The organism is Kitasatospora griseola, assembly GCF_044999035.1.
Taxonomy (GTDB): Bacteria; Actinomycetota; Actinomycetes; order Streptomycetales; family Streptomycetaceae; genus Kitasatospora; species Kitasatospora griseola.
Genome location: NZ_CP173360.1, coordinates 5,172,404 through 5,228,683 on the forward strand (window position 1 = coordinate 5,172,404; position 56,280 = coordinate 5,228,683).

A 56,280-nucleotide genomic window follows, 5' to 3' on the forward strand; every position below is an offset into this window, starting at 1 on the left:
CGTCGCCCAGCAGTTCGCGTTCGCCGGGGAGTTGGACCTTCACGGGCCGGTTCAGGGTGGTGCAGCGGGCGGTGTACGCGGGGAGCAGTCCGCTGGCGTGCGGGTCGCCGGCGGCGGCCGTCCACTCGCCGTAGAGCTCGGCGAACTCGCGCAGCACGGCGCGCAGCAGGGTGGCCCGGTCGGTGGTCTCGGCGCCGGCCAGCGCCAGCGAGGCGGCGGTGGGGACGGGCAGCTCGGCCTGCCGGAGCGAGACGTTGAGGCCGAGGCCGACGATCACGGCGCCGCCGGAGAGTTCGGTGAGGATGCCGCCGAGCTTGCGTTCCTGCCCGTCGACCTCGGCCTGCAGGTCGTTGGGCCACTTCAGGCCGGTGCGGACGCCGGCGATCCGGTCGAGGGTGGCGGAGACAGCGGTGCCGATCAGGATGGGCAGCCAGCCGTAGCGTTCCATCGGCACGCCCTGCGGGCGCAGCAGCACCGACAGGAACAGCCCGGAGCGGGGCGGCGCGGTCCAGCGGCGGTCGAGCCGGCCGCGGGCGGCGTTCTGCGACTCGGCGACCAGCACGGCGCCCTCGGGCGCGCCGTCCTTGGCGCGGGCGGCCAGGTCGGAGTTGGTGGAGCCGGTCTCGCTCACCACATCGAGTGAGGTCCACAGGGCGCCCGGGCGCAGCAGGTCGAGCCGCAGGGCGGCCTCGTCGAGCGGGGGGCGGTCCAGGTCGGTCCACGGGGACGGGCCGCCGTGGCCGAAGCCGCGCAGTCCGGACCGGCGGGGTCGGGGGCTCTCGGGTGTGCTCACCCCAACCACCCTAGGCCGACGGCCGCACTCCGCATCATCGTCCCGCAATCCGGGCAGTGGCACGATGTGTCGATGGCCATAGCCGCGGAGGCCTCCGGGCTGGCTACGCTACGCAACGGTAGACCGCAGTGCCGCCCTGCCCGCAACCCTCCACGCCCCGGGCCGGCGGCCGAGGACGCAGGGAGAGCCACCGCAATGGCCGAGGCACCGAACGACCCGCACACCACCGCCGGAAAGCTCGCCGACCTGCGGCGGAGGATCGACGAGGCGGTGCACTCCGGTTCCGCCGCCGCGGTCGAGAAGCAGCACGCCAAGGGCAAGCTGACGGCCCGTGAGCGGATCCTGGAGCTGCTGGACGAGGATTCCTTCGTGGAGTTCGACGAGTTCGCCCGGCACCGTTCGACCAATTTCGGCCAGGAGAAGAACCGGCCGTACGGCGACGGCGTGGTGACCGGCTACGGCACCGTGGACGGGCGCCAGATCGCGGTGTTCGCGCAGGACTTCACGGTGTTCGGCGGTTCGCTGGGCGAGGTGTTCGGCGAGAAGATCGTCAAGGTGATGGACTTCGCGCTGAAGACCGGCTGCCCGATGATCGGCATCAACGACTCGGGCGGCGCCCGGATCCAGGAGGGCGTGGTCTCGCTCGGCCTGTACGGCGAGATCTTCCGCCGCAACGTGCACGCCTCCGGCGTGATCCCGCAGATCTCGCTGATCATGGGCCCGTGCGCGGGCGGCGCGGTGTACTCGCCGGCGGTCACCGACTTCGTGGTGATGGCCGACAAGACCTCGCACATGTTCATCACCGGCCCCGACGTGATCAGGACCGTCACCGGCGAGACCGTGGACATGGAGGAGCTGGGCGGCGCCCGCACCCACAACACCAAGTCCGGCAACGCGCACTACCTGGCCGCCGACGAGAAGGAGGCCATCGAGTACGTCAAGAGCCTGCTCTCGTACCTGCCCTCCAACAACCTCTCGGACCCGCCGGTCTACCCCGAGCAGGCGGACCTGTCGATCACCGACGAGGACCTGGAGCTCGACAGCATCGTCCCGGACTCGGCGAACCAGCCGTACGACATCCGCCGGGTGATCGAGCACGTGCTGGACGACGGGGACTTCCTGGAGGTCCAGCCGCTGTACGCGGGCAACATCGTGGTCGGCTTCGGCCGGGTCGAGGGCCACCCGGTGGGCGTGGTCGGCAACCAGCCGATGGACCTGGCGGGCTGCCTGGACATCGCGGCCAGCGAGAAGGCCGCCCGCTTCGTGCGCACCTGCGACGCGTTCAACATCCCGGTGTTGACCTTCGTCGACGTGCCCGGCTTCCTGCCCGGCACCGGCCAGGAGTGGGACGGCATCATCCGCCGCGGCGCGAAGCTGATCTTCGCCTACGCGGAGGCCACCGTCCCGCTGATCACCGTGATCACCCGCAAGGCGTTCGGCGGTGCGTACGACGTGATGGGCTCCAAGCACCTGGGCGCCGACATCAACCTGGCGTGGCCGACCGCGCAGATCGCGGTGATGGGCGCGCAGGGCGCGGTCAACATCCTGCACCGCCGGGAGATCGCCGCCGCCGAGGCCGAGGGCCGGGCCGAGGAGCGCCGGGCCGAGCTGCTCGCCTCGTACGAGGACACCCTGCTCAACCCGTACCTGGCCGCCGAGCGCGGCTACGTCGACGCGGTCATCGCGCCCAGCGAGACCCGCCGGCACATCGTCCGCGGGCTGCGGGCGCTGCGCGGCAAGCGGGAGGCGCTGCCGCCGAAGAAGCACGGCAACATCCCGCTGTAGCAGAAGGGCTCACCCGCATGACTCCCATTCAGGTGCTGCACGGGCAGCCGACCCCCGAGGAGCTGGCCACCGTCCTGGCGGTGGTCCAAGCCCGGGCCGCCGCCGGGGCCGGGGCGGCCTCCGCGAGCGGCCCGGCCACCGCGTGGACCAGCCGCACTCCCCGTCCCGTCCCCGCGCCCGGCCCGCACGCCTGGCGCACCAGCCTCTGGCCGCGCTGAGGCCCCTCGACGGATCGCCGGCGGTTCAGCCGCCGGCGATCCGGTCCGCGCGGGTGTAGACGTTCGCGCTGCGCCCGCGCAGGAAGCCGACCAGGGTGAGGCCGAGCTCCTCGGCCAGGTCGACGGCGAGCGAGGACGGCGCGGAGACCGCCGCCAGCAGCGGCAGGCCGGCCAGCGCGGCCTTCTGGGTCAGTTCGAAGGAGGCCCGGCCGGAGACCAGCAGGACGTGCCCGCGCAGCGGCAGCAGGCCCTCGCGCAGCGCCCAGCCGACCACCTTGTCCACCGCGTTGTGCCGGCCGACGTCCTCGCGGGCGCACAGCAGGGCGCCGTCGGCGGCGAACAGCGCGGCCGCGTGCAGGCCGCCGGTGGAGTCGAAGGTCCGCTGGGCGGCGCGCAGCCGGTCCGGCAGCGCGTAGAGCACCTCCGGGTCGAGCGTCAGCGGGTCGGCCGAGACGTCCCACCGGCTGCGGGTGCGCACGGCGTCCACGGTGTCGCGTCCGCACAGGCCGCAGGCGCTGGTGGTGAGCAGGTTGCGGTGCGCGGAGAGCGCCGGGCGCGCGCCGCGGACGGCCGCGTCGACCACGTTGTACGTGTTGGCGCCGTCGGCGTCCGTGCCGGCGCAGTAGCGCAGCGCGGCGAGTTCCTCGGTGGCCGCGACCAGGCCCTCGCCGACCAGGAAGCCCGCCACCAGGTCGAAGTCGTGGCCGGGGGTGCGCATGGTGACGGTCAGCGCCTCGCCGCCGATCCGGATCTCCAGCGGTTCCTCCGCCGCCAGACTGTCGGGCCGCGCGCCGCGTTCCCCGTCGCGCAGTCGCACCACTCGCCGCCGTACCGTTGCCCGCGCCATCCGTGTCGCACCTCCGCGGGCCAGTCAACCATCCGCGGTGTGCCGAACGATTGCTTGTCATATCCGCATTCACCTGATGAGAATGTGCATATGGATATGCACAGTGTCGTCGTCCAGGTCGGCAAGGCCGACGTCAGCGCCGAGGATGTCCTCGCCGTGGCCCGGGGCGGGGCCCGGGTGGAGATCGGGCCGGACGCCCTCGCCGAGATGGCCGGGGCGCGCGCCCGGATCGACGCCCTCGCCGCCGAGCCCCGCCCCGTGTACGGGGTGTCCACCGGCTTCGGCGCGCTGGCGGTGCGCCACATCAGCCCCGAGCTGCGGGCCCAGCTCCAGCGCTCGCTGGTGCGCTCGCACGCCGCCGGCATGGGCCCGACGGTGGAGCGCGAGGTGGTCCGGGCGCTGATGTTCCTGCGGATGAAGACGCTGGCCTCCGGCCGCACCGGCGTGCGCCCGCTGGTCGCCGAGACCATGGCCGCCCTGCTGAACGCCGGAATCACCCCGGCGGTGCGGGAGTTCGGCTCGCTCGGCTGCTCCGGCGACCTCGCCCCGCTCTCGCACTGCGCGCTCGTCCTGATGGGCGAGGGCACCGCGTTCGGCCCCGACGGCGCGGAGAAGCCCGCCGCCGAGCTGCTGGCCGCCGCCGGCATCGAGCCGGTCGAACTGCTGGAGAAGGAGGGCCTGGCCCTCATCAACGGCACCGACGGCATGCTCGGCATGCTGGTGATGGCCCTCGCCGACCTCCGGCGCCTGTACACCACCGCCGACATCACCGCCGCGATGACGCTGGAGGCGCTGCTCGCCACCGACCGGGTGCTCGCCCCCGAGCTGCACGCCCCGATCCGCCCGCACCCCGGCCAGGCCGCGGCCGCCGCCAACATGCTGGCCGTGCTGCGCGGCTCCGGGCTGACCGGCCACCACCACGACGACGCGCCGCGGGTCCAGGACGCCTACTCGATCCGCTGCGCCCCGCAGGTGGCCGGCGCCGGCCGCGACACCCTCGCGCACGCCGCGCTGGTCGCCGACCGGGAGCTCGCCGCGTCCGTCGACAACCCGGTGGTGCTGCCCGACGGCCGGGTCGAGTCCAACGGCAACTTCCACGGCGCGCCGGTCGCCTACGTGCTGGACTTCCTGGCGATCGCCGCCGCCGACCTGGCCTCGATCTCCGAGCGCCGCACCGACCGGCTGCTCGACACGGCCCGCTCGCACGGCCTGCCCGCGTTCCTCGCCGACGACCCGGGCGTGGACTCCGGTCTGATGATCGCCCAGTACACCCAGGCCGCGCTGGTCAGCGAGAACAAGCGGCTCGCGGTGCCCGCCTCGGTGGACTCCATCCCGTCCTCGGCGATGCAGGAGGACCACGTCTCGATGGGCTGGTCCGCGGCCCGCAAGCTGCGCCAGGCGGTGGCCAACCTCGGTCGCGTGCTGGCCGTCGAACTCGTCGCCTCCGCAAGGGCGTTGGAGATGCGCGAGCAGGCCGCGGAGCAGCCCGGGGTGCTCGCCCCGGCGACCGCCGCCGCGATCGCCGCCGCCCGTGCCGCCGGCGTCGGCGGGCCCGGCCGCGACCGCTTCCTCTCCCCGGACCTGGAGGCCGCCGCCGAACTGGTCGGCACCGGCGCACTGATCGAGGCGGTCCAGCGGGTCACCGGTCCGCTCGCCTGATGATGTGACACGGGACGGGCGCGCCGGACACCCTCCGGATGCGCCCGTCCCGTCAGGCGGAACGCGATTGCCCGTCTGTCGGGACTGCGCCACAGTCGTCCCACCGCCGAAGCCACCGGCGACCGCCCAACCGAGCGTGGAGGTACCCGAGATGACCGCCCTGGACGAGACCGGAACGAACAGCGGGCCGTCCGCCCGGCTGCTCCAGCTCTTCGAGGGCCACCGGTTGACGCCCACTCAGCGGCGGATCGCCCACTCGCTGGTGAAGCACGCCACCGAGGCGCCGTTCCTGTCCAGCGTCGAGGTCGCCGAACTCGCCGGCGTCAGCCAGCCGTCCGTCACCCGGTTCGCCGTCGCGCTCGGCTACGACGGCTACCCCGCGCTGCGCAAGCAGTTGCGCGAACTCGGCGTCGGCGAGGCCGCCGACCCGGAGAGCCACCACGACGTGGTCCGCAACGAGCACCAGCAGGCCGTGCTCGCCGAGATCGCCCACCTGCGGCACCTGGCCGAGCTGCTCGCCGACCCCGCGCCGATCGTCCGCGCCGCCCGGGTGCTGGCCGCCTCCCGGCCGCTGCCGGTGCTCGGCCTGCGCGCCGCCTCCGCCCAGGCCCGCGGCTTCTCCTACTTCGCCGCCAAGGTCCACCCCGACATCCGGCTGCTCGACGAGGGCGGCTCGATGCTCGCCGACCGCCTGGAGCAGGCCGTCTCGGCCGGCGCCAGCGCCCTGCTGTGCTTCGCGCTGCCCCGCTACCCGCGCGAACTGATGGACGCCCTCACGGTGGCTCGCGACTGCGGACTGACCGTGCTGACCGTCGCCGACTCCGCGTTCGCCCCGGTCGCCAAGCTCTCCGACCTGATGCTGCCCGCCGCCGTCGGCACCGGCCTGGTCTTCGACACCGCCTGCGCCCCGATGGTGCTCGGCCGGGTGCTGCTGCAGGCGATGTGCGACGAGATCCCCGGCGCGGAAGCCCGGCTCGAAGCCATCGAGCAGTCGGCGACGGCCCGTCAGTTGTTCCTGGACTGACACCCGTTGTTCCCCCAATGACACCCCGGTACCGGGTTGACGACCGGCCGTGCGCGGGCATCTTCCCGGTAGGGACGAAGACAGCCTTGGACGGGGGAAGTCCAATGCCACCACCGATCCACCAGATGCGGCTCACCGGACGACTCGGCTCCGGCGCCGACGAATGGTCCTGCCCGCAGTGCGGCCGACGCATCGCCCTCCGCCGCCCGCCGCACCCCGAACTCACCGTGCTCGACCCGGGCGACGAGGAGGCCGTGCACATCGGCGTCCTGGAGCCCGGCGACCCGGCCGCCGACGCGGCCGCCGCCCGCTACGGCGTCGGCCCGGTCCAGCACATCCCGCGCCCGCCGGCCCGCCCCGGCGAGAGCGGTTCCGACGAGAACCGCCCCGCTGACGGCGGTTCCGGCGACCCGAACGCCCAGCCCGACGCCGAGGACCGCCGCTGGCTCGCCGAGATCGGCATCGACTGGGACGGCGACGCGGCGGCCTGACGGCCCGTCCGGAGCGGCCGCACGCCGTCGGCCGGAACGGGACGGCCCCGCCGCACGAGGTGCGACGGGGCCGGTGTACCGGGGGGCCGGTCGGTTACTGCGGGCCGCCCATCAGCGGGTGGAGCGGGCTCCAGACCTGGTTCGTGCCGCCGTGGCAGTCGAACAGCGTCATCGCGTTGTTGATGACGCGGTTCCCCCACGGCAGGTCCACGCAGCGGCCGGAGACCGGGTTGTACAGCGAGCCGTCGGCCCGGGGGATCCACTGCTGGTTGGCGCCGCCGTTGCAGTCCCACAGCTGGAGGGCCGAGCCGTTGGCGGTGGCGTTGTACGCGACGTCCAGGCACATGCCCGCCTGGCGGACGGTGCCGTCCGCCCGCCAGGCGCTCAGGCCCCTGGCGGGGGCGCAGTTCTCGAAGCGGATCTTCTGGCCGCGGCCGGACGGCTCGCCCGGGTCGGTGTCCATGCAGCCGGTGAAGTTCACGGACAGCGAGGCCGGCTCCTGGTAACGGGCGTCCTCGGTACGGAAGTTGGCCGGGCGGGCGACCAGGCCGAGGTCGCCGACCAGGCCCTTGAAACGGAGCGAGGGGTAGCCCCGGACCTGGTACTGGCCGACCCGCAGCGGGCCGTTGGCCTTCCACGCCTTCGCCGGGTTGTGGTAGCCGGTGGACGCCAGCTCGCCGTCCACCCACAGCGCCAGGGCGCCGGTGCTCGCGTTGTAACTGGCCGTCAGCCGCTGGACGTTGGCGGGCTGCACCAGGCCGACGGCGACGCCGGGCGACCAGAACCGGTCGATGTCGGTGTTGTCCCAGACGGCGTTGTCGCTGTCGGCGACGCCCATCGAGAAGCGCCAGTGGTGGTCGGCCGGGTCGGCCCACAGGATGAACCCGCTGGACCGGGTGCCGTCCTGGCTGAGCACCACGCCGCCGACGTTCGCGTCACCGGACTTCGCGTACACGTTGACGGAGAACGACTTGGTGGTGTCGACCACCGCCTGCGAGCTGCCCAGCGACCCGTTGCCGTCCAGCGAGACGGCCGTGCCGGAGGGGAAGAACTCCGAGGGTTTGGCGTCGACCCAGGAGACCGGGCCGCTCGGGGTGAGCGGGTTGCGTCCGAAGCCGTCCGCGCCCTTGACGTCCCGGGTCAGCGTCCAGTGCGCGAACGGGTCGGCAAGGTCGATCCCCTTCGCGTTGGGGTAGACGTAGACGGGGCGGGTCACCTCGGCCGAGCGGTTGCCCGCCGGGTCGACCGCCCGGATGTGCGCGACGGTCGGGCCGGCGGTGGAGGGGGCCGCGACCAGCCGGCCGGGGCTCCAGTTGCAGTACGGCAAGGACCAGCCGGGATCGTTGTCGAACCGGACCTCGGCGCACATGTACGTCGGCTTCGTGCCGTCCGCGGCCGGCTTGTCGGTCCAGTCGTAGCTCTGGGTCCAGGAGCCGATGTGGGCGACCTCGCTGGTGTTCTGCAGCGCGATGGTCGGCGGGGTGCGGTCGATCCGGAAGTGGCAGGCCGTGGTCGGCGCGGACGCCCGGCCCGCGGCGTCGCGGGTGACCGCGTGCCAGCCGTAGGCGTGGCCGTCGAGCAGGCCCGTGGTCCGCACGGTGAACCGGGCGAGCCCGGAGCTGTCGACCGACTCGGCCGGGCCGGACTTCAGATCGGTGCCCGGCGCGGCCACGTCGAAGAAGTGGAACTCCACGGTCAGGGGCTCCGTGGACTGCGGAGTCTGCGCCGTCAGCGTGGCCTCGATGTCGCCGGGCAGCCAGCCCCACGTGCCCGCGGCGAGCGTGCCGCAGCCGTCGACCGGAACACTGTTCGAGAACTGGCTGACCGGCCGCGGGAAGGTCAGCGCATGGGTGGGCGTCGGGACGGCCGGCTGCGCGGACGCCGAGGCCGAGGGCGAGGGCGAGGCGGACGTCCCGGCGGCGACGGACGGCTTGGCGGAGGCGGACGGTTTGGCGGAGGCCGAGGCGCCTGCGGTGGGGCTCGGCGAGGGGGCGGCCGCGGCTGCCGGGGCCAGATCCGGTCCGCCGAGGCAGAGCAGGAGCGCGGTGGCGCCGGCGGCCAGGACCGAGGACGGGTGACGCCGGTGTGAACGCGCTTCGGGCGCGTCGAGGACCGACACGGATCCCCCCAGTGGTGATGTGGTCCGAATTTCGGCCGACTGGCCGGAACTCGACACGTTTTCCCATCTCTTTGCCACCCGGTCAAGTGAGATCGCGTACGCACCTGCGGTGAAACGGCCGGTCGAGGGGCGCGGGTCGGCCGCGGTGGGTGGCGGCCGGGGGCTTCGTTCGGCGTTTCGGTGCGGCGGGGCGAGGCGCAGACTGGAGTCGGCGCACCGTTCGGGTGCGGTGGCGGGTGATCGGAATGTACTGGCACCGCGGGTACCACGGCGGCTGGTCGTGGGTGCTGCCCGGGATCACGTTCATGCTGTTCGTGCTGCTGGTGATCGTCGCACTGGTCGCGCTGTGGCGGATGTACTCGACGAGTCGGACGCCCGGGTCGGGGGACGGGACGCGGTGGGGGAGCCCGCCGCACGGCCGGGTCCCGGAGGCGGAGCGGCTGCTGGCCGAGCGGCTGGCCCGGGGCGAGATCGACGTCGACGAGTACCGGCACCGGTTGGCGGCGCTGCGCGGCGAGTACGGCGGGAGCGGTCCGGGAAGTCCACCGCGAGACGGTCCGCCGGGCGGCGGTCCACCGGAGGCTCCGCCGAAAGAGCCGGGGAAGAGCTGAGGGAACAGGCGCCGACGCGGGCCATCGAGACTCTGGTCAGCCCGATGTTGTTTGGATATATTCACTCTGCTTGATCGTGAATGAATCCATCCGCAAGGAGGCTGGTCCATGGCAGAGCAGGCGAGCGGCCCGCGCGAGGTGCGCGCGGCACGGGGTACCGGGCTGAGCACGCAGGGCTGGCAGCAGGAAGCCGCCCTGCGGATGCTGATGAACAACCTCGACCCGGAGGTCGCCGAGCACCCGTCCAAGCTGGTGGTCTACGGCGGCACCGGCAAGGCCGCCCGCGACTGGCGCTCCTTCGACGCGATGGTGAAGACCCTGCAGGGCCTCAAGCAGGACGAGACCATGCTGGTCCAGTCCGGCCGGCCGGTCGGCGTGATGCAGACCCACGAGTGGGCGCCCCGGGTGCTGATCGCCAACTCCAACCTGGTCGGCGACTGGGCGAACTGGGAGGAGTTCCGCCGCCTGGAGTCGCTCGGCCTCACGATGTACGGCCAGATGACCGCCGGTTCGTGGATCTACATCGGCACCCAGGGCATCCTCCAGGGCACCTACGAGACCTTCGCGGCCGTGGCGAACAAGCGCTTCGGAGGGACGCTGGAGGGCACCATCACCCTCACCGCCGGCCTCGGCGGCATGGGCGGCGCCCAGCCGCTGGCGGTCACCATGAACGGCGGCGTGGCGATCTGCATCGACTGCGACCCGTCCCGGATCGCCCGCCGGATCGAGCACCGCTACCTCGACGTCGAGGCCAAGAACCTCGACCATGCGCTGCAGCTCGCCACCGAGGCCCGCGACAAGCGGCAGCCGCTCTCCATCGGCCTGCTCGGCAACGCCGCCGACCTGCTGCCGCAGTTGCTCGCGATGGACGCCCCGATCGACATCGTCACCGACCAGACCAGCGCCCACGACCCGCTGGCCTACCTGCCGACCGGCGTCGCCTTCGAGGACATGGCGAGCTACGCGGCCGAGAAGCCCGCCGAGTTCACCCAGCGCGCCCGCGAGTCGATGGCCCGGCACGTGGAGGCCATGGTCGGCTTCCAGGACCGCGGCGCGGAGGTCTTCGACTACGGCAACTCGATCCGCGGCGAAGCCCAACTCGCGGGTTACGACCGGGCGTTCGCGTTCCCCGGGTTCGTCCCCGCGTACATCCGGCCGCTGTTCTGCGAGGGCAAGGGCCCGTTCCGCTGGGCCGCTCTGTCCGGCGACCCGAAGGACATCCACAAGACCGACAAGGCCGTCCTCGACCTGTTCCCGGAGAACGAGTCGCTGCACCGCTGGATCAAGATGGCCCAGGAGAAGGTGCACTTCCAGGGCCTGCCCGCGCGGATCTGCTGGCTGGGCTACGGCGAGCGCGACAAGGCCGGCGAGCGGTTCAACGACATGGTCGCCTCCGGCGAGCTGTCCGCGCCGATCGTGATCGGCCGCGACCACCTGGACTGCGGCTCCGTCGCCTCCCCCTACCGGGAGACCGAGGCGATGCTGGACGGCTCCGACGCGATCGCCGACTGGCCGCTGCTCAACGCCATGGTCAACGTCGCCTCCGGCGCGTCCTGGGTGTCCATCCACCACGGCGGCGGCGTCGGCATCGGCCGCTCCATCCACGCCGGGCAGGTCACCGTCGCCGACGGCACCGCGCTGGCGGGCGAGAAGATCCGCCGCGTCCTCACCAACGACCCCGGCATGGGCGTCATCCGGCACGTCGACGCCGGCTACGACCGGGCGAGCGAGGTCGCCGACGAGCGGGGCGTTCGCGTGCCCATGGCCGAGCTGTGACCGAGGGCTTCGACGCGATGTGGGCGGAGCTGCTCCCCGTGGGCCGCTCCGCCTCCTCCGGCGGCTACCGCCGACACGCCTGGAACTCCGCCGACGCCGAGTGCCGGGCCTGGTTCGAGGAGCAGGCCCGCGCCCGCGGCCTGCACTACGAGACCGACCGCAACGGCAACCAGTGGGCCTGGCTTGGCGACCCGACCGCCGGGAACGCCGTGGTCACCGGCTCGCACCTGGACTCCGTCCCCGACGGCGGCGCCTACGACGGCCCGCTCGGAGTGATCTCCTCGTTCGCCGCTCTCGACGAACTCCGCGCCCGCGGCACGGAGTTCACCCGCCCGCTGGCGATCGCCAACTTCGGCGACGAGGAGGGCGCCCGGTTCGGCGTCGCCTGCGTGGGCAGCCGGCTCGCCGCCGGCGTCCTCGACCGGGACGCCGCGTACCGGCTGCGCGACGCCGACGGGGTGTGGCTGCCGGACGCGATGCTCAAGGCCGGCCACGACCCGGCGCAGATCGGCCCGGACCCCGAACTGCTCGGCCGGATCGGCGCGTTCGTCGAACTCCACATCGAGCAGGGCCGGTGGCTGACGGACGAGCACCCGGTTGGCGTGGCCGGCGCGATCTGGCCGCACGGCCGCTGGCGGTTCGACTTCCACGGCGAGGCCAACCACGCCGGCACCACCCGGCTCGACGACCGCCGCGACCCGATGCTGACCTACGCCACCACCGTGCTCGCCGCCCGCAAGAAGGCCCGGCTCGCCGGGGCGCTCGCCACCTTCGGCAAGGTCGCCGTCGAACCCAACGGCACCAACGCGATCGCCTCGCTGGTCCGCGGCTGGCTGGACTCCCGGGCCGCCGACGAGGAGACGCTGCGTCAGCTGGTCGACGCCATCGAGCAGTCCGCGGCCGAACGCGGGGAACGCGACGGCGTCCGGGTGACGCTCACCCGCGAGTCCTTCACCCCCGTCGTCGACTTCGACGGCCCGCTGCGCGACCACCTGGCCGGCCTACTGAAGGCCCCCGTCCTGCCCACCGGGGCGGGACACGACGCCGGGATCCTGGCGTCCGCCGTCCCGACCGCCATGCTGTTCGTGCGGAACCCCACCGGGGTCTCGCACTCCCCGGCCGAACACGCCGAGCAGGCCGACTGCCACGCCGGAGTCGCCGCCCTCGCCGACGTACTGGAGGACCTCGCATGTCAGCCGTCGTGACGTACTGGGCCGAACACGCCTGGCTGCCGCACGCCGACGGCGCCGCGGTCGAGCGCGAGGTGCTGATCGCGGTCGGCCCCGGCGGGCGGATCGCCAAGGTCACCCCCGACAGCGGGCCCTGCCCCGCCGGGGCCGTGCGGCTCGCCGGGCTGACCCTGCCCGGGCAGGCCAACGCGCACTCGCACGCCTTCCACCGGGCGCTGCGCTCCACCGTGCAGGTCGGCTCCGGGACGTTCTGGACCTGGCGCGACACCATGTACCGGGTCGCCTCCGCGCTCGACCCCGACACCTACCTGGCGCTCGCCACCGCGGTGTACGCCGAGATGGCACTGGCCGGCATCACCGCCGTCGGCGAGTTCCACTACCTGCACCACGCGCCCGGCGGCGTCCGGTACGACAACCCGAACGCGATGGGCGAGGCGCTGATCGAGGCCGCCGCCCGGGCCGGCATCCGGATCACGCTCCTGGACACCTGCTACCTGTCGTCCGGCTTCGGCGCGGAGCCGACCCGGGAGCAGCTGCGGTTCTCCGACGGGACCGCGGACGCCTGGGCCGAGCGGGCCGCCGCGCTGGCCGGCGCGGAGCACGCCCGGATCGGCGCCGCGGTGCACTCCGTGCGGGCCGTCCCCGCCGACCAGCTGGGCGCCGTCGCGCACTGGGCCGCGATGCGCAAGGCGCCGCTGCACGTCCACCTCTCCGAGCAGACCGCCGAGAACGACGCCTGCCTCACCGCGCACGGCGTCACCCCGACCCGCCTGCTCGCCGACCACGGCGTCCTCGGGCCGCGCACCTCGGTGGTCCACGCGACGCACCTGACGGACGAGGACGTCCGGCTGCTGTCGGACAGCACCACCGTCGTCTGCATGTGCCCCACCACCGAACGGGACCTCGCCGACGGCATCGGCCCCGCCAAGCGGCTGGCCGCCGCGGGCTGCCCGATTACCCTCGGCTCCGACAGTCACGCCGTCATCGACCCGTTCGAGGAGGCCCGGGCGCTGGAGCTCGACGAACGCCTGCGCACCCGGACCAGGGGCCACTGGACGGCGAACGCGCTGCTGCGGGCCGGCACCGAGGACGGGCACGCGTCGCTGGGCTGGGACGAAGCCGGACGGCTGGAGGCCGGCGCGCTGGCCGACTTCTGCGTGATCGCACTCGACAGCGTGCGGACGGCCGGGGCGCCGGCCTCGCTGGGCGCGGAGATCGCGGTGTTCGCGGCGAGTGCGGCGGACGTACGGCACGTGGTGGTGGGCGGGCGGCACGTCGTCAAGGACGGGGTGCACCAGTTCGTGCCGGACGTGGCGGAGCAGTTGGCGGGAGCCGTGGCCGCACTGCGGTAGGGCGTCTTCCCGGAGTCGCTGCGGACGTTCGCCTCCCGCTCCGCGCGGTTCCGCCCCCTCGGCCTCGCCCGGGGGGACCCTCGCGCTCCTGACGGGGCGCGGGGCGAAGAGAAGTACGAAACTGACGAAGGATCATTCTGTGAGCCTGCTCATCGGCAACATTGGATCGCTGGTCACCAACGACCCGGCGCTCGGGGACGGGCCGCTCGGGCTGATCCCGGACGCCGCCGTGGTGGTGGAGGGCGACCGGGTGGCGTGGGTGGGCCGGAGCGTGGACGCCCCCGCTGCCGACGAGACCGTCGACGCGGCCGGGCGGGCGCTGCTGCCCGGGTTCGTGGACAGCCATTCGCATCTGGTGTTCGCCGGGGACCGGACCGCGGAGTTCAACGCGCGGATGTCGGGGCGGGCGTACTCGGCCGGCGGGATCCGGACCACGGTGGCGGCGACCCGGGCGGCGTCGGACGCGGAGTTGAACGCGAACCTGACCCGGTTCCTGGCGGAGATGCTGCGGCAGGGCACCACGACCGTGGAGGTGAAGTCCGGGTACGGGCTGAGCACCGCCGACGAGGCGCGGTCGCTCAGGATCGCGGCGGGGCACACCGAGGAGACGACGTACCTCGGGGCGCACGTGGTGGGCCCCGAGTTCGCGGAGGATCCGGCGGGGTACGTCGAGCTGGTGACGGGGGAGATGCTGGAGGCGTGCGCCCCGTTCGCGCGGTGGGTGGACGTGTTCTGCGAGCGCGGGGCGTTCGACGGCGACCAGGCACGGGCGGTGCTGACCGCCGGGATGGCGAAGGGCCTGGCACCGCGGGTGCACGCCAATCAGCTGAGCTTCGGGCCGGGCGTGCAGCTGGCGGTGGAGCTGGGAGCGGCGTCCGCCGACCACTGCACGCACCTGACCGACCAGGACGTGGCGGCGCTGGCGGACGGGGACACGGTGGCCACCCTGCTGCCGGGCGCGGAGTTCTCCACCCGGGCGCCCTATCCGGACGCCCGGCGGCTGCTGGACGCCGGGGTGCGGGTCGCGCTGTCCACGGACTGCAACCCCGGTTCCAGCTTCACCAGTTCGATGCCGTTCTGCGTCGCCGTCGCGGTGCGCGAGATGGGCATGACCCCCGACGAGGCGGTGCACGCCGCGACCGCGGGCGGGGCACTGGCACTGCGCCGCACCGATGTGGGGCGGGTCTCCCCGGGGGCCCGGGCGGATCTGCTGCTGCTGGACGCGCCTTCGCACGTCCACCTGGCGTACCGCCCGGGCGTCCCGCTGACCGCAGCCGTGTGGCAGGGCGGGGTCAGGAAGGTCTGACCCCGCCCTGCTCTGCGGGGTCAGGAAGGCCTGACCCCGCCCTGCTCCGCGGTGCTAGCGGACGTCGCCCATCAGCTTGCCGATCCGGCCGCGGGCGGTGAACAGGCCGACGCCGGCGGCGATGGCCAGCAGGCCCTGGGCGGCGAAGTACCAGGTGGAGCCGACCACGCTGTCGCCCAGCGCCAGCTGGCTCAGGGCGGCCACGCAGTCGCCCGCGGTGACCGCGAGGAACCAGATGCCCATCATCTGGCTGGCGTACTTGGCGGGCGCCAGCTTGGTGGTGACGGACAGGCCGACGGGGGAGAGGGTGAGCTCGCCGGTGGTCTGGATCAGGTAGACCACGGCCAGCCACAGCGGGGTGACCTTGACGCCGCCGCTGGCCGCCGCCATCGCCAGCATCATCACCAGGAACGACGCGCCGATCATCAGCAGGCCGAAGGCGAACTTGGCGGTGGTGGAGGGGTTGCGGCCGCGGCGGGCGGCGGCGTTCCACAGCCAGGCGAACACCGGAGCGAGCGCCATGATGTACAGCGGGTTCAGCGACTGGAACCAGCTGGACGGGAACGAGAAGCCGAACAGGCTGCCGGCGGTGTTGCGGTCGGCGAACACGCTGAGCGTCGAACCGGACTGGTCGTAGATCATCCAGAACACGGCGGCGGCGGCGAAGAACCACAGGTAGCCGCTCATCCGCGAGCGCTCCTCGCCGGTCAGCTCCGGGTCGCGGCGGATCCGGCTGAACACCAGGACGGGGATGGCGATGCCGGCCAGCGAGAGCGGCCAGATCGCCCAGGAGACGCTGAAGTTGCCGGTGCCGACGACCACGCCGTAGAACACCGCGGCGGCGGCCAGCCACAGGCCGGCCTTGCGCAGCACGGTGCGGCGCTCCTCGGGGGTGATCGGGGCGCTGACCACGCTGGAGCGCGGGCTGAGGTGGCGGGTGCCCAGCAGGTACTGGATCAGGCCGAGGGCCATGCCGACGCCGGCCATCGCGAAGCCCAGGTGCCAGTTCACCTTCTGGCCGACGGTGCCGATGGCGAGCGGCGCGAGGAAGGCACCGAGGTTGATGCCCATGTAGAAGATCGTGAAGCCGCCGTCCCGGCGCGGGTCGTTGGGCCCGTCGTAGAGGTGGCCGACCATGGTCGAGATGTTGGCCTTCAGCAGGCCGGAGCCGATCGCGATGAAGACCAGGCCGGCGAAGAACGCCGCCGAGGCCGGCACGGCGAGCAGGAAGTGCCCGACCATGATGATCGCGCCGCCCAGGGCCACGGTGCGCCGGGCGCCGAGCAGCCGGTCGGCGATCCAGCCGCCGGGCAGGGCCAGCAGGTAGACCATCGCGTTGTAGACCGAGTACACCGCGGTGGCGGTGGCCACCTGCATCTCCAGGCCGCCGTCGGCCGCCTTGGCCGACATGTAGACGACCAGCAGGGCGCGCATGCCGTAGAAGCTGAAACGCTCCCACGTCTCCGTCATGAAGAGGGTGGCGAGGCCGCGGGGGTGGCCGAGGAAGGTCCGTCCGTTACCGGTCGAGATCCGTTCCTCAGACTCCAGGGTGCTCGAAGCCATGCTGATTCCTTGCCTGTCTTGCTCGGGTTCTCCACCACTGTAAGTCGCGAGTTCGGTTGACTGCGGAGCGTGAATGGTATGTAGAAGGTAAAGCAGGGTGTCGCTGCACTGTGCCTTTCGATGCCTTGACGGGAGAATTACCTGTGATGGCAAGGCTCGTGCGAAGAATGTCCATGTAAGCGCAGTTGTTGCCGAAGATGCCCGGGAATGCAAGTTGATCACACCCTGTGACAGTGTTCACAGCGCGCCGCCCGGGCGTGCCGAAAGCTCGGAAGACCCCCTGATCGGGCGTGCCCGAGCGGTCTACCATCGCCCCTATGACCTGTGTGCTGCTGGCCGAGGACGACCCGGCAATCTCCGAACCGCTGGCCCGCGCCCTGCGCCGCGAGGGCTACGAGGTGCTCGTCCGCGAGGACGGACCGGCCGCCCTGGGCGCCGGCCTCAGCGAGGACGTCGACCTGATCGTGCTGGACCTCGGGCTCCCCGAGATGGACGGCCTGGAGGTGTGCCGGCGGCTGCGCGCCGACGGCAAGAGCTTCCCGGTCCTGGTGCTCACCGCCCGCGCGGACGAGGTGGACACCGTGGTCGGCCTGGACGCCGGCGCCGACGACTACGTCACCAAGCCGTTCCGGCTGGCCGAGCTGCTCGCCCGGGTCCGCGCCCTGCTCCGGCGCGGCAACGTCGACCAGCTCACCACCGGCGCGCACGGCGTGAAGATCGACATCGAGTCGCACCGCGCCTGGCTCGGCGAGGAGGAACTCACCCTCTCCGCCAAGGAGTTCGAGCTGCTGCGGGTGCTGGTGCGGGACGCCGGACGGGTCGTCACCCGCGAGGAGATCATGCGCCAGGTCTGGGACACCACCTGGTGGACCTCCACCAAGACCCTGGACATGCACATCTCCTGGCTGCGCAAGAAGCTCGGCGACGACGCCGCGAACCCGCGCTACATCGCCACCGTGCGGGGCGTCGGCTTCCGCTTCGAGAAGAGCTGAAGGTCCACCCGGCGTGAAGCGCAGGATGATCAACTCACTGCTGGGCGTCGTCCTGGTGGTGGTCGCGGTGTTCTGCGTGCCGCTGGCCCTGATCGAGAAGCAGTCCATCACCAACGCCGCCAACGACCGGGTGGACGCGGTGGCGGTCCGGGTGCTCGGCCTGGTGGAGAGCCGGCTCGCCGCGGGCGAGCCGGTCACCGGCGAGAAGTTCGCCGCCGTGGTGACCGAGAACTTCTACGTCACCGTGGACATCCCCGGGCAGCCGCAGATCGTCCTCGGCCGCCCGGTCGACGGGCCCGCGCTGACCGCCACCGAGTCCGGGGCCAGCGGGGAGACCGTCACCGTCGCCCAGTCGCGGGCCGCGCTCGACCACGAGATCGGCAACATGCTGCTGCTGCTCGGCGTGGTCGCGCTGCTGGCCGTGCAGGCCGCCGTGGCGCTCGCGGTCTGGCAGGCCAAGCGCCTGGCCCGGCCGCTCACCGACCTCGCCGAGACCGCCGAACGGCTCGGTTCCGGCGACCCCCGCCCGCAGGGCCGCCGCTACGGGGTGCCCGAGCTCGACCGGATCGCCGAGGTGCTGGACACCAGCGCGGAACGGATCGCCCGGATGCTCACCGCCGAGCGCCGGCTCGCCGCCGACGCCTCGCACCAGCTGCGCACCCCGCTCACCGCGCTCTCCATGCGGCTGGAGGAGATCACCGCGCTCGCCGAGGACCCGGACACCGTCCGCGAGGAGGCCACCATCGGCCTCCAGCAGGTCGAGCGGCTCACCGACGTGGTGCAGCGGCTGCTCACCAACCAGCGCGACCCCAACAGCCCCACCGCGGTGAGCTTCTGCCTGGACGACGTGCTCAAGCAGCAGGTCGAGGAGTGGGCCCCGACGCTGCGCGACAGCGGACGCCAGCTGGTCGTCGAGGGGCTGCGCGACGTCCCGGTGATCGGCACCCCCGGCACGGTCTCCCAGGTGCTGGCCACGCTGATCGAGAACTCGCTGATGCACGGCGCCGGCACCATCACGCTGCGGGCCCGCCGCTCCGGCAGCTCGGTGGTCGCCGAGGTCCAGGACGAGGGGCCGGGCGTTCCCCGGGAGCTCGGCAACCGGGTCTTCGAACGGGCGGTCAGCGGCCGCAACTCCACCGGCATCGGGCTGGCCGTCGCCCGCGACCTCGCGGAAGCCGACGGCGGCCGCCTCGAACTGCTGTCGCTGCGGCCGCCGGTGTTCGCGCTGTTCCTCGCCCACGCGGGCGAGTGACGTCAGTTGGTGAGAGAGCGGCTGTCCTCGGCGGCCAGCAGCAGCTCGGCCTCCTGCACCACCTCGGGGTCCTCCAGCTCGGGCATCGCCTTGAACACCCAGGTGCGGTAGGAGAGGAAGCGGAAGACGGTGCCCGCCGCCAGGCCGAGCACGTTCTTCGCGATCACCTGGCTGAAGTGCGAGTGGAAGCCGAGCACGTGCACCGAGAAGGCCAGGATGCCGTTCTCGATCAGCAGGCCGATACCGCTGAACAGCAGGAACAGCGTGATCTCCCGCTTGCGGGAGGCGGCGTCGCGGTCCTTGTAGAGCCAGAACCGGTAGCCCAGGTAGTTGGTGCCGATCGCCACCGCGCCGGAGATCACGCCGGCCGCCGAGTTGATCAGGCCGCTGGCCTGGAGGCAGGCGGTGAAGACCAGCAGGTTCACCAGGAAACCGACGCCGCCGATCACGGCGAAGCCGACTGCCTCCAGGGACAGGCCGCGCAGTCGCTGGGACAACGAGGGGCGCGATTCCGTGGTGATCGTCATCCGGGCTGCTCCGTATGGTTCACATGATCGGATAAGTGGTGTCGTGCGATCCGGCGCACCAGGCTACCCGCACATTCTGTGTGCTCCGTGCCACGCCCGGTGTGCACGCCCCCGGGCGCACGCCGGTGTCGGGCCCCTGACCGGCCCCGATATCCTGGAGCGCGTGACTGTAGCGGGCAATGCGAACTTTCCAGTGGTCGGAGTCATCGGCGGCGGGCAGCTCGCCCGCATGATGCACCAGGCGGGCGTCCCGCTGGGCATCCGCTTCAAACTCCTCGCCGACACTCCCCAGGAGTCGGCCGCGCAGGTGGTCGGCACCACCGAGTACGGCGACTACCGCGACCTCGACGTGCTGCGGGCCTTCGCCGCCGACTGCGACGTCATCACCTTCGACCACGAGCACGTGCCCACCGAGCACCTGCGCGCCCTGCAGGCCGAGGGCATCGCGGTCCGCCCCGGCCCCGAGGCGCTGGTCAACGCCCAGGACAAGGGCGTGATGCGGGCCAAGCTGGACTCCATCGGCGTCCCCTGCCCCCGGCACCGGATCGTCGCCGACCCGGCCGACGTCACCGCGTTCGCCGGAGAGGGCGAGGGCTACCCCGTCGTCCTGAAGACCGTGCGCGGCGGCTACGACGGCAAGGGCGTCTGGGTCGTCAAGGACGAGGCCGAGGCCGCCGCCCCGTTCCTCGCGGGCGTTCCCGTCCTCGCCGAGGAGAAGGTCGACTTCGTCCGCGAGCTGGCCGCCAACGTGGTGCGCTCGCCCAGTGGCCAGGCCGTCGCCTACCCGGTGGTCGAGTCCGTCCAGGAGAACGGCATCTGCGCCGAGGTCACCGCCCCCGCGCCCGACCTCGACCCCGCCCTCTCCGACGAGGCCCAGCAGCTCGCCCTCCGGATCGCCGGCGACCTCGACATCACCGGCCACCTCGCGGTCGAGCTCTTCCAGACCCGCGACGGCCGCATCCTGGTCAACGAACTCGCCATGCGCCCGCACAACTCCGGGCACTGGACCCAGGACGGCGCCGTCACCTCCCAGTTCGAGAACCACCTCCGGGCCGTTCTCGACCTCCCCCTCGGCGACCCCCGCCCCCGCGCCAAGTGGACCGTCATGGTCAACGTCCTCGGCGGCGACTACCCCGACATGTACCACCCCTTCCTGCACTGCATGGCCCGCGACCCCGGCCTCAAGATCCACATGTACGGAAAGGACGTGAAGCCCGGCCGCAAGGTCGGCCACGTCAACGTCTTCGGGGACGACCTCGAAGACGTCCGCGAGCGCGCCCGCCACGCGGCCGCCTACCTGCGAGGAACGATCACCGATTGACCTTCCCCTCCTCCTCGGAGGGGGTCCCTCAGTCTCGCGACCGAGCCGCCGCGCGTGAGCGCGGCGGTGGGACGACTTCCTGCTTCATCGACGACTGCCCGCCCGGAGTGCTCCGTTGAGGTCCTACGCCGTCTCCACAGGCTGCTGCCGCCGGCCCGGCGGCCAGGATGTTGCGTGCCGCGTTGACATCCCGGTCGTGGACTGCACCGCAGTCGCACGTCCAGTCGCGGACGTTCAAGGGCAGGGAGGCGCGGACGGTTTCGCACCCGCCGCACAGCCTGGAGCTGGGGAACCACCGGTCGACGGTGATCAGCTCGCGGCCGTACCAGGCGCACTTGTACACCAACATGGCCCGCAGCTCGCTCCAGGCGCAGTCCGCGACGGCGCGGGACAGCTTCCGGTTCCTGAGCAGACTGCGGACCGTCAGGTCCTCGATCACGACCGTTTGGTTCTCGCGGACGAGTCGAGTGGTGAGCTTGTGCAGGTGGTCCCGGCGGCGATCGGCGATCTGTGCGTGGATGCGGGCCACCTTGCGCCGGGCCTTCTCCCGATTCGCCGATCCCTGCGCCTTGCGGGCGAGTGCTCGTTGGGCTCTTGCCAGCCGTTTCCGGGCGCCGCGTTCGTGCCCCGGGTTGGGGATCTTCTCGCCGGTGGAGAGCGTCACCAGGGAAGTGACGCCGAGATCCAGCCCCACGGCGGTGTCCACCGCTGGCAGCGGTCGGACACTCGGGTCGTCGCACAGCATCGACACGAACCATCGGTCTGCCGCGTCCCGCGAGACGGTCACCGTGGACGGGGCGGCGCCCTCGGGCAGCGGCCGCGACCAGGCGATGTCGAGCGGCCCGGCCATCTTCGCCAGTGTCAGCCGTCCGTCCCGGTAGCGGAATGCGGAGCGGGTGTACTCCGCGCTGTCACGAGACCGCTTCTTCGACTTGAACCGGGGGTGGTTCGCCCGCCTCTGCCAGAAGTTGGTGAACGCCGACTGCAAGTGCCGCAGGGCTTGCTGCAGGGGCACGGAGGACACCTCGGTGAGGAACGACAGTTCCTCGGTCCGTTTCCAGGCCGTCAGCATCGCCGACGTCGCGCCGTAGCCCAGCCGCTCGCCGCGTGCAGTCCAGGCCTCGGACCGGGCCGCCAGCGCCCGGTTGTAGACGAGACGCACGCATCCGAACGTGCGCAGCAGCTCGGCCGCCTGCGCATCGGTCGGGTAGAAGCGGAACCGGAAGGCCCGCTTGACGTGAACGGCACTCACAGCCCACACGCTAGAACCCGCCACTGACACTGCGTCAGTTGGCGTCTTCGCCCCCGGCCGATGCCGAGGGCACCCATGAAAGGACTGTTATGACCCAGGCACCCCTTGTCGGCATCGTGATGGGCTCCGACTCCGACTGGCCCGTGATGGAGGCCGCCGCGCAGGCGCTCGACGAGTTCGAGATCCCGTACGAGGTCGACGTGGTCTCCGCGCACCGGATGCCGCGCGAGATGGTCGCGTACGGGGAGCAGGCGCACGGGCGCGGGCTGAAGGCGATCATCGCCGGGGCCGGCGGCGCGGCGCACCTGCCCGGGATGCTGGCGTCGGTGACGCCGCTGCCGGTGATCGGGGTGCCGGTGCCGCTGCGGTACCTGGACGGGATGGACAGCCTGCTGTCGATCGTGCAGATGCCGGCCGGGGTGCCGGTGGCGACGGTCTCGGTGGCCGGGGCGCGCAACGCGGGGCTGCTCGCGGTGCGGATGCTGGCCGCGTTCGACGCCGAACTGGCCGAGAAGATGGTCGAGTTCCAGGCCGAGCTGAACAGCCAGGCGACCGAGAAGGGCCGCAAGCTCCGGGCCAAGGTGGCGGGTAACGAGTCCTTCGGCTTCGGCAAGTAGTAGAACGGGAGGATGACTCCCGAACTGATCGAGCGTGCCAGGGCCGTCCTCCGCACCACCCCCGTGGTGGACGGCCACAACGACCTGCCGTGGGCGATGCGCGCCCAGGCGGGGTACGACCTCGACGCCGTCGACCTGACGGCCGATCAGAGCCACCGGCTGCACACCGACCTCGGCCGCCTGCGGGCGGGCGGGGTCGGTGCGCAGTTCTGGTCGGTGTTCGTGCCCGCGGAGCTGTCCGGCGACGACGCGGTCAGTGCGACGCTGGAGCAGATCGACTTCGTCCGGGCGATGACCGAGCGGTACCCCGAGCACCTGCGGCTCGCGCTGACCGCCGACGATCTGGAGAGCGCCCGCGAGGAGGGCCGGATCGCCTCGCTGATGGGCGCCGAGGGCGGACACTCCGTCAACTCCTCGCTGGCCACCCTGCGGGCGCTGCATGCGCTCGGGGTCCGGTACCTGACGCTCACCCACAACTCCAACGTGCCGTGGGCGGACGCCGCCACCGACGAGCCGGTGCACGGCGGCCTCACCCGGTTCGGCGAAGAGGTGGTCCGGGAGATGAACCGGCTCGGCATGCTGGTCGACCTCTCGCACGTCTCCGCCGACACCATGCGCGACGCGCTGCGGGTCTCCGAGGCCCCCGTGCTGTTCTCGCACTCCTCCTCGCGCGCGATCTGCGACCACCCGCGCAACGTCCCCGACGACGTGCTCGCCGCGCTGCCCGGCAACGGCGGGGTCGCGATGGCCACCTTCGTGCCGATGTTCGTCCTGGCCGACGCCATCGAGTGGACCTACGCCGCCGACGCGAACATGACCGCACACGGGTTCAGCCCGTTCGACACCTCCACGGCGGCGACGGCCGTGCAGCAGGCCTTCGCGGCCGACCGCCCGCGCCCGGTCGCCACCGTCGCCGACGTCGCCGACCACCTCGACCACATGCGCGAGGTGGCGGGCATCGACCACATCGGCATCGGCGGCGACTTCGACGGCACCCCGTTCCTGCCGGCCGGCCTGGACGACGTGGCCGGCTACCCCGTGCTGATCGCCGAACTCCTGCGCCGCGACTGGTCCGAGGCCGACCTCGCCAAGCTGACCTGGCACAACGCCGTCCGGGTGCTGCGCGAGGCCGAGACGGTGGCCCGCCGCCTGCGGGCCGAGCGCGGGCCGTCGATCGCCACCCGGGAGCAGTTGGACGGCGCGTGAACGACCGGATTGACCCTGCCCCTGGGGCAGGCCCCACGCTGACCGGCGTGGAGGAAGAACGGCTGCTCACCACCGGCGAGTTCGCCCGCCGGGGCCTGCTGTCGCCGAAGGCGCTGCGGCTGTACGACCGGCAGGGCCTGCTGCCGCCGGACCTGGTCGACCAGGCCACCGGCTACCGGTACTACCGGGCCGGCCGACTGCGCACCGCACGGCTGATCGTGCGGCTGCGCGGCCTGGACATGCCGCTCGCCACGGTCGCCGAGGTGCTCGCCCTGCCGAGCGCCGAGGCGGCCGAGCGGGTCGCCGCGTACTGGGCGGCCGTCGAACGGCGCACCGCCTCGCAGCGGGCGCTGGCCGAACACCTCCGCGTCCAACTCAGCGGACTGGAAGGAATCGACGAGATGTACCGGATCGAACAGCGCGAGGTGCCGGACCAGCTGGTGCTCACCGAGCAGCGGCGGGCCAGGCCGGAGGAGCTGGACGACTTCATCGGCGGCGCCACCGCCCGGCTGACGGAGGCCGCCGCGGGCCTCGGCGGCCCGGTCGCCGCCCCGTTCGTGATCTACCACGGGGACGTCAACGAGGACGCCGACGGCCCGGTCGAGGTCTGCGTGCCGATCGACCCGGCCCGGGCCGGCGACGTCACCGTCCCGCACCGGGTCGAGCCCGCGCACCGCGAGGCGTACACCCGGATCACCAAGGCGCAGGTGGACTTCCCGCAGATCCTCAGCGCCTACGACGCGGTCTGCGGGTGGATCGAGTCGGCGGGCGCCGAGCGCACCGGGCGGGGCCGGGAGGTCTACTTCGCCGACTTCACGGCCGCCGCCCCGGACGACCTGGTCTGCGACATCGCCTTCCCCGTCCGGGTCGGCTGACGCCGGCTCACAGCCGGGGCAGCTCGATCGCCGGGCAGCGGTCCATCACCATGTCCAGCCCGGCGGCCCGGGTGCGGTCGAAGGCGGCCTCGTCGACCACTCCGAGCTGGAACCAGACGGCCTTGGCGCCCTTCGCCACCGCCTGGTCGGCGACCGGGCCGGCCAGCTCGGAGTTGACGAACACGTCCACCACGTCGACCGGGAACGGGATCTCGGCGAGCGAGGCGTAGCCCTGCTCGCCGAGCACCGTCTCGGCCTTCGGGTGCACCGGCACGATCCGCTTGCCGGCCCGCTGCAGCACCCGGGCCACCCCGTACGCGGCGCGCGCGGTGTTGGTGGACAGGCCGACCACGGCCCAGGTGTCGCCGGAGGAGGTGAGGATCTTCCGGACGGTGGCGTCGTCTCCGTAGCTCATGCCGGTGAGAACGAGCCGCCCGGCACGGTCATTCCGAGAACGGCCGGCCCATCGCCCGGTAGGTCCAGCCGGCGGCCCGCCAGGACTCGCCGTCCAGCACGTTGCGGCCGTCCAGCATGCGGCGCTCGGCGACCAGCGCGCCGACCTCGGCCGGGTCCAGCTCGCGGAACTCCTGCCACTCGGTCAGGTGCAGCACCACGTGCGCGCCCTGGACCGCCTCCAGGGCGGACGGCGCGTACGACAGGCTGGGGAACATCTTGCGGGCGTTGTCCATCGCCTTCGGGTCGTAGACCGTCACCTGGGCGCCCTGCAGCTGGATCTGGCCGGCCACGTTCAGCGCCGGCGAGTCCCGGATGTCGTCCGAGTTCGGCTTGAACGCCGCGCCCAGCACCGCCACCCGGCGGCCCAGGAAGCCGCCGCCGCACTGCTCGCGGGCCAGCTCGACCATCCGGGAGCGGCGCCGCATGTTGATCGAGTCGACCTCGCGCAGGAAGGTCAGCGCCTGGTCGGCGCCCAGTTCCCCGGCCCGGGCCATGAACGCCCGGATGTCCTTGGGCAGGCAGCCGCCGCCGAAGCCCAGCCCGGCGTTCAGGAACCGGCCGCCGATCCGCGCGTCGTAGGAGAGCGCCTTGGACAGCTGGACCACGTCCGCGCCGGCGCTCTCGCAGACCTCAGCCATCGCGTTTATGAACGAGATCTTGGTCGCCAGGAAGGAGTTCGCGGCGGCCTTCACCAGCTCCGCGGTCGGGAAGTCGGTCACCACGAACGGCACGCCGTCCGAGATCGGGCCCGCGTACACCTCGCGCAGCACCTGCTCGGCGTGCTCGCTGCGCACGCCCACCACCAGGCGGTCCGGGTGCAGGGTGTCGCCGACCGCGTAGCCCTCGCGCAGGAACTCCGGGTTCCAGGCCAGCTCGACCTGCTCGCCGGCCGGGGCCAGCGCGGCCAGCCGGTCCGCCAGCCGGTTCGCCGAGCCCACCGGCACGGTGGACTTGCCGACCACCAGGGTCGGCCGGTCCAGGTGCGGGGCCAGCGAGTCCACCGCGGCGTCCACGTAGCTCATGTCGGCCGCGAACTCGCCCTTGCGCTGCGGGGTGTTGACGCAGATGAAGTGCACGTCGCCGAAGGCCGCGACCTCCTCCCAGGAGTCGGTGAACCGCAGCCGCCCGGTCGAGCCCTCGTGGCCCGCCACGTGCTTGAGCAGCAGCTCCGACAGCCCGGGTTCGAACATCGGCACCCGGCCGGCGGCGAGCGCGGCGAGCTTGTCCCGGTCGATGTCCAGCCCGAGGACCTCGAAACCGAGCTCGGCCATGCACGCAGCATGCGTGGCGCCCAGGTAGCCAGTACCGATCACCGTGATGCGCGGAGCCACGGGTGTTCCCTTTCGTTCGGGCCGTTCCAGGCAATGCGACGGCCGCAGGCACAGATGCTATCGGTACCCCTACCAGCGGGGGGGCGGCCGGTTCCACGATTTCCGCCCGAAAGTCTGTACGGAAGGTTCACAATGCGCGCATGACTGCCGAGGAGCGGCCGGACGAGGCCGACGAGGACCAGAGGCCGCTCAGCATCTTCGACCGCGACGGCGACCGTGACGGCGACCGGGACGACGACCTTTCGAGCGAGGCGGAGACCGCGCCGCGCCGCCGCCGGGGCCGCCGGCTGCTGCTGTGGACCCTCGCCGTGCTGCTGGTGCTGTTCGGCGCCGGCTTCGGCGCCCTGGTGTGGACCGCCGACCACTACGCGTCCTCGGTGGCGCGGATCCCGAACGCCTTCCCGACCGGCGGCGCCGGGCAGCCCACCGCCGTCCCGCACGCCGGCCAGACCTTCCTGCTGGTCGGCCTCGACGCCCGCGCGGACCGGCCCACCACCGGGCAGGCCGCGAAGGCCCCGGCCTGGCAGCTGGGTGCGCAGCGCAGCGACACCATGATGCTGATGCACATCTCCGCCGACCGGAAGTCCGTCTCCGTGGTGTCCATCCCGCGCGACACCTGGGTGTCCGTCCCCGGACACGGCAAGGCGAAGATCAACGCGGCCTACTCCTGGGGCGGGCCCGCGCTGATGGTGCAGACCGTCCAGGACCTCACCCGGATCAGGATCGACCACCTCGCGGTGATCGACTGGAACGGCTTCCGGGCCCTCACCGACGCCGTCGGCGGCGTCGACATCACCGTCCCGCGCACCATCGAGGCCAAGGGCGACGCCCGCGAGTGGCTGGCCGGCACCCACCACATGGACGGCGCCGAGGCCCTGCTCTACGTCCGCGAACGCCACGGCCTGCCGAACGGCGACCTCGACCGCACCAAGCGCCAGCAGAACTTCCTGCGCGCGCTGATGCTCCGCACCATGAACTCCGGCACCCTCTCCAGCCCCGCCAAGCTCACCGGCCTGCTCGGCACCGTCGGCGACGTGGTCTCGGTCGACGACCGGCTCAGCAACAGCGACCTCTACGACCTCGCCTGGAGCCTGCGCGCGGTCCGCCCCGACGGCGTCCACTTCATGAACGCCCCCTTCGGCGGCTTCGACTCCGTCGACGGCCAGTCCGTCGTCCTGATGGACGACGGCGCGGCCGGCGTGCTCTGGGACGCGATGCGCACCGACCGGATGGACGACTACCTCGCGCAGCACCGCACCAGCGCCGACACCCTCGGCGACAACGTCGACTGACCGGTCCGACGAGCCTAGGATGAGGATTACTCGACGGTAACTATCCCAAGGGGCAGAGCAGATGGCTGGAAACTCCGGAGCGGACTTCGACCTCTACCGGCTGGGCGAGGAGCACGAGATGCTCCGTGAGTCGGTGCGTTCGCTGGCGGAGGCGAAGATCGCCCCGTTCGCGGCGGAGGTGGACGAGGAGGGGCGGTTCCCGGCGGAGGCGTTGGAGGCGCTCCGGTCGTCGGATCTGCATGCGGTGCACGTGCCGGAGGAGTACGGGGGTGCGGGTGCGGATGCGCTGGCGACGGTGATCGTGATCGAGGAGGTGGCGCGGGTGTGTGCGTCCTCCTCGCTGATTCCGGCGGTGAACAAGCTGGGTTCGCTGCCGGTGCAGTTGTCGGGTTCGGAGGAGTTGAAGGCGAAGTACCTGGGTGCGTTGGCCCGGGGCGAGGGGATGTTCTCGTACTGCCTGTCGGAGCCGGAGGCGGGTTCGGACGCGGCGGGGATGAAGACGCGGGCGGTGCGGGACGGGGACTTCTGGGTCCTGAACGGTGTGAAGCGGTGGATCACGAACGCGGGGGTGTCGGAGTTCTACACGGTGATGGCGGTGACGGATCCGTCGTTGCGGTCGAAGGGGATCTCGGCGTTCGTGGTGGAGAAGGGCGACGAGGGGGTGTCGTTCGGTGCGCCGGAGAAGAAGTTGGGGATCAAGGGTTCGCCGACGCGTGAGGTGTACTTCGACGATGTGCGGATCCCGGCGGAGCGGATGATCGGTGCGGAGGGGACGGGTTTCGCGACGGCGATGCGGACGTTGGACCACACCCGGGTGACGATCGCGGCGCAGGCGCTGGGGATCGCGCAGGGGGCGTTGGACTATGCGAAGGGGTACGTGAAGGAGCGCAGGCAGTTCGGGAAGGCGATCGCGGAGTTCCAGGGCGTGCAGTTCATGCTGGCGGACATGGCGATGAAGCTGGAGGCGGCGCGGCAGCTGACGTACGCGGCGGCGGCGAAGTCGCAGCGCACGGAGGGTGATCTGACGTTCTTCGGGGCGGCGGCGAAGTGCTTCGCGTCGGACGTGGCGATGGAGGTCACGACGGACGCGGTGCAGTTGCTGGGCGGGTACGGGTACACGCGGGACTACCCGGTGGAGCGGATGATGCGGGACGCGAAGATCACCCAGATCTACGAGGGCACCAACCAGGTCCAGCGCATCGTCATGGCCCGCAACCTGCCGTAGGCCGTTCCGACAGCCGGGTCGCTTCGACGTTCAGATCACTGTCCGTGCCGCGACCCGGCTGTCGGGTGCCTCGCGCTGCGCGCCGTTCTCCCCCGGCCCTGGCGGGCCGGGAGGTACCCCCACGTGCCCCCCGTTCTCGCGCCCACCCGCCTTCCGCACTCCCACCTTTTTGGCCGGGGCGCCCGCCCAGATCTCGTTGGGCCCGGTGGAGCGCGTGAGCACCGCGTTCGCGCCGATGATCGTCCCGGCGCCGACGGTGAGGACGCCCGACTTGCAGACGATCTTCGCGCCGGCGCAGACCATCACCCCGTCCTCCAGGACGACCCGTCGCATCGCGGACTCCTCCTGCGGGACCCACGGGTCCGCCCGGCCGATGGTGACGCCGTTGTAGAGGGTGACGTTCGCGCCGAGGGTGGTGAAGGGGTGCAGGACGGTGCCGAAGCCGCGGTGGAAGACGGACAGGCCGGGGCCGATCTCGGCGGCGGCGGGGACCTCCATCCCGTACAGGGCCAGGGCTTCCTGGACCAGGCGGCCGAACAGCCGGCTTCGGCGGCGGTAGATGAGGGAGGTCACCAGAGACATGGCGGACATTCTCCCGCCGGATCGCCTGATGCACCGTCAGCGACGCGCGGGCCGACGGGAGTTCGCGCACCCCCGTCGGCCGGCGGCAGTCAGGGCGCGGGGACGGCGGTGTCGTTCTTCATCGCGTCGAAGACGGCCTTGGACTTGGCCGGGTCCCACTTGACCGCGGACTCGCCGGTGGGGGTGCGGAAGTCGGGGTTGCCGATCGGGACGGTGATGGTCTTGCCGTCGCCGCCGGTGACGCCCTTCATGGCGAGGAACATCGAGCCGAGGTCGGTGAGGCCGGCGTCGTCGTCGACGATCAGGGTGTCCAGGCCGGCCGAGGCGAGCGGGTAGAAGGTGAAGGGGTTGAGCAGGGTCGCGGGGGAGGCGGCCTGCTTGGCGAGGGCGCCGAGGAACTTCTGCTGGTTGCGCATCCGGCCGAGGTCCTGGTCGGCCATCTGGTGGCGCTGGCGGACGAAGGCGAGGGCCTGCTTGCCGGTCAGGGTCTGGGTGCCGGCCTTCAGGTCGAGGCCGGAGTCCTTGTCCTTGACCGGCTGGTCGATGGTCATCTCGACACCGCCGACGGCGTCGACCAGGCCGACGAACCCGGCGAAGCCGATCTCCGCGTAGTGGTCGATCCGCAGGCCGGTGCTGGTCTCGACGGTCTGCACCAGGAGTCGTCCGCCGCCGGCGGCGAACGAGGCGTTGATCTTGTGGGTGGCGGCGGGGACGGTCTTGCCGCTGCCGGAGGTGTCCTGGTGGGCGGGTATCTGCACCCAGGAGTCGCGCGGGATCGACATCAGGGTGGCCCCGTTGTCGCCGGTGTGCAGGATCATCATCGAGTCGCTGCGCTTGCCCTCGGCGGAGCCGGTGTGGAGGGAGTCCTCCTGGGCGTCGGTGAGGCCCTCGCGACTGTCGGAGCCGACGATCAGCCAGTTGGTGCCCTTGCCGGCCGCCGGGCGGCCCGGGTAGTCGGCGAGCACGTTCTCGTGCCGGAGCTTGCCGTCGGCCCAGAAGTAGGTGCCGATCATGGTGGTGAGCAGCGCCAGGACCAGGCCGAGCGCCGAGTATCCGATGATCTTCTTGCGCGAGCGGCGTGGTCGGGCCGGCTGCCCGGGGCCGCCGAGCGGGCCCGGCCCGGGCTCGTGCGGCTGCTGCCCGTACGGCGGTCGACCGCCGTACGGCGGCCCGCCGCCGGGGCCGCCGCCGGGCGTGCCGCCCTGGTACGGCGGACGGTCGTCGGGTTGCTGTGCGGGGCGGGACAGCGGGGCGCCCGCGCCGCGCGGATTCAGCGACGGCGGCAGCGGCGGTTCCGCGCCCGCCCCGCCCCGGCCGCGTGCCGCGTCGCCCTGCCCGTATGCGCCGCCCCCCGGGCGCTCCTGCCACGTGTTCATGAGGGGAAGGATGCCCGAACCGCGGGCCGCGTGGTGATCGTCCGGCTCGGCCGGGGCCCCTTGTGGCCGTTTTGATGCAGGGCCCGGACCGTTCGGTGCGGTGTTCACCGGGCGGGCACGGCCTTGACCCGGTAAAACGGTGCGTGCTTGCATGGCTGCATGGAGCAGCGGAAGGTCCTCACCCGTCGGCGGCACGTCGACCACGGTCGGGTGTCCTGCTCGCTGTGTCGCGGCTGAGTCCTCGCCGCACATTCACCCTCACCGCGAGCCCGCGCCCGCGTCCTCGCGTTCCCGTTTCTCCCGTCTCCGGCCGCCCCTGCCCGCGGCCGTACGCACCGAGGTGACTCCATGGCCGTGATCCTGTCCGTCTCCGGTTCCCCGTCCGCGACCTCCCGCACCACCCGGCTGCTGCGCCACGTCGACCGCCGGCTGGTCTCGCACGGCCACCGGGTGGCGGCGCTGGACGTCCGCACGCTGCCCGCCGAGGCGCTGCTGGCCGCCGACACCGGCGACCCGGCGATAGCCCGCGCCGTCGAACTGTTCGAGCAGGCCGACGGGGTGGTGATCGGCACGCCGGTCTACAAGGCCGCCTACTCGGGCCTGCTGAAGGCGCTGCTCGACCTCCTGCCGCAGTACGCGCTGCGCGGCAAGACGGTGCTGCCGCTGGCCACCGGCGGCTCCACCGCGCACGTGCTGGCGGTGGACTACGCGCTGCGTCCGGTGCTGACCTCGATGGGCGCCGCGCACGTCACCCAGGGCTGGTTCGTGCTGGACCGGCACATCGGGGTGCGCGAGGACGGCGGCACCGAGCTGGAGCGGGAGACCGAGGTGCTGCTGACCCCGGTGGTGGACGCGTTCTCCGCCGCGCTCCGGCCGCGGGCCGAACTGGCCGCCGCGAGCTGACCGTTCGTCGGCGTCCGGGCTCCGGACCCTCACCCCGCGGGGCGCAGACCCCTAGGGGAGAGGGTCCGGACCCCGGAGCGTTCCCCGGTGGCGGCGTTCGTCCCGGTGGAGGACGAAAGGGATCGGCGCAGCCGGGAGTCTTGAGGACATCGGGCGGACCCCACCCCACCTCAAGGAGCACGCAGTGACCACGGCAGCCAGCGCCGCGCACCTCACACCCGTTTCCGAACAGAACGACGTCGCGGCCCGGGCCCGGCAGGTGACCAAGGCGTACGGGACGGGCGAGACCCGGGTGACGGCGCTGAACGCGGTCGACGTGGACATCGAGCGCGGCCGGTTCACCGCGATCATGGGCCCGTCGGGTTCCGGCAAGTCGACCCTGATGCACTGCCTGGCCGGCCTGGACAGCGTCTCCGAGGGGCGGATCTGGATCGGCGACACCGAGGTCACCGGCCTGAAGGACAAGCAGCTGACCCGGCTGCGCCGCGACAAGATCGGCTTCATCTTCCAGGCGTTCAACCTGCTCCCGACGCTGAACGCGCTGGAGAACATCACGCTGCCGATGGACATCGCCGGCCGGAAGCCTGACCGGGCGTGGCTGGAGCAGGTGATCGACACCGTCGGCCTGTCCGGCCGACTGGGGCACCGGCCCGGCCAGCTCTCCGGCGGCCAGCAGCAGCGCGTCGCGGTGGCCCGGGCGCTGGCAGCCCGGCCGGAGATCATCTTCGGTGACGAGCCGACCGGAAACCTGGACTCCCGCTCCGGTGCGGAGGTGCTCGGCTTCCTGCGCCGCTCGGTGGACGAGCTCGGCCAGACCATCGTGATGGTGACGCACGACCCGGTGGCCGCCGGCCACGCGGACCGGGTGCTGTTCCTCGCCGACGGCGTGATCGTCGACGAGATGCACAACCCGACCGCCGACTCCGTCCTGTCCCGCATGCGCCGTTTCGACGGCAAGCGCACCAGCTGAGACGGGATCATCGACGATGCTGCTCAAGACCTCGCTGCGGAGCTTCCTGGCGCACAAGTGGCGCCTGGTGCTCTCCCTGCTGGCCGTGGTGCTCTCGGTCGCCTTCGTGGCCGGCACCCTGGTCTTCTACAACACCGCCACCAGCACCTTCGACCGGCTGTTCGCCGCCACCGCCTCCGACCTGTCGGTGCGCAAGGCGCAGGACGAGCTGACCGCCGACAGCCCCGGCCGGGCCTCGACCGTCCCGGTCGCCACCCAGCAGAAGCTCGCCGCCGAGCCGGGCGTCGAGGCCGCCGTCGGCAACGTCTTCTCCTCCTCCGCCACCCTGGTCGACCCGGCCACCAACAAGCTGGTCGGCCCGACCAGCGGGGCCCCCACGCTGACCGGCAACTGGACGGAGTCGCCGCGCAGGTCGGTGGACATCACCTCCGGCCACCAGCCGCAGGGCGCCGACCAGTTGATGCTGGACGCCGACACCGCCAAGAAGGCCGGACTCGGCCTCGGCAGCAGGCTCCGGGTGATCGCCGAGAGCGGCACCCACGACTTCACCGTCTCCGGCATCGTCACCTTCCGGACCACCAACCCCGGTGCGGCGCTGGCTTTCCTGGACACCCCGACCGCCCAGCGGGTGCTGCTCGGCACCGAGGCGTACACCTCCGTCGAGCTGTTCGGCGACGGCAGCCGCAGCAACGACGAACTGAAGGCCGCGGCGCTGGCCGACCTCGGCAGCGGCTTCGACGCGAAGACCGCCGCCGAGCAGCAGAAGGAGAACTCCGCGGGCGTCGGCTCGTTCCTGAAGTTCATGAAGTGGGCGATGCTCGGCTTCGCCTTCCTGTCGGCCGCCGTCGGCATCTTCCTGATCGTCAACACCTTCTCCATGCTGGTCACCCAGCGCACCCGGGAGATCGGCCTGCTGCGCGCCATCGGCGGCAGCCGGTCGCAGGTCAACCGCTCGGTGCTGGTCGAGGGCCTGATCCTCGGCGTGATCGGCTCCACGATCGGCATCGGCGCCGGACTCGCCCTCGCCGTCGGCATGATCCAGCTGATGCAGGCGACCGGGATGAACCTGGACTCCTCCTCGCTGCAGGTCACCTGGACCGTCCCGGTGGTCGGCTACGCCGTCGGTCTGCCGGTCACCCTGCTCGCCGCGTTCTTCCCGGCCCGCCGCGCCGCCCGGATCACCCCGATGGCCGCGCTGCTCGACCACGCCGCCCCGGCCGAACCCCGCGCCAACCGGATCCGGGCCGTGCTCGGCCTGGTCGTGACCGGTGCCGGCGTCGCCGCGCTGGCGCTCGCCGCGGGCTCGCCCGGCTCCACCGGCGGCCTGCTGCTCGGCCTCGGCCTGCTGGCCACCCTGACCGGCTCGGTGGTGCTCGGCCCGCTGCTGGTCTCGGTCCTGGTCCGACTGCTCGGCGGCCTGCTGCCCGCGCTGTTCGGCCCGGCCGGGCGGCTCGCCCAGCGCAACGTGGTCCGCAACCCGCGGCGCACCGGCTCCACCGCCGCCGCGCTGATGATCGGGCTGGCCGTGGTGATCGGCGCCTCCGTCGTCACCTCCTCGATGGTCGGCTCGATGACCTCCCAGATCGACAAGTCCGTCGGCGCCGACTACGTGGTGGACGGCGGCCACGGCGCCCTCACCCCCGCCATGATCGACGCCGCCCGGCGCACCAAGGGCCTCGACCACCTGACCGAGCAGCGCAACGTCCCCGCCGAGGTGACGCTGCCCGACGGCGGCACCCTGCGCACCCGGCTCGCCGTCTCGAACGCCGACTTCCTGCGTGACTTCCGGCTCCCGGTGGCCACCGGCAGCGCCGAGGCGGTGTTCTCCGGCGGCGGCATCTCGGTCGGCCAGGACTTCGCCGACGAGCACCACGTCGAGGTCGGCGACCAATTCGCCGTCAACTACGGCGAGGGCCGCACTCAGACCCTCAAGGTCGCCGCCGTCATCAAGACCGGCAACCAGCTGTTCGACCAGCGCTTCTTCACCGACAGCGACACCGTCGCCAAGGCGATGAACGGCCAACTGCCGCTCACCGGCGTGGCGTTCGGCACCGCGTCGGCCGGCGCGGACAAGGCCGCCGTGCTCGCCGACCTGCAGAAGTCGCTGGCCGAGTACCCGCAGCTGGTGGTCAAGGACCAGGCCGGCTACAAGGAGATGGTCAAGTCCCAGTTCGACCAGCTGCTTGCCATGGTCTACGGCCTGCTCGGCCTGACGATCGTGGTCGCCGTCCTCGGCGTGGTCAACACGCTGGCGCTGTCGGTGATCGAACGCACCCGGGAGATCGGCCTGCTGCGCGCCATCGGCCTGTCCCGCCGGCAACTGCGCCGCACCGTCCGCCTGGAGTCCGTGGTGATCGCCCTGTTCGGCGCCCTCCTCGGCACCGCACTCGGGCTCAGCTGGGGCGTCACCGCCCGCGCCGTCCTCTCCGAGCAGGGGCTGACGGTGCTGACCATTCCCACCGGAACCGTCGTCACCGTCCTGATCGGCTCCGTCCTGGTCGGCCTGGTCGCCGCCCTCGTCCCGGCCTTCCGCGCCGCGAGGATGAACGTCCTGGCCGCCATCGCCACCGACTGACGCACCACCGAACCACCCAGGCCCGCCCGGAGCACCCGCCCCGGGCGGGCCCGCGTGCTGTCAGGCCACGGTGAACCGGCTGTCGTTCCGCACCCCGAGCCGTGCCGAGACCGGCACCTGTGCCCCGTCCGCCACCGTCAGCTCGGCCGCCCCCGAGCCCAGCCGCGCCGCCCGCTGCCCGCGGTACCGGAACCACACCGACACCACGTGCGGCCCCGCCGTCACCGACACCCGGTTGACGCCCCAACGGGCCCGCGACTCCACGCCGTCCACGTCCACCACCGGCTCCGTCGCCATCCGGTGGAACCAGGCCGTGAACCAGTGCGGACGCACCTCGACCACCAGCACCGCCATCGCGGACACCCCTCCCGTCGACCGGTCCGAATCACTCCCCGTTCCAACGTAGCCCCATGACCGGTCGTCGGTGCCGTTCGGTGCAGCAGGAGTCGTTCCCCCACCTCCGGTGCGAGAGCCCCGGAAGGCGCCTGTAACAATCGCGCGCATGTCGGAATACCCCGTGCCCCCACTGCCCGCCGCGCCCGCGCTGACGCTGGCCGCCGCCGACCAGTGGCGGGCCGCCCGGGTGTGGCGGCGGCTGCACAGCCGCTGGCTGGCGCTGCTGCCGGTGGCGACGGTGGCGCTGGCGATCGCGCTCGACCGCACGCCCGACCGGTGCGACTCACTGCGGGCCTGTACCGCGCCGTACGCCGAGAGCGCCGCGCCCGCCGTCCTGCTGGTGGAATTCCTGGTGCTGCTGCTGCGCCGGCGCACGAGCTTCGTGGTGCCGGCCGCGGCAGGCCTGCTGCTCTGGTTCCTGCCGAACGCGCTGCCGGGCCCCTGGCTGCCCGCCGTCGCCTGCGTCGCACACCTGCTGGCCGCCGCTGCGCTGTACCGGACGGAGGCCGGCAGGCGCCGCGCCGAGGCCCAACTGGCCACGTTGATGGGCCCGCCGGTGTCGTACCCGTGGACGCTGCGGGGCGGCGACTCCCCGCTCGACCTGCCGCCGCTGCCCTGGGTGCGGCAGATCCTGGCCGCCCTGTTCGGGGCGGTCGCGGTGGTACTGCTGGCGGTCGGTGTGTGGCAGACCGAGGACAGCACCGACCGGGCCGCCCGCGCCGACCGGGTGTGGGGCACCGTGCGCAGCGTCGACGGCGGCGGCGACAGCGCCACCGTCGAGTACCGGCTGCCGCACGAGTACCGGACGCTGACCGCCGAGGTGGACGGCGAACGCACGGTCGGCGAGGAGGTCCCGCTGCTGGTCGACGGCACCGGCTGGTACCGGGCCGCCGACGAGCGGCAGGACTCCGCCCCGTGGTGGCTCGGCGTCGGCGCGGCCGGCACCTTCGCCGTCCTGCTGGTCCTCTCCGCACGTCGCACCACCCTGGCGCGCCGAACCATCGGGGACGCCGCTCCCGCCCTCCGGGTCCGGGTCCGGCGGACGGCGAGCGGCGTCCTGGAGGTGCTGCCGGTGGACGGCGGCGACCGCGAGGCCGGCCTGTGGCGAGTGATGCCGTTCGGCGACGAAACCGCCCAGTACGCGCCCGCCGATCTCGACAACCCGGCCGCGTGGATACCCGATCCCGGCGCCGATGACGACGACGACGATGACGACGACGAGGACGAGGACGACGAGGACACGCCGGTCGCCCCCGTCGAGGCCGACGCCCCCGTCGAAGCGCTGCTCTACCACTGGACCGGCCGCAACCGGCTCGTGGTGTTCCGCTCCCCGGAGGCGCCGCACAAGTGGACGGCCGCCCGCGCCGTCGTCCTCGCGGCACCGTCCGGGCGGCACCGCGACGGCGACCCGCGCGACGAGGCGGCGCAGGTGAAGGCCCAGGTCGCCCGCCACCTGGCGGACGACCGCGCCGAACAGCCCGACGGCCGTCCTGAACCGGCCCGAGTGTTCGGCCTGCCCACCGCGCTGCGCTGTGCGGCGGCCCCCGTCGCCGCCGTGCTGCTCGGCGTGGTGATGAACTACCTCGCCGAGCAGGGCGGCCTGGTGGACGGCCTGATCCGCCCGCTGTTGATGGGAGGCGGGCTCCTGGTCGTCGTGCTGGACGGGTTCGGCTGGCAGCTCGCGGTGGACCGCGACGGCGTCGCCCTCAGCGGCGTGCTGCGGGTGCGCCGGGCGAGTTGGCAGCAGCTGACGGCGGCGGCGCTGCACAGCGGCCGCGTCACGGTGCGGTACCGCAGCCGGCCGCTGTTCGGCTTCGCCGCCGGCCCGGCCCGCCTGCTGCACCGACACTTCGGCGGCGAGTTCGACCCGCAGCAGGTCGCCCGCACCGTCACCGCGCTCGCCCAGCGCCCGGAGCGCCGACCGCTGACCGCGCTGCCCGAGGGCGCGGTCGGCGCGACGCTGTGGCTGAACCGCCTGGTGCTCGCCGGGTACCTGGTGTGGGCGGTGGCCCAGTACCTGCTGCGCTGACCGGCTGTCAGGCCGGGCAGCTGATCTCGCTGCCGCTCTCCGCCCCGGCCACCGGGCCGTCGCTCGCGGCGGCCGGTTCGGGTGCGGCGGCGGCCGGGCTCCGGTAGTCGCTGCCCGCCACCACCTGGAACGTCGCGCCCAGGTTCGGGACCTTGACCAGCTCGGCGTCCGGCAGCGCGGCGGCCAGCGTCTTCACCGACTCGTCCCAGTGCGGGTCGTAGCGGATCACCGTGCGGGTGGCGGCCGGGCCGTTGCCGGGCGCGTTGGACGGGGTGCCGGTGGTGGCGAACCCGGCCTTGCGGAGGTCCTCGTCGACCCGGTTGCCGAGACCCTGCACGCCCGCGCCGTTCAGCACCTGGACCCGTACCTGGTCCGGGGGAACCGTTCCGGCAGCCGGCGCCGTCGAGGGGGTCGTCGCGGCCGGGGCCGGACCGGTCAGCGGGCGCCCGGCCCGGAGGGCGTCGAACAGCGCCTTCGCGCCCTTGTCGTCCCACAGCACGGTCGAGCCCCAGCCCTGCACCGGGTGGTCCACCGAGGACAGCGGCACCGTCGCGAAGTCCGCATTCGACGCCGACAGGTCCTTCAACCGGGCCGCGAAATCCAGTAGTTCGGCGTTTCCCAGACCCTTGTCGACCTTCACCGAGCGCAGCACGGTGTCCATCACCCCGGTCAGCCTCGCCGGGTTGAGCAGGGTGCCGCCGGAGGACGCCTGGTGCAGCAGCTGCGCCAGGAACTTCTGCTGACGGTGCATCCGCCCCAGGTCCGAGGAGCCGTCCACGTGCCGGGCCCGGACGTAGCGCAGCGCCCCCGCGCCGTCCAGCCGGCTGGTGCCGGCCGGGAGGTCGAGGCCCGAGTAGTCGTCCCGCAGCGGCTTGGGCGTGCAGACGTCGACGCCGCCGAGGGCGTCCACGGTGGAGACGAAGCCGAGGAAGTTCACCTCGATGTAGTGGTCGATCCGCAGCCCGGTGCTCTGCTCCACGGTGCGCACCGCCAGCGGCGCCCCGCCCATCCCGTACGCGGCGTTGATCTTGCCCTTGGCGGCGGCCACCTGCTTGCCGGAGACCCGGTCCTGGTGCGCCGGGATCTCCACGTACGAGTCGCGCGGCACCGAGATCACGGTGGCCCGGCCGTGGTCGGACAACTGGACGATCATCATGGTGTCGGTGCAGTGGCAGGACTCGCCGCCCGCGTGCAGGACGTCCTTCAGGGTGGACTCCGAGATGCCCTCCCGCTCGTCGGTGCCGACCACCAGGAAGGTCGACGCCCCGTCGTCCGCGGGCCGGTCCGGGCCGCCGCCGATCGCGTCCACCCGGCCCAGCGAGGAGCCGACGCCGTTCAGCACCGCCCAGCCCGCGCACGCGGTGGCCAGCACCGAGCAGGAGAGCGCGCCCGCCACCCAGAGCCCCCAGCGCCGACGACCCGTCCGACGGGATCCGGACAGGCGTTCGATCGGGCGGTGAGCAGGCATCTTCCGGATGCTAGGCGCTGCGGCCCGCCGCACCCGGGCGGCGCGCCGGACCGGGGCCGACCCGGGCCGACACCCGCCGGTCCGCGCCGGTACGCTCGGGCACGATGAACACCAAGGCTGCTGAGGAGCTGCCGGCGGTCTCCGTGATCATGCCGGTGCTCGACGAGGAACGTCACCTGCGCACTGCCGTCCACCGGATCCTGGAGCAGGAGTACGACGGCGAACTGGAAGTGGTGATCGCACTCGGCCCGTCCACCGACCGGACCGACGAGATCGCCGCCGCCCTGGTCGCCGAGGACCCCCGGGTGCGCACCGTCCCCAACCCGACCGGCCGCACCCCCGCCGGCCTGAACGCCGCGATCCGGGCCAGCCGGCACCCCGTGGTGGTCCGGGTGGACGGCCACGGGCTGCTGACGCCCGGATACATCGCCACCGCCGTCCGGCTGCTGAACGAGATGGACGCCGCCAACGTCGGCGGCATCATGCACGCCGAGGGCGAGACCGAGTGGGAGCGGGCCGTCGCCACCGCGATGACCTCGAAGATAGGGGTCGGCAATGCGGCCTTCCACACCGGCGGTCTGGCCGGCAAGGCCGACACCGTCTACCTCGGGGTGTTCCGCCGCGAGGTGCTGGAGCAGCAGGGCGGCTACAACGAGGAGTTCGTCCGCGCCCAGGACTGGGAGCTGAACTACCGGATCCGGCAGGCCGGGGGACTGGTCTGGTTCACCCCGCAGCTGAAGGTCACCTACCGGCCCAGGCCGACCCCGCGCGCCCTCGCCAAGCAGTACAAGGACTACGGCCGCTGGCGTCGCGTCGTCACCCGCTACCACCGCGGCTCGGTCAACCTGCGCTACCTGGCGCCGCCGGCCGCCCTGCTCGGCGTGGTCGGCGGCCTGGTGCTGGGCGCGGCGCTGCACCCGGTGTTCCTGGTGCTGCCGGGCGGCTACTTCGCGGCGATCGTCGCCGGCGGCCTGGCGGAGGGGCGCGGCCTGTCGGCCAAGGCCCGGGTGCAGGTGCCGCTGGCTCTCGCCACCATGCACCTGAGCTGGGGCTTCGGCTTCCTCACCTCGCCGCGCAAGCTGGCCCGCAAGGTGATCGCCTCCACCTCGCCCGCGCCGATCGACCCGGCCGCCGCCACCGGCGCCTGACCGCCCGTCAGGGACGGTCCCCGGAAGCCCGGACGGGGGCCGTCCACCCGCGCTAGGGTCGCGCCATGACGAGCAGCGACCCCAGGATCGAGGCCACCGCCGACGTCGACCCGCGGGCCACCGTCGGCCCGGGCAGCACCGTCTGGCACCTCGCCCAGGTCCGCGAGCACGCCGAGATCGGCGCCGAGTGCATCATCGGACGCGGCGCCTACGTCGGCCCCGGCGTGAAGCTCGGCGACCGGGTCAAGCTCCAGAACCACGCCCTGGTGTACGAGCCCGCGGTGCTGGAGGACGGCGTCTTCGTCGGCCCCGCTGCCGTCCTCACCAACGACCTGTACCCGCGCTCCGTCGACCCGGACGGCCGGCTCAAGCGCGGCGACGACTGGCACGCCCGCGGCGTCACGCTCCGGCAGGGCTGCTCGGTCGGCGGCCGGGCCGTGCTGGTGGCCGGTGTCACCGTCGGCCGGTGGGCCCTGGTCGCGGCCGGCGCGGTGGTGCACCGGGACGTCCCCGACTTCGCGCTGGTCGTCGGGGTGCCCGCCCGCCGGATCAAGTGGGTCGGCCGGGCCGGCGAACCGCTGGAGCCGGCCGGCGACGGCCGCTGGCGCTGCCCGCGCACCGGCGAGCAGTACACCGAGACGGGCCCCGACATCCTCGTCCCGGACGCCGAACTCCCTTCCTGAACCGGCTATTTGAACTTCGACGCGCACACGTTGGTGTCGTCCGCGCGGACCCGCTGGAGATCCTTCGGGGCCCCGGTCGGCGACGCCGACGGCGTGCCCGTCCCGACGAAGTCCGCGCCCAGCACCACCGTCACGCCCGCCGACCGGCCGCCGGCCCGCAGCGCCGTCGCAGGCAGACCGAGCGCCGCGGCCACCGCCTGCGCCCGGTCCTCCTGGCCCGCCGGATAGGACACCGAACCGGTCGGCCGGGCCTCCGTGTTGCTGCCGGTGACGGCCAGCGTGAAACCCCTCGCCCGCAGCAGCGACACCGCCCGCCCGGCCTGCCCGGGCGTCCCGGTGCCGTTGCGGACCGTCACCCGCACCGCCTCGGCGTCGATCGGCGGCGGCTCCGAGGCACTGGCCGACGGCGTCGGGGCGGTCGGTGGGGCGGTCTCGGTCAGCGAACGGTCGGCGGCGATCATCGCGAACAGCTGCTGGGCGTCGCCGGGCTTGAGGACCAGCCGGTTGCTGTCCGTCGGGTCGTCCAGCACCGGCACCGTGGTGAAGGTGATGTTCCGGGTGTTCACCCGGGAGACGTCGAGCGCCAGGTCCTTCAGCCGGTTGACGTCGTCGATGGCGCTGTCCACGGTCAGCGCCTTGGTGGCGGCGTCCGCCAGGTTCCACAGCTTGGCCGGGCTGGTCAGGGTGTCGCTGCTCTTCATCTTCCGGATCATCGAGCTGATGAACTGCTGCTGCAGCGGAATGCGGGTCAGATCGCCGCCCAGGCCCACCGCATGACGCGTCCGGACGAACGCCAGCGCCTCCTCGCCCTGCACCACGTGCCGTCCGGCGGTCATCCGCAGGTGCGAGTACGGGTCGTCGATGGCGGTGGCCGCGCACACCTCGACGCCCCCGACCGCCGTGGAGAGCGATTTCACCGCCTCGAAGTTGACCATCATGAAGTGGTCGATCCGGACGCCGGTCAGCTTCTCCACGGTCTTCCACGTGCAGCCCGGGTCCCGCCCCTCCTGGCCCAGGCTGGTGTTGAACATCGCCCGCGCCGAGCCGGGGATCCGCTTCTCCCCGCTCCGGCAGTCCGGGACGGTCACCATCAGGTCGCGCGGGATCGACAGCACCGTGGCGTTGCTGCGGTCCTTGGAGATGTGGAACAGCAGCGTGGTGTCCGCGTGCCCGGTCGACCCCTCGTCGCCGTAGTCCCGGCCCAGGCCGACCCGGCTGTCGGTGCCGATCACCAGCAGGTTCAGCGCGGCGTTGCCCGCCCGAGGCCGCTCCGACTCGTCGCCGACCTGGACGTTCACCGAGGAGATGTTCCGGTTCAGGTGCCGGTACACGTAGAGCGCGCCGCCGCAGCCCGCCACCAGCACCAGGCCCAGCGCGCCCGCCGCCCAGGTCAGCAGCCGTCGCCCGCGCACCACCCGGCTGCGCCGCCGCGCCGACCGTCCGCCCGCCGCCGCACTGGCGCCCGCCCGCCCGGCCGGCCGGGCCCGCGGCACCTCGGCCGCTGCTCCGGCCCGCGCTGCTCCGGCCTGCGGCACCCCGGCCCGGCCTTCGGAGGCCCGCCGGGCCGCGTCCGGGCGGAGCCGGAACTCGCCGGTCTCCGGGTCGAGCACCCACTGGTCGGCCGGATCGGCGTCCGGCTGCCCCGAGTCGTCCGAGCGGTGTCCGCTGTTCATCCGGGCCACCCTAGACGAGCCCGGTCGGCGAACCGCCCGGCTCCGAGCCGCCGTCACCCGGCGGAGCGGCGGGAAACGACAACGGCGCGCCCCACCCGGCCGGTTGACCGGGCGAAGCGCGCCGCACAGGGCCTGAACGCTCAGCCGAGACGCAGTGTCACTCGTTCGGATTCGATCCGCTGCTGCCACTGACGATCCGTCAACTCGCCGGAGTTCCGGCACAGCACGACCGACGCCCCGGCCGCCAGCGGCGCCAGCAGACCCGCCTCCAGCCCCGCCCAGTCGTCGAACGACAGCGTCGACAGAACGCGGCTCCCGCTGTCCAGGCCCAGCCGGGCCGCACCCTCCCGGGCCAGCGCCACCGCCTGCTCGCCCGTCAACGTCAACGCCAGCCCGTCCACCGCGGTCTCCAGCGCCACCGCCTGCGGATCCACCGGCGAGTACGGGGCGAACCGGTCGCCCTGCCCGGGCACCTCAGCCGCGTAGTCCAGGAACCCGTCCGGCCGCTGCGGGAACCGGCCGCCCAGCGGACGCAGCGCCAGCGCCACCCGCTCCCCGGGGCACTCCTGCGCCGCGGCCAGGCCGTCCGGACCCGACACCACCAGATCCGCGTCCTTCGGCTCACCGGCCGGCACCGCGACCACACCCACCGACCAGCACGCCAGCAGCCACACCGCACTCTGCCAGTGCGCCGGCAGCAGCAGCGCCGCCCGGTCGTCCGGCGAGGCGTTCAGCTCGTCCTGCAACAGGTTGGCCGTCTTCGCCACCCAGTTGTCGAAAGTCTTCGCCGACAACTCCACCCGTTCCCCGGTCGAGTCGTCGTAGAAGGTCACCAGAGGGCGGGACGGATCGGCACCGGCCCCGGCGCGCAGGTAGGCCTGCAGCAGCTCGGCGGGGGTGCGGGCGTCGGCAGCGAAAGGCGCAGTCATGGTGCGCCCCAGCCTACGTCCTGTGCCCGGCCCGACGGGAGGGTGCCCGCCCGTCCACCCGCTCCGCCGCGTTACCCTCGCAGACGCGCCCGCCACCCGCACACCCCCGAGGAACCCCGATGCCAGAGCTGACCCGACAGTGGCGGCCCGGCTACCCCCTCGACCTCGGCCGCACCCTCTACCCGCTGCAACGCGGCACCGGCGACCCCGCCTTCCGCCGCGACCCCGACGGCACCGTCTGGCGCGCCTCCCGCACCCCCGACGGCCCCGGCGCCCTGCGCATCAGGCCCGACCGAGACGAGATCGCCGCCACCGCGTGGGGCCCCGGCGCGGACTGGCTGCTCCGGCAGCTCCCCGCCCTGCTCGGCGCCGAGGACGACCCGGCCGGACTCGTCCTCCCGCCGGGGCCGCTCCGCGACGCCCAACGCACCTGCCCCGGGCTCCGGTTGACCCGCACCGGCCTGGTCCTGGAATCCCTCGTCCCCGCCATCCTGGAGCAGAAGGTCACCACCGGCGAGGCCTACCGCGCCTGGCGCACCCTGCTCCGCGACCACGGCACCCCCGCCCCCGGCCCCGCCGCCGACCTCGGCATGCGGGTCGCGCCCTCCGCCCGCGACTGGTCCCTCGTCCCCAGCTGGGCCTGGCACCGCGCGGGCGTCGACCCCAAACGCTCCGCCACCGTCCAACGCGCCGTCCGCCTCGCCGCGAAGCTCGAAGCCGCCTCCGCCATGCCCTCCGCGGACGCCTTCGCCCGCCTCACCGCCGTCCCCGGCATCGGCGTCTGGACCGCCGCGGAAACCCTGCAGCGCAGCAACGGCGACCCCGACGCCGTCTCGGTCGGCGACTTCCACCTCCCCAACATCGTCGGCTGGGCCCTCGCCGGCCGCCCCCGCAGCGACGACGCCCAGATGCTCACCCTCCTGGAGCCCTACCGGCCCCACCGCCACCGCCTCTGCCGCATCCTCCCCCTCACGGGCGCCCGCCCCCCGAAGTACGGCCCGCGACTCACCCCGAACGACCACCGGGCGCGGTAATCAGGGGCCCGGGGTGCGCATCAAGGGGCCCGGGGAACGGCGGGGCCAAGTCTGCGGAGGGTCAACAGGGCGCTCTGCGTTCCGCCGTTTCGGGTCCCCGTCCTTGACCCCGCCCCGCTGTTCCCGTGTTCTCTCTACCTGACCGTCAAAAAATCGTCCGCCGTCCGCGCCTGGCGCTCCTTCGGCCCTTCCGCCGCCCGCCCCACGGCGATCGCGCCCATGGGGTCCCAGTCCGCGGGGAGGTCCAGGACGTCGCGGACGGTCTCGCGGCAGAACATCGTCGAGGACACCCACGCGGAGCCGTACCCCTCGCCGGTGAGGGTGACCAGCAGGTTCTGGACGGCGGCCCCGATCGCGACCGTGAACATCTCCCGCTCCGCGCCGGCCCGCCGCTCGTCGGGGTAGTCGTGCGACCCGTCCATCACCAGGCAGGGGATCACCAAGTACGGCGCGCCGCGCAGTACTTCGCCACGGGCGGTGCGCCGCGCGATGCGCTCCTCGGGCCAGCCGTCGAGCTCCCGCAGGTCGCGCTGCCAGGCGCCGAGCATCGCGTCCAGGAGCCGGGTCCGGCTCTCCGCGGTTTCGAGCAGCACGAAGCGCCACGGAGTGGTGTGGTGCGGGGCCGGGGCGGTTACCGCCGCGGCGACGGCGCGGCGGATCGCTCCGCCGTCCACCGGTTCGTCGGTGAAACTGCGGACCGTCCGCCGCAGCGTGACGGCCTCCCGGATCGCCTCCGAGGTGCCCAGCCGGAACATGTCCTCGGCCGCGGGGCGGATCATCGTCGCGGCCCCGCCCCCGTCCTGCGCGGTGACCAGGTGGGGCAGCCCGCGGACGACGGCGACGGGTGTGCCGGTGGCCTTGCCCTTCACCAGGTCGGCGGCGGCGGCGAGTTCGTCGGCGGTGGCGGTGACGGTCAGGTGCAGCTGGTTGCCGTGGCTGTCGGTCCGGCCGCGGTGGTCCTCCAGGGCCGGCAGGCCGGCGGCGCCGATGGCCACGTCGGTGAGCCCGTTGCGCCAGGGCCGCCCGAAGGTGTCGGTGACCAGGACGGCCAGCCGACGGCCGGTCAGTTCCTGGAGCCGGGCGCGAAGGCGGCGCGCGGACGCGTCCGGGTCGACGGGCAGCAGCAGGACGGTGCCGGGGGCGGTGTTGGACGCGTCGACGCCCGCGGCGGCCATCACCAGACCGTTGCGGTTCTCGACGATCCGGGCCCGGCCGCGCCGGGCGACCACCCGGACGGTCTCGGCGTCGATCGCGGCTTCGCGGTCCTCGGCGTGCACCAGCCGGCCCTCGGCCTTGGAGACCACCTTGGAGGTGACCACCAGGATGTCGCCGTCCTCGAACTCGCCGGCCTTGGCGATCAGTTCGGCGAGGTCGTCGCCCGCGGCGATCTCCGGCAGCCCGGTGACGGGGAGCAACCGCAGCCCGTCGGCGGTCACTTGGCGACCTCGGCGGCCAACTCCAGCGCGGCGCGGGCCATCTCGGCGGTGGCGTCGAGGTCGGTCATCAGCAGCGGCACGGCCCGGCAGGCGATCCCGGCGGCCTCCACCGCGGCGACGGCGGCGGCGTCCGAGGTGTCGACCAGCCAACCGTCCAGCAGCCCGCCGGAGGCGCGCGAGCCGTAGTGCTCGGCGACGGCGGCGGCGGAGGTCTCCACGCCGACGGCGGCGAGCACCTTGTCGGCCATGCCGCGCACGGGCGCGCCGCCGACGATGGGGGACAGGCCCACCACGGGGGCGCTCGCGCCGGCCACCGCCTCCCGGATGCCGGGGACGGCGAGGATGCTGCCGATCGACACCACCGGGTTCGACGGCGGCAGCAGGACGAGGTCGGCCCCGGCGATGGCCTCCAGCACACCGGGCGCGGGCTTCGCGGCGTCCGCGCCGACCGGGATGATCGCCTCGGCGTCGACCGCGGCGTGCAGCCGCACCCAGTACTCCTGGAAGTGCACCACCCGCGGCCCGTCCGCGTCGGTGATCCGGACGTGCGTCTCCACCCGGTCGTCGCTCATCGGCAGCAGCCGCACGCCCGGCTTCCAGCGGGTGCACAGCGCCTCGGTGACGGCGGACAGCGGGTAGCCGGCGTCGATCATCTGGGTGCGGACGAGGTGGGTGGCGAAGTCCCGGTCGCCGAGCCCGAACCACTCGGGGCCGACGCCGTAGGCCTTCATCTCCTCCTTGATCGACCAGGTCTCGTCGCGGCGGCCCCAGCCCTGCTCCTCGTGGATGCCGTCGCCGAGGGTGTACATCACGGTGTCCAGGTCGGGGCAGACCTTGAGCCCGTACAGGTGGATGTCGTCGCCGGTGTTCCCGATCACGGTGATCTCGTCGGAGGGCGAGACCGCCGCCCGCAGTCCGCGCAGGAACCTGGCCCCGCCGATTCCACCCGCCAGTGCAGTGATTCGCATGGCTTCATCCTGCCAGCGCGTCAGTGCACCCGGTGACGGTCCCGCCGGGGCGCGGCCGGGTACTGGTTCATCTCGACCAGGCCGGGCGTGTACAGGTGGACGGAGACGGCGGGCTCCAGCGCGGCGTTGACCATCTCGTGCAGGTGGCCGGTGGCGAACACCCGTACGCCGCCGGGGCCCAGGGCGCGCGAGCCCTCGCCGTCGGCCGTCAACGCGCGTTCGGTGAGCTCGCCCTGAAGGACCGTCATCACACCGGCCGAGGGGCCGTGGTCGTGGAAGCCGCTGGACTGGCCGGGCAACCAGCTGAGCAGCCACACCTCGTAGCCGGGGCCGGTCTCCAGCCGGGCGTACCAGCGGGTCAGCGCGTCGTAGCGGACCAGCGGCTCCCAGCGGGCGCGGTCGGCGGCGATCTCCCGCACCAGCCGGGCGTAGCCGGCGACGGTGGTGGGGTGGCCGGGCAGGTCGGTGCGGGCCAGGTGCGGGAAGGCCGTCGGGTCGCCCGCGATGGACACGTCGCTCAGGCCGTCCGTCCAGCGCGGGGCCGCGGCGGGCCGGGGGAGGGGCAGGTGCTTGCGGTCGCGGTTGCGCTTGCGGAGGCGGGGCATTCGCACGGGGTGACGTCCTCGGGTTCGGCTGCGGGCAAGGATCAGCCGGATCCGCGAGAGCGTTCAGGGGGGACTGTCGCGCGGTCGGCCTCTGTTCCGGGGCGGCGCGCGGTGGGACGCGGGCGCCTAGATACAGCGGAGACAGCGGCAACAACACGAGGAGTTCGCGGCAGCGCCGAGGAGCGCCTGGCGGCGCCGGTCGGAGAAGAGGGCCGGGAACTCGGACATGCGGGCAAGCAGACCGCAACCGACCCTCCAGTGTCAAGGAGCCAGGTCGGACATTCGGGTCACATCGCCCTGGAACCACCGGATGGGGTGATAAACGCCCATTCAGGTTTGGATGGGAAGATCATGGGGAAGAGACGCCGTGAGATCGCCTCGGACCGGCGCGGCCGGGTGTGATCGGACGGACTGACGGCAGGTCAGGAACCTGGTGGGATGTCCAGGTTGTCCGGATATGTACACTATTCGTAGTGGCTTGGTTCCGGGGAGTGAATCCTTGGCCCAATACCAGAGCTCGGCTTGACTGGGCCAGAGTGACGCAACTGTAATTTCTCTCGTGTCGTTCCGCCGCACCGGCAACGGCAACACCACGGGGACGCCAAGAGGGGCAGAGGAGGCGCGCCAGAATGAGCGAGCTCTTTGAGCTGTTGATCGGTGAGGGCATCGAGGAAGACGAAGAGGAACTCGGCTGGCAGGAGCGCGCGTTGTGCGCCCAGACCGACCCCGAGTCGTTCTTCCCCGAGAAGGGCGGATCCACCCGGGAGGCCAAGAAGGTCTGCCTGGCGTGCGAGGTCCGCGCCGAATGCCTGGAGTACGCCCTCGCCAACGACGAGCGGTTCGGCATCTGGGGCGGGCTCTCCGAGCGCGAACGCCGCCGACTGAAGAAGAGCGCGGTCTGACCTCCCCCGCAGACCTCACCCGTGCCGGCGCCCCACCGACAGGTGGGGCGCTTTCGCATGTCCGCAACAGCCGGGCCGGCAGCGCAGATACCCGTTGCACCGTCTCTTCACACCACCCGGGACAACCGGGCCACCCGGAGCCGTTAGTGTGGTGCGTCATCTGCCGTCAAACCCGAACCGGTGGTCCGCGCACCTGATGACCGTCTACAGCCACCAGAGCGGCTTCTCCGCTGCCAGGCCACCCGCCTATCCGCGCCATCTGGTCACCGCGGTGATCGTCTCGCACGACGGTGCCCGCTGGCTGCCCCAGGCACTCGCCGGGCTGCTCGGCCAGGACCGGCAGGTCCAGCGCATCCTCGCCGTCGACACCGGCTCCACCGACAACTCCCCGCAGCTGCTCGCCGACACCCTCGGCGACTGGCTCCCCGACAGCGGCCCGCAGATCCTCGGCCGCCGGGTCGGCTTCGGCCGCGCCGTCGGCGAAGCCGTCTTCAACAGCCCGCCGCTGCGCCCCGAGGACCTCACCTACAGCCTCGACCCGTCCGGGTACGACCCGGTCACCGGCGGCTGGGACGACTTCGGCGACCCGCTCGCCCACGAGGACGACCTCGGCCGCGGCGGACCGCGCGAGACCCGGCCGGTCGAGTGGCTCTGGCTGCTGCACGACGACTGCGAACCGCAGACCGACGCCCTGCGCCGACTGCTCCAGGTCGCCGACTCCACCCCGACCGCCGCCGTGGTCGGCCCCAAGCTCCGCTCCTGGTACGACCGCAGGCAGCTGCTCGAAGTCGGCGTCAGCATCGCCCGCTCCGGCCGCCGTTGGACCGGACTCGACCGCCGTGAGCAGGACCAGGGTCAGCACGACCAGGTCCGCCCGGTGCTCGCCGTCTCCACCGCCGGCATGCTGGTCCGCCGCGACGTGTTCGAGGAACTCGGCGGATTCGACAAGGCGTTGCCGCTGATGCGCGACGACACCGACTTCTGCTGGCGGGTCAACGCGGCCGGCCACCGGGTGGTGGTCGCGCCCGACGCGGTGCTCCGGCACGCCGAGGCCGCCAGCCGCGAACGCCGCGCCATCGACTGCGGCCCCGCCCACCCGCACCGGGTCGACAAGGCCGGCGCCGTCTACACCCTGCTCGCCAACTCCAAGGGCGCGCTGTTCCCGTACGTCCTGCTCCGGCTGATCCTCGGCACCATCACGCGGGTGATCGCCAGCCTGGTCGGCAAGGACCCCCGGCAGGCCTACGACGAGATCGCCGGCCTCGGCCACGAACTGCTGCGCCTGCCACGGCTGATGGCCGCCCGGGCGCGCCGCCGCAAGACCCGCTCGGTCGACTCGCTGGACGACCGGACGCTGTTCCCCGCGCCCGGCGCCACCGTCCGGCTGGCCGTCGAGAACGTGGTCGGCTCGCTCGGCATCGGCGGCGGCGACGACGCCGGCGCGGGCCGGCACGGCTCCGTCGAGTCCGGCCCCGGCGAGGACGACACCGACGACCTGGTGGTCGAACAGTTCGCGCTGCTCAAGAAGTTGGTGCGCCGACCCGCCCCGGTGCTGTTCGCCGCGCTGCTGCTGTTCGCGCTGGTCGCCTGCCGCAACCTGATCGGCTCCGGCTTCCTGCAGGGCGGCGCGCTGCTGCCCGCGGGCGACGGCGCGGCCGGGCTGTGGAACATGTTCGCCGACCCCTGGCACCCCGTCGGCACCGGCTCCACCGCCACCGCCCCGCCCTACCTCGGCGTGCTGGCCGTCCTCTCCTGGCTGCTGTTCGGCCACGCCGACCTGGCGCTCACCCTGATCGTGGTGCTGTCCGTGCCGCTCGCCGCGGTCAGCGCCTACCTGGTCTCCCGGCCGCTGATCGCCTCCAAGCTGGTCCGCGCCTGGGCCAGCGCCACCTACGCGCTGCTGCCCGCCGCCACCGGAGCGCTCGCCCAGGGCCGGATCGGCACCGCGGTGCTCGCCGTGCTGCTGCCGCCGCTGGCCCGCGCCGCCGCGATCACCGCCGGTCTCGGCATCCGCAAGGAGACCGCCGCCAAGGGCGCCCGCCCCGGCTGGCGCTCCGCCTGGATGACCGTGCTGATGCTCACCGTCATCACCGCGTTCGTCCCGTTCGTCTGGGCCATAGCGGTGCCGCTGTGCCTGGCCGCGCTGGTCCACGCGGTGGTCCGCGGCGGCGCGTTCGGTTCCGGCGTGCAGGCGGTGCGGCTGCTCGGCCTGCGGGTCGCGGTGATCCTCGGCGTGCCCGTGCTGGTGCTCGCGCCCTGGTCGATCGAGGTCCTCACGCACCCGTCCCGGCTGCTGCTGGAGGCCGGCGTCCCCGGCTTCAGCGGCCCCGCCGCGGACCCGCTCGGCCTGGTGCTGGTCAACCCCGGCGGCGCCGGCGTCCCGCCGGTGTGGCTGTCGGCCGGCGTGGTGCTGTCCGCGCTCGCCGCCCTGCTGCGCGCCGACCGCCGCCGCGCGGTGCTCGCCGCCTGGGGCGCGGCCGCCGCCGGACTGGTCTTCTCGGTCGTGGTGGCCGGCACCACCGTCACCCCCGCCTCCGGCGGGTCCGACACCGCCGCCTGGGCCGGCCCGGCCACCCTGCTGGCCGGTGTCGCGCTGCTGGCCGCCGCCGCGATCGGCGCCGACGGCGCCAACGCCCGGGTCTCCGGCATCGCGTTCGGCTGGCGGCAGCCGGTCGCCGCGCTGGTGCTGGCCGCCGCCGTGCTCGCCCCGGTCGGCACCGCCGCCTGGTGGGCGATCGTCGGCGCCGACGGCCCGCTGCGGCGCGACACCGCCGCGCAGGTCCCGGCGTTCATCGCGGAGGCCGGCGACACCACCGACCGCTCCCGCACCCTGATGGTCACCGGCGACGCCGACGGCGCCGCCATCCGCTACACGCTGGTCCGCGGCGCCGGCCTGACCACCGGTCAGGCCGAGGGCACCGTGGACGCGGCCGCCGATCAGCAGCTCGGCCAGGTCACCGCCAAGCTGCTGGCCGGTTCCGGCGGCGACCTGGCCCGCACGCTGGCCGGGTACGGCGTCAGCTACATCCAGGTCAAGGACCCGGTGATCGGCAAGGTCCGGGACGTCCTCGACACCACGCCGGGCGTGATCCGGCTCAGCCTCGACCACGGCATCGGCCTCTGGCAGGTCTCCGCCGTCCCCGGCAGCCGGGCCCAGATCGTCAGCCCCGGCACCGTCCCGGTGGTCGTCCCGTCCGGCGCCCACGACATCTGGACCACCATCCCGGCCGGCCCGGCCGACCGGCAGCTGCGGCTCGCCGAGCAGGCCGATTCCGGCTGGCAGGCCACCCTGGACGGCAAGCCGCTCAAGGCCGTCACCCTGGACGGCTGGGCGCAGGGCTTCCAGCTGCCCGCCGAGGGCGGCCGACTGGACGTCACCCGCACCGGCGGCCTGCTGCACACCGGCTGGGCCTGGGCGCAGCTCGCGCTCGGCGTGGTCGTGCTGGTGCTCGCGCTGCCCGGCCGGCGCAACCACAACGACGACGACCTGCCGGAGGAGGTGGTCGCCGCCCAGGCGCTGGCCGCCGCCGCGCAGGCCCAGGCCCCCGCGCCCGGCAGCCGCCGGGCCCGCCGGCTCGCCGAACGCGGCGAGGGCGGCGACGGCGACGACCCGCAGGCCGAGCCGGGCGTCTACACCGCCGGCGTCCCGGCCCAGCAGGCCGGCGAACCCGAGCCCGCCCCGGCCTACCGGGCCGAGCCCGAGCCGTTCGCCGACCCGTACCAGGCGGACCCGTACCAGGCCGACCCCTACCAGGCGGACCCGTACCAGCAGCAGGGCTACCAGTCCGACGGCTACGGCTACGACTACACCCAGCAGCAGCCGGTCGGCGCGCCCCAGCAGCCCGAGACGTACGACCAGTACGGGCAGCAGCCCGGCTACGGCTACGACACCCCGCCCGCCCAGGGCTGGACCGACCCCTACGCCGCCGGTTACCCGCAGCAGCAGGACGGGCAGCAGCAGGCCTGGCTGCCCGAGCAGCAGCAGCCCACCACCTACTACGACCCCAACGACCCCTACGGCGGCGGCCACCACCCGCAGCAGCCCGGGACGGGGAGCTGACCCGCGATGAAGAAGCCCACCCTGAAAGCTCCCAAGCTGAAGGCCCCGAAGCTGAAGGCGCCCGACCTGAGCGCGGTGAAGGGCGGCAGCCGCACCGGCCAGTCGCTGCTCGCCGGGGTCGCCGTGCTCGGCCTGGTGTTCGGCATCGCCGAGCTGCGCGCGCCCGCCGCCCCGGCGGCGGGCGAGGCCGGCAAGCGCACCACCACGCAGGTGGAGCGCACCGCGCTGGTCTGCCCGCCGCCGCTGCAGGGCGCGGTCGGCTCGACCGCCCTGACGCTGTTCAGCCCCGAGGGCGGCGCCGGCAGCGCGGGCACCGGCCTGCTCGGCGAGGTCACGCCCGACAACGTGCTGGCCGCGCAGAGCCCGGTCCGGCCCGCCGCGAGCGCCTCCGGCCAGCCGTCCGACGCGCCGTCGGGCGGCCCCGCCAAGCCCGCCGGGCCGGTGCTCGACGCCCGCGTCACGCTGGCCAAGCCCGGCGTCCCGGTCAGCGGTCCGGCCGCCAACAACGACAGCGCCCCCGGTACCTTCGCGATCGCCACCGGCAACCTCGCCCCCGGCTTCACCGCCACCCAGACCACCACCTCCGAGCAGGGCGCCGCGGCGCTGTCCGGCATCCGCTGCGCGCCGTCCGGCACCAGCTTCTGGTTCGCCGGCGCCAGCACCGCCGCCGACCGGTACGACTACGTCACCCTGGTCAACGCCGACAGCCTGCCCGCCGTGGTCGACCTGCGGATGTACGGCGACAAGGGCCTGATCGAGAACGACCTGGCCACCGGCCTCGCGGTCGCCCCCGGCACCTCGCAGCAGGTCCTGCTCAGCGGGCTCACCAAGGGCCAGGTCGGCGACCTCGCCGTCCACGTGGTCGCCCGCAGCGGCCGGGTCGGCGTCGGCGTGCACGCCCGCGACGGCGCCAAGGGCGCCGACTGGCTGGAGCCGTCGGCGGACCCGGCCGCCTCCGTCACCATCCCCGGCATCCCCGCGGACGTCACCACCGCCCACCTGGTGGTCGCCACCGACTCCCCGGACGACGCCGACCTGAAGGTCCAGCTGTCCGGCAAGAACGGCTGGTTCACGCCCGCCAACAAGGAGACCGTCCACGTCAAGGCCGGCATGACCGCCACCCTGGACTTCCAGTTCGCGGCGGAGTCCCGGGAGGGCGCCAGCGCGATCCGGCTCACCCCGTCCGACCCCGCCCACGCCACGCCCGTCGTCGCCGGACTGCGGGTCGACCGGGAGAACAAGGGCAAGACCGAGGCCGCCTGGCTGGCCGGCGGCGCCCCCGTCGGCACCCGGGCCTCGATCGCCGACAACCGGGCCGGGCAGACCGCCCTGCTGCTGACCGCCACCGACGCGGACGCGAAGGTCCGGGTCACCTCCTCGGCCGGCGCGAGCGGCGGCGCCCCGGCGAGCAAGGAGGTGGCCGTTCCGGCGGGCACCACCGTCACCGTGGACGGCATCGACCCGGCCGGCGTGAACGGGCCCTACGCGATCACCGTGGAGACCCTCAGCGGCGGCCCGGTGTTCGCGGCCCGTCAGCTGTCCGTCGGCGTCCGGGACATTCCCACCTTCACCACCCAGCAGCTGCGCGACGACCACGCCACCGTCCAGGTGCCGCAGGTCGCCGGCGACGCCGGCGTGGTGCTCAAGTAGCGCGGCACGCACCGACCGGGGCCCCGCGGCCCCGGTCGGGAAGGCCCCGGCCGGGAGCGCCTACTCCTCGCCGTACCGCGGGTCGATCGCGTCCGGCGACAGCCCCAGCAGCTCCGCGACCTGCTCGATCAGGATCTCGTGGACCAGCGCGGCCCGGTCCTCCTTCGACTTGGCGCGGATCTCCACCGGCCGCCGGTAGACCAGGATCCGGCTGCGCCGGCCCTTCGCGCCCGGGATCACCCGGCCGAGCGGCACCCCGTCCGGCTCCGGCTCGCCCTTGACCGGCAGCGGGACCTCCAGGACGGCGAACTCCACGTCCTCCAGCTGCGGCCAGCGGCGCACCAGCCGTTCCATCGACTCCCGGACGTAGTCGTCGAAGAGCTCGGACCGGGTCAGCGAAATGGGCACCTGCGGCGGCGCCAGCGGCCCGCGCAGGCCGCGGCCGTGCCGGTCGCGGTGCCTGCGGCGGCCGGGACCGGGCGGTGACGAGGGTGTCGAGCTCTCCATAGCAGTGTCGAGCGTAGTCCCTGGATGCCCGGAAGTGGACCACCCGAGCACGGCGCGTGACGGCTCCGGGACACGCGAGCCGGGGGCGGGTCTTCGCGGCCCGGTCCCACTTGCGGTACCGTCCACCCTCGTGAGCTCTGTACGTCGTTGTTCGCGGACCGCGTGCGGCCGTCCGGCCGTGGCGACGCTGACGTACGTCTACGCGGACTCCACCGCAGTGCTCGGCCCGCTGGCGACGTACGCCGAACCGCACTGTTACGACCTGTGCGCCGAGCACGCCGAGCGCCTCACCGCCCCGCGCGGCTGGGAGGTGGTCCGGCTGGCCGCCGAGGCCGGGCCGCTGCGCCGCAGCAGCGACGACCTGGAGGCGCTGGCCAACGCGGTGCGCGAGGCCGCCCGTCCGCAGGAGCGGACGACGCGTCAGGGCACCCCGCCGGACGGCGAGTCGGGCCGCCGCGGCCACCTGCGGGTGCTGCGCTCCCCGGACAGCTGAACCGGCCGACACCTCCGCGTTCCCCGGGCCGGGTACGCTGCCCCTCTGCGGCTCGGACGACGCGTCCGGCAGGCGCGCAGCACATCGCAGCACACACACGGGAGCATTCTGGTGCGGGACCTCAAGCAGCTTGTGAAGGCGTACGACGTCCGGGGCGTCGTGCCGGACCAGTGGGACGAGTCGCTGGCGTACGCCTTCGGTGCGGCGTTCGTCGAGGTGGTCGGCGGCAGCGCGATCGTCGTCGGTCACGACATGCGCCCGTCCTCGCCCTCGCTGTCCCGCGCCTTCGCCGAGGGCGCCGCCTCCCGCGGCGCCGACGTGGTCGAGATCGGCCTGTGCTCGACCGACCAGCTGTACTTCGCCAGCGGCAGCCTGGACCTGCCCGGCGCGATGTTCACCGCCTCGCACAACCCCGCCCAGTACAACGGCATCAAGCTGTGCCGGGCCGGCGCCGCCCCGGTCGGCCAGGACACCGGCCTGTCCGACATCCGCGAGCTGGTCGAGTCGTGGCTCGACGAGGACGGCAAGGTGCACGTCCCCGCCTCCGACGCCGCCGTCGGCACGCTGTCCGCCAAGGAGACCCTGGACGGCTACGCGGCGCACCTGCGCAAGCTGGTCGACCTGACCGCGATCCGCCCGCTGAAGGTCGCCGTCGACGCCGGCAACGGCATGGGCGGCCACACCGTGCCCACCGTGTTCGACGGCCTGCCGCTGGACGTCGTCCCGATGTACTTCGAGCTCGACGGCACCTTCCCCAACCACGAGGCCAACCCGCTGGACCCGGCCAACCTGGTCGACCTGCAGGCCAAGGTC

At 73.2% G+C, this 56,280-nt stretch carries 48 protein-coding genes (2 of these 48 only partly in view); 30 read left to right on the top strand and 18 right to left on the bottom strand.

The window, feature by feature from the left end:
* Window positions 1–793: the 5' portion of a biotin--[acetyl-CoA-carboxylase] ligase gene (locus ACI1MP_RS23575; protein ID WP_404869411.1), read on the bottom strand. The gene continues 104 nt to the left of window position 1, outside the view; 793 of the gene's 897 nt are visible here — the first part of the coding sequence; the start codon lies at window positions 791–793; the stop codon falls past the left edge of the window.
* A gap of 195 nt (window positions 794–988) precedes the next feature.
* Between ACI1MP_RS23575 and ACI1MP_RS23580 the strand changes: the two genes are divergently transcribed.
* Together ACI1MP_RS23580 and ACI1MP_RS23585 are read left to right on the top strand one after the other, a co-directional pair.
* Complete coding sequence (locus ACI1MP_RS23580) at window positions 989–2,578, top strand: acyl-CoA carboxylase subunit beta (protein ID WP_404869412.1); 1,590 nt, start codon at window positions 989–991, stop codon at window positions 2,576–2,578.
* Between the two features lie 17 nt (window positions 2,579–2,595).
* Window positions 2,596–2,796, top strand: a complete 201-nt coding sequence (locus tag ACI1MP_RS23585) for an acyl-CoA carboxylase subunit epsilon (protein WP_043914290.1) — start codon at window positions 2,596–2,598, stop codon at window positions 2,794–2,796.
* A 25-nt stretch (window positions 2,797–2,821) separates the two neighbouring features.
* Here ACI1MP_RS23585 and fdhD read toward each other — a convergent pair whose 3' ends face one another.
* A complete protein-coding gene (gene fdhD, locus ACI1MP_RS23590) occupies window positions 2,822–3,643 on the bottom strand; it encodes a formate dehydrogenase accessory sulfurtransferase FdhD (protein ID WP_043914289.1) in 822 nt (273 codons plus the stop codon).
* A 96-nt stretch (window positions 3,644–3,739) separates the two neighbouring features.
* Between fdhD and hutH the strand changes: the two genes are divergently transcribed.
* From hutH to ACI1MP_RS23605, 3 genes are all read left to right on the top strand, one after another.
* The gene (gene hutH / locus ACI1MP_RS23595; protein WP_100587296.1) at window positions 3,740–5,302 is read left to right on the top strand and encodes a histidine ammonia-lyase; all 1,563 of its coding nucleotides are present in this window, start codon (window positions 3,740–3,742) and stop codon (window positions 5,300–5,302) included.
* A 151-nt stretch (window positions 5,303–5,453) separates the two neighbouring features.
* Window positions 5,454–6,326, top strand: coding sequence for a MurR/RpiR family transcriptional regulator (locus tag ACI1MP_RS23600; RefSeq protein WP_380342666.1), 873 nt, complete (start codon window positions 5,454–5,456; stop codon window positions 6,324–6,326).
* A gap of 104 nt (window positions 6,327–6,430) precedes the next feature.
* A complete protein-coding gene (locus ACI1MP_RS23605) occupies window positions 6,431–6,817 on the top strand; it encodes a hypothetical protein (RefSeq protein WP_380342668.1) in 387 nt (128 codons plus the stop codon).
* A 94-nt stretch (window positions 6,818–6,911) separates the two neighbouring features.
* On the opposite strand, the gene ACI1MP_RS23610 is transcribed toward ACI1MP_RS23605, so the two are convergent.
* Window positions 6,912–8,936: a ricin-type beta-trefoil lectin domain protein gene (locus ACI1MP_RS23610; RefSeq protein WP_404869413.1), complete on the bottom strand. Its 2,025-nt coding sequence runs from the start codon at window positions 8,934–8,936 to the stop codon at window positions 6,912–6,914.
* A 245-nt stretch (window positions 8,937–9,181) separates the two neighbouring features.
* Between ACI1MP_RS23610 and ACI1MP_RS23615 the strand changes: the two genes are divergently transcribed.
* The 5 genes from ACI1MP_RS23615 (at window position 9,182) to hutI (ending at window position 15,171) form a co-directional block, all read left to right on the top strand.
* Window positions 9,182–9,547, top strand: a complete 366-nt coding sequence (locus ACI1MP_RS23615) for an SHOCT domain-containing protein (RefSeq protein WP_404869414.1) — start codon at window positions 9,182–9,184, stop codon at window positions 9,545–9,547.
* Window positions 9,548–9,655: 108 nt separating this feature from the next.
* Window positions 9,656–11,323: a urocanate hydratase gene (hutU, locus tag ACI1MP_RS23620; protein ID WP_404869415.1), complete on the top strand. Its 1,668-nt coding sequence runs from the start codon at window positions 9,656–9,658 to the stop codon at window positions 11,321–11,323.
* 17 nt (window positions 11,324–11,340) lie between these two features.
* Window positions 11,341–12,528, top strand: coding sequence for an allantoate amidohydrolase (locus ACI1MP_RS23625; RefSeq protein WP_380342709.1), 1,188 nt, complete (start codon window positions 11,341–11,343; stop codon window positions 12,526–12,528).
* Window positions 12,513–13,865 (top strand): formimidoylglutamate deiminase, encoded by a 1,353-nt coding sequence (locus ACI1MP_RS23630; RefSeq protein ID WP_380342679.1) that lies wholly within the window; start codon window positions 12,513–12,515, stop codon window positions 13,863–13,865. The genes ACI1MP_RS23625 and ACI1MP_RS23630 overlap by 16 nt, the downstream gene beginning before the upstream one ends.
* Before the next feature lie 139 nt (window positions 13,866–14,004).
* The gene (hutI, locus tag ACI1MP_RS23635; protein ID WP_380342682.1) at window positions 14,005–15,171 is read left to right on the top strand and encodes an imidazolonepropionase; all 1,167 of its coding nucleotides are present in this window, start codon (window positions 14,005–14,007) and stop codon (window positions 15,169–15,171) included.
* A gap of 54 nt (window positions 15,172–15,225) precedes the next feature.
* Here hutI and ACI1MP_RS23640 read toward each other — a convergent pair whose 3' ends face one another.
* A complete protein-coding gene (locus tag ACI1MP_RS23640; protein ID WP_380342685.1) occupies window positions 15,226–16,734 on the bottom strand; it encodes a peptide MFS transporter in 1,509 nt (502 codons plus the stop codon).
* Window positions 16,735–17,051: 317 nt separating this feature from the next.
* Here ACI1MP_RS23640 and ACI1MP_RS23645 point away from each other — a divergent pair, with 317 nt between their 5' ends.
* The gene (locus ACI1MP_RS23645) at window positions 17,052–17,726 is read left to right on the top strand and encodes a response regulator transcription factor (RefSeq protein WP_043914270.1); all 675 of its coding nucleotides are present in this window, start codon (window positions 17,052–17,054) and stop codon (window positions 17,724–17,726) included.
* Between the two features lie 13 nt (window positions 17,727–17,739).
* Complete coding sequence (locus ACI1MP_RS23650; protein WP_100587303.1) at window positions 17,740–18,978, top strand: ATP-binding protein; 1,239 nt, start codon at window positions 17,740–17,742, stop codon at window positions 18,976–18,978.
* Window positions 18,979–18,980: 2 nt separating this feature from the next.
* Here ACI1MP_RS23650 and ACI1MP_RS23655 read toward each other — a convergent pair whose 3' ends face one another.
* Entirely contained in the window at window positions 18,981–19,505 is a 525-nt protein-coding gene (locus ACI1MP_RS23655) for a GtrA family protein (RefSeq protein WP_380342690.1), read from the bottom strand.
* Window positions 19,506–19,734: 229 nt separating this feature from the next.
* Here ACI1MP_RS23655 and ACI1MP_RS23660 point away from each other — a divergent pair, with 229 nt between their 5' ends.
* Window positions 19,735–20,826 (top strand): 5-(carboxyamino)imidazole ribonucleotide synthase, encoded by a 1,092-nt coding sequence (locus ACI1MP_RS23660; protein ID WP_380342712.1) that lies wholly within the window; start codon window positions 19,735–19,737, stop codon window positions 20,824–20,826.
* Window positions 20,827–20,854: 28 nt separating this feature from the next.
* Here ACI1MP_RS23660 and ACI1MP_RS23665 read toward each other — a convergent pair whose 3' ends face one another.
* The gene (locus tag ACI1MP_RS23665) at window positions 20,855–22,108 is read right to left on the bottom strand and encodes an RNA-guided endonuclease InsQ/TnpB family protein (RefSeq protein ID WP_404869416.1); all 1,254 of its coding nucleotides are present in this window, start codon (window positions 22,106–22,108) and stop codon (window positions 20,855–20,857) included.
* A gap of 59 nt (window positions 22,109–22,167) precedes the next feature.
* On the opposite strand from ACI1MP_RS23665, the gene purE reads away from it, so the two are divergent.
* The 3 genes from purE to ACI1MP_RS23680 are packed head-to-tail and all read left to right on the top strand — an operon-like array spanning window position 22,168 to window position 24,776.
* Window positions 22,168–22,695 carry a 5-(carboxyamino)imidazole ribonucleotide mutase gene (purE, locus tag ACI1MP_RS23670; protein WP_043914265.1) on the top strand — a complete coding sequence of 176 codons (528 nt, stop codon included), beginning with the start codon at window positions 22,168–22,170 and terminating at the stop codon, window positions 22,693–22,695.
* 12 nt (window positions 22,696–22,707) lie between these two features.
* Window positions 22,708–23,901 carry a dipeptidase gene (locus ACI1MP_RS23675; RefSeq protein WP_404869417.1) on the top strand — a complete coding sequence of 398 codons (1,194 nt, stop codon included), beginning with the start codon at window positions 22,708–22,710 and terminating at the stop codon, window positions 23,899–23,901.
* Window positions 23,902–23,948: 47 nt separating this feature from the next.
* Window positions 23,949–24,776, top strand: coding sequence for a MerR family transcriptional regulator (locus ACI1MP_RS23680; protein WP_404869418.1), 828 nt, complete (start codon window positions 23,949–23,951; stop codon window positions 24,774–24,776).
* Between the two features lie 7 nt (window positions 24,777–24,783).
* Here the strand turns inward: ACI1MP_RS23680 and ACI1MP_RS23685 are convergent, their stop codons facing one another.
* Window positions 24,784–25,191 carry a CoA-binding protein gene (locus ACI1MP_RS23685; protein WP_100587308.1) on the bottom strand — a complete coding sequence of 136 codons (408 nt, stop codon included), beginning with the start codon at window positions 25,189–25,191 and terminating at the stop codon, window positions 24,784–24,786.
* Between the two features lie 28 nt (window positions 25,192–25,219).
* The gene (locus tag ACI1MP_RS23690) at window positions 25,220–26,563 is read right to left on the bottom strand and encodes a UDP-glucose/GDP-mannose dehydrogenase family protein (protein ID WP_100587309.1); all 1,344 of its coding nucleotides are present in this window, start codon (window positions 26,561–26,563) and stop codon (window positions 25,220–25,222) included.
* Between the two features lie 140 nt (window positions 26,564–26,703).
* Here ACI1MP_RS23690 and ACI1MP_RS23695 point away from each other — a divergent pair, with 140 nt between their 5' ends.
* Both ACI1MP_RS23695 and ACI1MP_RS23700 read left to right on the top strand, forming a co-directional pair.
* Window positions 26,704–27,855, top strand: coding sequence for an LCP family protein (locus ACI1MP_RS23695; protein WP_404869419.1), 1,152 nt, complete (start codon window positions 26,704–26,706; stop codon window positions 27,853–27,855).
* A 61-nt stretch (window positions 27,856–27,916) separates the two neighbouring features.
* Entirely contained in the window at window positions 27,917–29,080 is a 1,164-nt protein-coding gene (locus tag ACI1MP_RS23700) for an acyl-CoA dehydrogenase family protein (protein ID WP_404869420.1), read from the top strand.
* A 30-nt stretch (window positions 29,081–29,110) separates the two neighbouring features.
* Here ACI1MP_RS23700 and ACI1MP_RS23705 read toward each other — a convergent pair whose 3' ends face one another.
* Window positions 29,111–29,662 (bottom strand): serine O-acetyltransferase, encoded by a 552-nt coding sequence (locus ACI1MP_RS23705; RefSeq protein ID WP_380344063.1) that lies wholly within the window; start codon window positions 29,660–29,662, stop codon window positions 29,111–29,113.
* An 89-nt stretch (window positions 29,663–29,751) separates the two neighbouring features.
* The gene (locus tag ACI1MP_RS23710; RefSeq protein WP_363484334.1) at window positions 29,752–31,038 is read right to left on the bottom strand and encodes an LCP family protein; all 1,287 of its coding nucleotides are present in this window, start codon (window positions 31,036–31,038) and stop codon (window positions 29,752–29,754) included.
* A 348-nt stretch (window positions 31,039–31,386) separates the two neighbouring features.
* Between ACI1MP_RS23710 and ssuE the strand changes: the two genes are divergently transcribed.
* From ssuE to ACI1MP_RS23725, 3 genes are all read left to right on the top strand, one after another.
* Window positions 31,387–31,941: an NADPH-dependent FMN reductase gene (gene ssuE, locus ACI1MP_RS23715; protein WP_100587314.1), complete on the top strand. Its 555-nt coding sequence runs from the start codon at window positions 31,387–31,389 to the stop codon at window positions 31,939–31,941.
* A 184-nt stretch (window positions 31,942–32,125) separates the two neighbouring features.
* Window positions 32,126–32,911 (top strand): ABC transporter ATP-binding protein, encoded by a 786-nt coding sequence (locus ACI1MP_RS23720; RefSeq protein WP_380344058.1) that lies wholly within the window; start codon window positions 32,126–32,128, stop codon window positions 32,909–32,911.
* A gap of 16 nt (window positions 32,912–32,927) precedes the next feature.
* Window positions 32,928–35,486: an ABC transporter permease gene (locus ACI1MP_RS23725; RefSeq protein WP_380344056.1), complete on the top strand. Its 2,559-nt coding sequence runs from the start codon at window positions 32,928–32,930 to the stop codon at window positions 35,484–35,486.
* A gap of 60 nt (window positions 35,487–35,546) precedes the next feature.
* On the opposite strand, the gene ACI1MP_RS23730 is transcribed toward ACI1MP_RS23725, so the two are convergent.
* Entirely contained in the window at window positions 35,547–35,840 is a 294-nt protein-coding gene (locus ACI1MP_RS23730) for a hypothetical protein (RefSeq protein ID WP_404869421.1), read from the bottom strand.
* Between the two features lie 148 nt (window positions 35,841–35,988).
* Between ACI1MP_RS23730 and ACI1MP_RS23735 the strand changes: the two genes are divergently transcribed.
* Entirely contained in the window at window positions 35,989–37,911 is a 1,923-nt protein-coding gene (locus ACI1MP_RS23735) for a hypothetical protein (protein WP_404869422.1), read from the top strand.
* Window positions 37,912–37,918: 7 nt separating this feature from the next.
* Here ACI1MP_RS23735 and ACI1MP_RS23740 read toward each other — a convergent pair whose 3' ends face one another.
* Complete coding sequence (locus ACI1MP_RS23740; RefSeq protein WP_380344047.1) at window positions 37,919–39,379, bottom strand: LCP family protein; 1,461 nt, start codon at window positions 39,377–39,379, stop codon at window positions 37,919–37,921.
* A gap of 104 nt (window positions 39,380–39,483) precedes the next feature.
* Here ACI1MP_RS23740 and ACI1MP_RS23745 point away from each other — a divergent pair, with 104 nt between their 5' ends.
* Window positions 39,484–40,527 (top strand): glycosyltransferase family 2 protein, encoded by a 1,044-nt coding sequence (locus ACI1MP_RS23745; protein ID WP_380344045.1) that lies wholly within the window; start codon window positions 39,484–39,486, stop codon window positions 40,525–40,527.
* Between the two features lie 65 nt (window positions 40,528–40,592).
* Entirely contained in the window at window positions 40,593–41,210 is a 618-nt protein-coding gene (locus tag ACI1MP_RS23750; protein ID WP_380344043.1) for an acyltransferase, read from the top strand.
* Window positions 41,211–41,215: 5 nt separating this feature from the next.
* Here the strand turns inward: ACI1MP_RS23750 and ACI1MP_RS23755 are convergent, their stop codons facing one another.
* Both ACI1MP_RS23755 and ACI1MP_RS23760 read right to left on the bottom strand, forming a co-directional pair.
* Window positions 41,216–42,883 carry an LCP family protein gene (locus ACI1MP_RS23755; RefSeq protein ID WP_404869423.1) on the bottom strand — a complete coding sequence of 556 codons (1,668 nt, stop codon included), beginning with the start codon at window positions 42,881–42,883 and terminating at the stop codon, window positions 41,216–41,218.
* A gap of 140 nt (window positions 42,884–43,023) precedes the next feature.
* Window positions 43,024–43,812 carry a TIGR03089 family protein gene (locus tag ACI1MP_RS23760; RefSeq protein ID WP_100590236.1) on the bottom strand — a complete coding sequence of 263 codons (789 nt, stop codon included), beginning with the start codon at window positions 43,810–43,812 and terminating at the stop codon, window positions 43,024–43,026.
* 119 nt (window positions 43,813–43,931) lie between these two features.
* Between ACI1MP_RS23760 and ACI1MP_RS23765 the strand changes: the two genes are divergently transcribed.
* Window positions 43,932–44,846, top strand: coding sequence for a DNA-3-methyladenine glycosylase family protein (locus tag ACI1MP_RS23765; protein ID WP_380344038.1), 915 nt, complete (start codon window positions 43,932–43,934; stop codon window positions 44,844–44,846).
* Window positions 44,847–44,980: 134 nt separating this feature from the next.
* On the opposite strand, the gene ACI1MP_RS23770 is transcribed toward ACI1MP_RS23765, so the two are convergent.
* Genes ACI1MP_RS23770 through ACI1MP_RS23780 form a run of 3 tightly spaced genes read right to left on the bottom strand, consistent with a single transcriptional unit; the run spans window position 44,981 to window position 47,855 of the window.
* Window positions 44,981–46,282: a coenzyme F420-0:L-glutamate ligase gene (locus ACI1MP_RS23770; RefSeq protein ID WP_404869424.1), complete on the bottom strand. Its 1,302-nt coding sequence runs from the start codon at window positions 46,280–46,282 to the stop codon at window positions 44,981–44,983.
* The gene (gene cofD, locus ACI1MP_RS23775; protein ID WP_100590233.1) at window positions 46,279–47,250 is read right to left on the bottom strand and encodes a 2-phospho-L-lactate transferase; all 972 of its coding nucleotides are present in this window, start codon (window positions 47,248–47,250) and stop codon (window positions 46,279–46,281) included. The genes ACI1MP_RS23770 and cofD overlap by 4 nt, the downstream gene beginning before the upstream one ends.
* Before the next feature lie 20 nt (window positions 47,251–47,270).
* The gene (locus ACI1MP_RS23780; RefSeq protein WP_380344066.1) at window positions 47,271–47,855 is read right to left on the bottom strand and encodes a cysteine dioxygenase; all 585 of its coding nucleotides are present in this window, start codon (window positions 47,853–47,855) and stop codon (window positions 47,271–47,273) included.
* Between the two features lie 629 nt (window positions 47,856–48,484).
* Here ACI1MP_RS23780 and ACI1MP_RS23785 point away from each other — a divergent pair.
* The 3 genes from ACI1MP_RS23785 to ACI1MP_RS23795 all read left to right on the top strand — a co-directional run bounded on the left by ACI1MP_RS23785 (window position 48,485) and on the right by ACI1MP_RS23795 (window position 54,467).
* Entirely contained in the window at window positions 48,485–48,757 is a 273-nt protein-coding gene (locus ACI1MP_RS23785; RefSeq protein ID WP_014136066.1) for a WhiB family transcriptional regulator, read from the top strand.
* A 196-nt stretch (window positions 48,758–48,953) separates the two neighbouring features.
* A complete protein-coding gene (locus ACI1MP_RS23790; protein ID WP_404869425.1) occupies window positions 48,954–52,817 on the top strand; it encodes a glycosyltransferase in 3,864 nt (1,287 codons plus the stop codon).
* Window positions 52,818–52,823: 6 nt separating this feature from the next.
* On the top strand, window positions 52,824–54,467 hold the full coding sequence (locus ACI1MP_RS23795) for a DUF5719 family protein (protein ID WP_380344027.1): 1,644 nt from the start codon (window positions 52,824–52,826) through the stop codon (window positions 54,465–54,467).
* A 60-nt stretch (window positions 54,468–54,527) separates the two neighbouring features.
* Here the strand turns inward: ACI1MP_RS23795 and ACI1MP_RS23800 are convergent, their stop codons facing one another.
* Window positions 54,528–54,974: a metallopeptidase family protein gene (locus ACI1MP_RS23800; protein WP_043914243.1), complete on the bottom strand. Its 447-nt coding sequence runs from the start codon at window positions 54,972–54,974 to the stop codon at window positions 54,528–54,530.
* 34 nt (window positions 54,975–55,008) lie between these two features.
* Between ACI1MP_RS23800 and ACI1MP_RS23805 the strand changes: the two genes are divergently transcribed.
* Window positions 55,009–55,467, top strand: a complete 459-nt coding sequence (locus ACI1MP_RS23805) for a DUF3499 domain-containing protein (protein ID WP_083462510.1) — start codon at window positions 55,009–55,011, stop codon at window positions 55,465–55,467.
* 108 nt (window positions 55,468–55,575) lie between these two features.
* Window positions 55,576–56,280: the 5' portion of a phosphomannomutase/phosphoglucomutase gene (locus tag ACI1MP_RS23810; RefSeq protein WP_404870823.1), read on the top strand. The gene runs 684 nt beyond the window's last position; 705 of the gene's 1,389 nt are visible here — the first part of the coding sequence; it begins with the start codon at window positions 55,576–55,578; its stop codon lies off the right edge, out of view.

Excerpts from the sequence above, each read along its gene's own strand:
- ACI1MP_RS23580 (WP_404869412.1), top strand. The coding sequence starts at position 989 with ATGGCCGAGGCACCGAACGACCCGCACACCACCGCCGGAAAGCTCGCC.
- ACI1MP_RS23585 (WP_043914290.1), top strand. The coding sequence starts at position 2,596 with ATGACTCCCATTCAGGTGCTGCACGGGCAGCCGACCCCCGAGGAGCTG.
- fdhD (WP_043914289.1), bottom strand. The coding sequence starts at position 3,643 with ATGGCGCGGGCAACGGTACGGCGGCGAGTGGTGCGACTGCGCGACGGG.
- hutH (WP_100587296.1), top strand. The coding sequence starts at position 3,740 with ATGCACAGTGTCGTCGTCCAGGTCGGCAAGGCCGACGTCAGCGCCGAG.
- ACI1MP_RS23600 (WP_380342666.1), top strand. The coding sequence starts at position 5,454 with ATGACCGCCCTGGACGAGACCGGAACGAACAGCGGGCCGTCCGCCCGG.
- ACI1MP_RS23605 (WP_380342668.1), top strand. The coding sequence starts at position 6,431 with ATGCCACCACCGATCCACCAGATGCGGCTCACCGGACGACTCGGCTCC.
- ACI1MP_RS23615 (WP_404869414.1), top strand. The coding sequence starts at position 9,182 with ATGTACTGGCACCGCGGGTACCACGGCGGCTGGTCGTGGGTGCTGCCC.
- hutU (WP_404869415.1), top strand. The coding sequence starts at position 9,656 with ATGGCAGAGCAGGCGAGCGGCCCGCGCGAGGTGCGCGCGGCACGGGGT.
- ACI1MP_RS23625 (WP_380342709.1), top strand. The coding sequence starts at position 11,341 with ATGTGGGCGGAGCTGCTCCCCGTGGGCCGCTCCGCCTCCTCCGGCGGC.
- ACI1MP_RS23630 (WP_380342679.1), top strand. The coding sequence starts at position 12,513 with ATGTCAGCCGTCGTGACGTACTGGGCCGAACACGCCTGGCTGCCGCAC.
- ACI1MP_RS23640 (WP_380342685.1), bottom strand. The coding sequence starts at position 16,734 with ATGGCTTCGAGCACCCTGGAGTCTGAGGAACGGATCTCGACCGGTAAC.
- ACI1MP_RS23645 (WP_043914270.1), top strand. The coding sequence starts at position 17,052 with ATGACCTGTGTGCTGCTGGCCGAGGACGACCCGGCAATCTCCGAACCG.
- ACI1MP_RS23655 (WP_380342690.1), bottom strand. The coding sequence starts at position 19,505 with ATGACGATCACCACGGAATCGCGCCCCTCGTTGTCCCAGCGACTGCGC.
- ACI1MP_RS23660 (WP_380342712.1), top strand. The coding sequence starts at position 19,735 with ATGATGCACCAGGCGGGCGTCCCGCTGGGCATCCGCTTCAAACTCCTC.
- purE (WP_043914265.1), top strand. The coding sequence starts at position 22,168 with ATGACCCAGGCACCCCTTGTCGGCATCGTGATGGGCTCCGACTCCGAC.
- ACI1MP_RS23675 (WP_404869417.1), top strand. The coding sequence starts at position 22,708 with ATGACTCCCGAACTGATCGAGCGTGCCAGGGCCGTCCTCCGCACCACC.
- ACI1MP_RS23685 (WP_100587308.1), bottom strand. The coding sequence starts at position 25,191 with ATGAGCTACGGAGACGACGCCACCGTCCGGAAGATCCTCACCTCCTCC.
- ACI1MP_RS23695 (WP_404869419.1), top strand. The coding sequence starts at position 26,704 with ATGACTGCCGAGGAGCGGCCGGACGAGGCCGACGAGGACCAGAGGCCG.
- ACI1MP_RS23700 (WP_404869420.1), top strand. The coding sequence starts at position 27,917 with ATGGCTGGAAACTCCGGAGCGGACTTCGACCTCTACCGGCTGGGCGAG.
- ACI1MP_RS23705 (WP_380344063.1), bottom strand. The coding sequence starts at position 29,662 with ATGTCTCTGGTGACCTCCCTCATCTACCGCCGCCGAAGCCGGCTGTTC.
- ACI1MP_RS23710 (WP_363484334.1), bottom strand. The coding sequence starts at position 31,038 with ATGAACACGTGGCAGGAGCGCCCGGGGGGCGGCGCATACGGGCAGGGC.
- ssuE (WP_100587314.1), top strand. The coding sequence starts at position 31,387 with ATGGCCGTGATCCTGTCCGTCTCCGGTTCCCCGTCCGCGACCTCCCGC.
- ACI1MP_RS23725 (WP_380344056.1), top strand. The coding sequence starts at position 32,928 with ATGCTGCTCAAGACCTCGCTGCGGAGCTTCCTGGCGCACAAGTGGCGC.
- ACI1MP_RS23730 (WP_404869421.1), bottom strand. The coding sequence starts at position 35,840 with ATGGCGGTGCTGGTGGTCGAGGTGCGTCCGCACTGGTTCACGGCCTGG.
- ACI1MP_RS23735 (WP_404869422.1), top strand. The coding sequence starts at position 35,989 with ATGTCGGAATACCCCGTGCCCCCACTGCCCGCCGCGCCCGCGCTGACG.
- ACI1MP_RS23740 (WP_380344047.1), bottom strand. The coding sequence starts at position 39,379 with ATGCCTGCTCACCGCCCGATCGAACGCCTGTCCGGATCCCGTCGGACG.
- ACI1MP_RS23745 (WP_380344045.1), top strand. The coding sequence starts at position 39,484 with ATGAACACCAAGGCTGCTGAGGAGCTGCCGGCGGTCTCCGTGATCATG.
- ACI1MP_RS23750 (WP_380344043.1), top strand. The coding sequence starts at position 40,593 with ATGACGAGCAGCGACCCCAGGATCGAGGCCACCGCCGACGTCGACCCG.
- ACI1MP_RS23755 (WP_404869423.1), bottom strand. The coding sequence starts at position 42,883 with ATGAACAGCGGACACCGCTCGGACGACTCGGGGCAGCCGGACGCCGAT.
- ACI1MP_RS23760 (WP_100590236.1), bottom strand. The coding sequence starts at position 43,812 with ATGACTGCGCCTTTCGCTGCCGACGCCCGCACCCCCGCCGAGCTGCTG.
- ACI1MP_RS23765 (WP_380344038.1), top strand. The coding sequence starts at position 43,932 with ATGCCAGAGCTGACCCGACAGTGGCGGCCCGGCTACCCCCTCGACCTC.
- cofD (WP_100590233.1), bottom strand. The coding sequence starts at position 47,250 with ATGCGAATCACTGCACTGGCGGGTGGAATCGGCGGGGCCAGGTTCCTG.
- ACI1MP_RS23780 (WP_380344066.1), bottom strand. The coding sequence starts at position 47,855 with ATGCCCCGCCTCCGCAAGCGCAACCGCGACCGCAAGCACCTGCCCCTC.
- ACI1MP_RS23785 (WP_014136066.1), top strand. The coding sequence starts at position 48,485 with ATGAGCGAGCTCTTTGAGCTGTTGATCGGTGAGGGCATCGAGGAAGAC.
- ACI1MP_RS23790 (WP_404869425.1), top strand. The coding sequence starts at position 48,954 with ATGACCGTCTACAGCCACCAGAGCGGCTTCTCCGCTGCCAGGCCACCC.
- ACI1MP_RS23795 (WP_380344027.1), top strand. The coding sequence starts at position 52,824 with ATGAAGAAGCCCACCCTGAAAGCTCCCAAGCTGAAGGCCCCGAAGCTG.
- ACI1MP_RS23800 (WP_043914243.1), bottom strand. The coding sequence starts at position 54,974 with ATGGAGAGCTCGACACCCTCGTCACCGCCCGGTCCCGGCCGCCGCAGG.